The sequence below is a fragment of the Vibrio rotiferianus CAIM 577 = LMG 21460 genome, from assembly GCF_002741985.1.
GTDB classification, from domain to species: domain Bacteria; phylum Pseudomonadota; class Gammaproteobacteria; order Enterobacterales; family Vibrionaceae; genus Vibrio; species Vibrio rotiferianus.
This window is the reverse complement of the sequence record NZ_APHW01000028.1, coordinates 57,672-99,026: the sequence shown is the minus strand read 5'-3', so window position 1 is coordinate 99,026 and position 41,355 is coordinate 57,672. Positions and strand designations below refer to the sequence as shown.

The 41,355-nt window shown below is 44.0% G+C and carries 32 protein-coding genes, 2 tRNA genes, 2 rRNA genes and 1 riboswitch (1 of these 37 cut by a window edge); of the genes, 30 read left to right on the top strand and 6 right to left on the bottom strand.

The annotated features are described in order from the left end of the window. The first annotated feature begins 156 nt into the window (after positions 1–156). From rrf (B853_RS13405) to B853_RS13390, 4 genes are all read left to right on the top strand, one after another. Positions 157–273 (top strand): 5S ribosomal RNA (gene rrf / locus B853_RS13405). Between the two features lie 97 nt (positions 274–370). Continuing rightward, positions 371–446: transfer RNA gene (locus B853_RS13400), tRNA-Thr, on the top strand. A gap of 18 nt (positions 447–464) precedes the next feature. Beyond that, positions 465–581: ribosomal RNA gene (gene rrf, locus B853_RS13395) — 5S ribosomal RNA — on the top strand. Positions 582–612: 31 nt separating this feature from the next. Beyond that, positions 613–689 (top strand) — tRNA-Asp (locus B853_RS13390). A 565-nt stretch (positions 690–1,254) separates the two neighbouring features. Here the strand turns inward: B853_RS13390 and B853_RS13385 are convergent. Beyond that, entirely contained in the window at positions 1,255–2,577 is a 1,323-nt protein-coding gene (locus B853_RS13385; protein ID WP_010450518.1) for a cation:proton antiporter, read from the bottom strand. Between the two features lie 191 nt (positions 2,578–2,768). Here B853_RS13385 and metH point away from each other — a divergent pair, with 191 nt between their 5' ends. Next, positions 2,769–6,449, top strand: a complete 3,681-nt coding sequence (gene metH, locus B853_RS13380) for a methionine synthase (protein WP_038884618.1) — start codon at positions 2,769–2,771, stop codon at positions 6,447–6,449. A gap of 67 nt (positions 6,450–6,516) precedes the next feature. On the opposite strand, the gene lysC is transcribed toward metH, so the two are convergent. Next, positions 6,517–7,869 carry a lysine-sensitive aspartokinase 3 gene (lysC, locus tag B853_RS13375; protein ID WP_005444309.1) on the bottom strand — a complete coding sequence of 451 codons (1,353 nt, stop codon included), beginning with the start codon at positions 7,867–7,869 and terminating at the stop codon, positions 6,517–6,519. A gap of 123 nt (positions 7,870–7,992) precedes the next feature. Then, a riboswitch (Lysine riboswitch) is annotated at positions 7,993–8,171 on the bottom strand. Positions 8,172–8,394: 223 nt separating this feature from the next. Between lysC and B853_RS13365 the strand changes: the two genes are divergently transcribed. After that, on the top strand, positions 8,395–9,516 hold the full coding sequence (locus tag B853_RS13365; protein WP_038884617.1) for a pyridoxal-phosphate-dependent aminotransferase family protein: 1,122 nt from the start codon (positions 8,395–8,397) through the stop codon (positions 9,514–9,516). Positions 9,517–9,573: 57 nt separating this feature from the next. Here the strand turns inward: B853_RS13365 and B853_RS13360 are convergent, their stop codons facing one another. From B853_RS13360 to B853_RS13345, 4 genes are all read right to left on the bottom strand, one after another. Further along, on the bottom strand, positions 9,574–11,358 hold the full coding sequence (locus B853_RS13360; RefSeq protein WP_038884615.1) for a PglL family O-oligosaccharyltransferase: 1,785 nt from the start codon (positions 11,356–11,358) through the stop codon (positions 9,574–9,576). Between the two features lie 65 nt (positions 11,359–11,423). Then, complete coding sequence (gene uvrA / locus B853_RS13355; protein WP_038884614.1) at positions 11,424–14,246, bottom strand: excinuclease ABC subunit UvrA; 2,823 nt, start codon at positions 14,244–14,246, stop codon at positions 11,424–11,426. 137 nt (positions 14,247–14,383) lie between these two features. After that, the gene (gene galU / locus B853_RS13350; RefSeq protein WP_128826893.1) at positions 14,384–15,259 is read right to left on the bottom strand and encodes a UTP--glucose-1-phosphate uridylyltransferase GalU; all 876 of its coding nucleotides are present in this window, start codon (positions 15,257–15,259) and stop codon (positions 14,384–14,386) included. A gap of 95 nt (positions 15,260–15,354) precedes the next feature. Next, positions 15,355–15,999 (bottom strand): LuxR C-terminal-related transcriptional regulator, encoded by a 645-nt coding sequence (locus tag B853_RS13345; RefSeq protein WP_010450508.1) that lies wholly within the window; start codon positions 15,997–15,999, stop codon positions 15,355–15,357. Positions 16,000–16,276: 277 nt separating this feature from the next. On the opposite strand from B853_RS13345, the gene B853_RS13340 reads away from it, so the two are divergent. The 24 genes from B853_RS13340 to B853_RS13225 form a co-directional block, all read left to right on the top strand. Further along, positions 16,277–16,822 carry a single-stranded DNA-binding protein gene (locus B853_RS13340; RefSeq protein WP_038884613.1) on the top strand — a complete coding sequence of 182 codons (546 nt, stop codon included), beginning with the start codon at positions 16,277–16,279 and terminating at the stop codon, positions 16,820–16,822. Positions 16,823–17,038: 216 nt separating this feature from the next. Beyond that, positions 17,039–19,054, top strand: a complete 2,016-nt coding sequence (gene csrD / locus B853_RS13335; RefSeq protein WP_010450506.1) for an RNase E specificity factor CsrD — start codon at positions 17,039–17,041, stop codon at positions 19,052–19,054. 2 nt (positions 19,055–19,056) lie between these two features. Then, entirely contained in the window at positions 19,057–20,505 is a 1,449-nt protein-coding gene (locus B853_RS13330; RefSeq protein ID WP_038884612.1) for a PilN domain-containing protein, read from the top strand. Beyond that, complete coding sequence (gspM, locus tag B853_RS13325) at positions 20,502–21,152, top strand: type II secretion system protein M (protein WP_010450504.1); 651 nt, start codon at positions 20,502–20,504, stop codon at positions 21,150–21,152. Before B853_RS13330 ends, gspM begins: the two co-directional genes overlap by 4 nt. A 16-nt stretch (positions 21,153–21,168) precedes the next feature. Continuing rightward, a complete protein-coding gene (locus B853_RS13320; protein ID WP_373854454.1) occupies positions 21,169–21,477 on the top strand; it encodes an MSHA biogenesis protein MshK in 309 nt (102 codons plus the stop codon). A 20-nt stretch (positions 21,478–21,497) separates the two neighbouring features. Then, positions 21,498–23,165 carry a pilus (MSHA type) biogenesis protein MshL gene (mshL, locus tag B853_RS13315; protein ID WP_081641179.1) on the top strand — a complete coding sequence of 556 codons (1,668 nt, stop codon included), beginning with the start codon at positions 21,498–21,500 and terminating at the stop codon, positions 23,163–23,165. A gap of 36 nt (positions 23,166–23,201) precedes the next feature. Next, complete coding sequence (locus B853_RS13310) at positions 23,202–24,047, top strand: ExeA family protein (RefSeq protein WP_038884610.1); 846 nt, start codon at positions 23,202–23,204, stop codon at positions 24,045–24,047. After that, positions 24,032–25,129: a tetratricopeptide repeat protein gene (locus tag B853_RS13305; RefSeq protein WP_038884609.1), complete on the top strand. Its 1,098-nt coding sequence runs from the start codon at positions 24,032–24,034 to the stop codon at positions 25,127–25,129. The genes B853_RS13310 and B853_RS13305 overlap by 16 nt, the downstream gene beginning before the upstream one ends. Further along, positions 25,126–26,850: an MSHA fimbrial ATPase MshE gene (gene mshE / locus B853_RS13300; RefSeq protein WP_038884607.1), complete on the top strand. Its 1,725-nt coding sequence runs from the start codon at positions 25,126–25,128 to the stop codon at positions 26,848–26,850. Before B853_RS13305 ends, mshE begins: the two co-directional genes overlap by 4 nt. 8 nt (positions 26,851–26,858) lie before the next feature. After that, entirely contained in the window at positions 26,859–28,079 is a 1,221-nt protein-coding gene (locus B853_RS13295) for a type II secretion system F family protein (protein WP_010450497.1), read from the top strand. Between the two features lie 36 nt (positions 28,080–28,115). Further along, a complete protein-coding gene (locus tag B853_RS13290; protein WP_128826891.1) occupies positions 28,116–28,544 on the top strand; it encodes an MSHA biogenesis protein MshF in 429 nt (142 codons plus the stop codon). Between the two features lie 237 nt (positions 28,545–28,781). Then, entirely contained in the window at positions 28,782–29,261 is a 480-nt protein-coding gene (locus B853_RS13285) for a prepilin-type N-terminal cleavage/methylation domain-containing protein (RefSeq protein ID WP_010450495.1), read from the top strand. A gap of 69 nt (positions 29,262–29,330) precedes the next feature. Further along, the gene (locus B853_RS13280; RefSeq protein ID WP_038884604.1) at positions 29,331–29,555 is read left to right on the top strand and encodes an MSHA biogenesis protein MshA; all 225 of its coding nucleotides are present in this window, start codon (positions 29,331–29,333) and stop codon (positions 29,553–29,555) included. A gap of 114 nt (positions 29,556–29,669) precedes the next feature. Continuing rightward, positions 29,670–30,137 carry a type II secretion system protein gene (locus B853_RS13275; RefSeq protein ID WP_038884602.1) on the top strand — a complete coding sequence of 156 codons (468 nt, stop codon included), beginning with the start codon at positions 29,670–29,672 and terminating at the stop codon, positions 30,135–30,137. Continuing rightward, positions 30,134–30,712 (top strand): type IV pilus modification PilV family protein, encoded by a 579-nt coding sequence (locus tag B853_RS13270; protein ID WP_038884601.1) that lies wholly within the window; start codon positions 30,134–30,136, stop codon positions 30,710–30,712. Before B853_RS13275 ends, B853_RS13270 begins: the two co-directional genes overlap by 4 nt. After that, positions 30,712–31,500, top strand: coding sequence for a PilW family protein (locus tag B853_RS13265; protein ID WP_010450491.1), 789 nt, complete (start codon positions 30,712–30,714; stop codon positions 31,498–31,500). The genes B853_RS13270 and B853_RS13265 overlap by 1 nt, the downstream gene beginning before the upstream one ends. Next, positions 31,490–31,924, top strand: coding sequence for an MSHA biogenesis protein MshP (locus B853_RS13260; protein WP_038884599.1), 435 nt, complete (start codon positions 31,490–31,492; stop codon positions 31,922–31,924). The genes B853_RS13265 and B853_RS13260 overlap by 11 nt, the downstream gene beginning before the upstream one ends. Positions 31,925–31,928: 4 nt before the next feature. Continuing rightward, positions 31,929–36,506 carry a DUF6701 domain-containing protein gene (locus tag B853_RS13255; protein WP_038884597.1) on the top strand — a complete coding sequence of 1,526 codons (4,578 nt, stop codon included), beginning with the start codon at positions 31,929–31,931 and terminating at the stop codon, positions 36,504–36,506. A 149-nt stretch (positions 36,507–36,655) separates the two neighbouring features. Next, a complete protein-coding gene (locus B853_RS13250) occupies positions 36,656–37,699 on the top strand; it encodes a rod shape-determining protein (protein ID WP_005381144.1) in 1,044 nt (347 codons plus the stop codon). 180 nt (positions 37,700–37,879) lie between these two features. Then, complete coding sequence (gene mreC / locus B853_RS13245; protein ID WP_010450476.1) at positions 37,880–38,770, top strand: rod shape-determining protein MreC; 891 nt, start codon at positions 37,880–37,882, stop codon at positions 38,768–38,770. After that, positions 38,760–39,248, top strand: a complete 489-nt coding sequence (gene mreD / locus B853_RS13240; RefSeq protein WP_038884595.1) for a rod shape-determining protein MreD — start codon at positions 38,760–38,762, stop codon at positions 39,246–39,248. Before mreC ends, mreD begins: the two co-directional genes overlap by 11 nt. A gap of 4 nt (positions 39,249–39,252) precedes the next feature. After that, complete coding sequence (locus tag B853_RS13235) at positions 39,253–39,822, top strand: Maf family protein (RefSeq protein ID WP_010450474.1); 570 nt, start codon at positions 39,253–39,255, stop codon at positions 39,820–39,822. 19 nt (positions 39,823–39,841) lie between these two features. Beyond that, positions 39,842–41,311, top strand: coding sequence for a ribonuclease G (gene rng, locus B853_RS13230; protein WP_038884593.1), 1,470 nt, complete (start codon positions 39,842–39,844; stop codon positions 41,309–41,311). A gap of 11 nt (positions 41,312–41,322) precedes the next feature. Then, positions 41,323–41,355 carry the 5' portion of a YhdP family protein gene (locus tag B853_RS13225; RefSeq protein ID WP_038884592.1) on the top strand. 3,852 nt of this gene lie beyond the right edge of the window, so 33 of the gene's 3,885 nt are visible here — the first part of the coding sequence; it begins with the start codon at positions 41,323–41,325; the stop codon falls past the right edge of the window.

Genomic DNA, 41,355 nt, shown 5'->3' with positions numbered 1-41,355 from the left:
ATAGGCAGGGTGTGTAAGCGTTGTGAGGCGTTGAGCTAACCTGTACTAATTGCCCGTGAGGCTTAACCATACAACACCCAAGGGGTTTTGATGGACTCAATGTAAGAACATTGAATGTGTTAAGAACGAAAACAGCTTTCCGAATTAAAGAATTTGCTTGGCGACCATAGCGATTTGGACCCACCTGATTTCCATTCCGAACTCAGAAGTGAAACGAATTAGCGCCGATGGTAGTGTGGGGCTTCCCCATGTGAGAGTAGGACATCGCCAGGCTTTAAATTTAGTTTTTACCTTTTTAAAGGTGAAGACGCTAGTTAAGAGAGCCCGTTTGTAAAAACGGGCTTTTTTAGTCCTAAAGGGACATCTTGATGCTGATATAGCTCAGGTGGTAGAGCGCATCCTTGGTAAGGATGAGGTCCCCAGTTCGAGTCTGGGTATCAGCACCATTTATAATCAGAATTTTGCTTGGCGACCATAGCGCTTTGGACCCACCTGACTTCCATTCCGAACTCAGAAGTGAAACGAAGTAGCGTCGATGGTAGTGTGGGGCTTCCCCATGTGAGAGTAGAACATCGCCAGGTTCTTATTTAGACTTCAAAGTCTGACCAATGCGGAGCGGTAGTTCAGTTGGTTAGAATACCGGCCTGTCACGCCGGGGGTCGCGGGTTCGAGTCCCGTCCGCTCCGCCACTTATTCAGACAAAGCCCTAGCAGAAATGCTAGGGCTTTTTCGTTTACGCTATTATTTTGGTCTACGACCAGCGAGCCCCGCTTGTGTGCGAGTCCAATTGAGTGCAAGCCCAGCCGCTCCGCCACTTATTTAGAAACCCAGCCTTCGGACTGGCTTTCTTCGTTTTAAAGCAAAGCGATTTTCTCCCTCAGGAGATGAGTCCTGCAAAAGTTTTGCCTCGAAGTTATCCCTGTACACGTAAAGCTTCTCATCAACTGGGCAGACTAAGTTTGTGAGGCTATTTTTGTAAATCTAGCCGCTTCCTTCACTTCATCAGCTTAGCTTTGAATCGCTACCTTCGACAGGTAATGTACGATGTCTCTGATTACTTGTAATAAAAGTAGATACTCTTGTACTAATCTTATTGATTCTAATTAACCTTTGCTGCACGTTTTTGGCTCAACTTGATATTTTCAAGTGGTGTTTAAAGCTCATATGTAATAAATCGAATTAAGCATAGTTTTCCTCATGTAGACATAAAAAAGGCAGCCTATTGGCTGCCATAAAATCTGATGGGACAAGTGGTCACTCTTGAGATATTTCAGAATCTTTTGTTTTATTCGATTCTTCTTCAAGTAATCGCTCTGCCATCTTTGCTTTCTCTATCATAGGTGTGATTGTCGAACCTTGGACGAGAATAGAGAATACAACAACCGAGTAGGTCATAACTAATATGATCTCTTTTACATCAATTAGCTTGTCCGGAATCACCCAAAAACCAGATGGTATAGATAATGCCATTGCGAGTGCCAATCCACCCCTTAACCCTCCCCAAGTAAGAATCTTGATAGACCAAGGGTTATATTTTCGGTATCGCTTAAATCCGATATAGGAGATAAATACACTTAAGTATCGAGCTGCAAGTACTAATGGTACGGATATCGCCATCATGATCCAGTCTTCTTTATGGAACTCGAATAGCAACATTGACATACCTATTAGTAGGAATAACACACCATTTAAGAATTCATCGACAAGTTCCCAGAAGTGGTCTAGATGATCTTCACTCTCTTTAGAGAAACCAATAAAGCGAGTCCAGTTACCAATCATGATGCCCGATACAACCATCGCAAGTGGACCTGATACATGTAGGTACTCTGCAAAAGCGTATCCAGCAGTTGGGATACCAATGGTCAACAATAGCTCCATTGAATGATCATCAGTTGCACTGATCAAGTAGTGGAATAGTAGTCCTAGCGCAAAGCCGTAGACGATCCCTCCAATGGCTTCTTGGATAAATAGAAGAGTTACACTTCCTACGGTAGGAGCTTCCGTTCCAAAAGCAATAGTAAATAGAGTTACAAATATGACGAGGCCAAAGCCATCGTTGAATAGTGATTCCCCTTCAATCTGAGTTGAAATTCGTCTTGGAGCATCAAGTTTCTTAACAATCGCGAGCACGGCGATTGGGTCAGTAGGTGAAATAAGTGCGCCAAACAATAAACAATAAATCAGATCAAATTGGATACCGATCAGGCTGCAAAAGCCATAGAGAACAAAACCTATGAAAAAGGTCGAGAAGAGCGTTGCACCCAAGGCAAGAACCGTAATCTCCCATTTTTGATCTTTGAGATTTGGTAGCTTAATCCCCAAGCCTCCTGCAAAGAGGAGGAACCCCAATATCCCCTTGAGTAAAAAGTCTTCGAAGTTGATTTTCGTAACAGTCTCAGTAGCTATCTCTGTGAGATGAAACCAGTCATTTTGACCTGCTATCAAAATAAGGAGAGAAAGTACCATTGAACCGGCGGTAATAGCGATGGTAGTTTGCATTTTTCCTATCTTGCTGTTTACAAAGGCAATAATCATTGCTGCAGCAGATAAGAAGCATAAGGTATGGTAAACCGACATAGAGCTCTCTATTTGTAACAATTTATGAATGGAATTTTCGGACGATGTTGACCAAATAGCAAACATTTTTTCGTGATATTACGGTAAGCAAGAATGGAGACAAAATAATCAGCAATTCGTATTTTAGACGTCTAGACTCCTTTAATTTGTGTGATAGGATGGAGAGATAACTAAAGGAATGAGGCTGTACTGTGGGAAGTAATGTAAGACAACAGATTGAAGCTCAATTAAAGCAACGTATCTTGCTGATCGATGGTGGTATGGGCACCATGATTCAGGGATACAAACTTGAAGAGCAGGACTATCGAGGAGAACGCTTTGCGGATTGGCATTGTGATCTAAAAGGCAACAACGATTTGTTGGTGCTCACTCAGCCTCAATTGATTAAGGAAATTCACAGCGCTTACTTAGAAGCTGGCGCTGATATTCTTGAGACCAATACTTTTAATGCGACGACGATTGCGATGGCTGACTATGAAATGGAAAGCCTGAGTGAGGAAATCAACTTTGCCGCTGCAAAGCTTGCTCGTGAAGCCGCTGATGAGTGGACGGCAAAAACGCCAGAGCGCCCACGTTATGTCGCGGGTGTGCTTGGCCCAACAAACCGCACTTGTTCTATCTCCCCTGATGTAAACGATCCGGGCTATCGTAACGTCAGCTTCGATGAGCTTGTTGAAGCTTATTCAGAATCCACTCGAGCGCTGATAAAAGGCGGCTCTGATCTTATTCTGATCGAGACCATCTTCGATACGCTTAACGCTAAAGCTTGTGCCTTCGCGGTTGATAGTGTTTTTGAAGAATTAGGCATCGAGTTACCAGTTATGATCTCCGGTACAATTACCGATGCTTCTGGACGCACCCTCTCAGGTCAAACTACGGAAGCCTTCTATAACTCTCTTCGTCATGTTAACCCGATTTCATTTGGTTTGAACTGTGCGCTTGGCCCTGACGAACTACGCCCGTACGTAGAAGAGCTTTCTCGTATTTCGGAATCTTTTGTTTCTACTCACCCAAATGCGGGTCTACCGAATGCGTTTGGTGAGTATGACCTTTCGCCAGAAGATATGGCGGAACACGTTAAAGAGTGGGCGGAGAGTGGTTTCCTCAACCTAATTGGTGGTTGTTGTGGTACCACGCCAGAGCATATTCGCCATATGGCAATGGCAGTTGAAGGTGTGAAACCTCGTGATTTGCCTGAGCTTACGGTTGCGTGTCGTTTATCCGGTCTTGAGCCTCTTACTATTGAAAAAGAGACGCTGTTTATCAACGTAGGTGAGCGTACTAACGTAACTGGTTCTGCTCGCTTTAAACGCCTGATCAAAGAAGAACTTTACGACGAAGCTCTGGAAGTTGCTCGCCAACAAGTTGAGAGCGGCGCTCAGATCATCGACATCAACATGGATGAAGGCATGTTGGATGCAGAAGCGTGTATGGTTCGCTTCCTAAACCTATGCGCATCTGAGCCTGAAATCTCCAAAGTGCCTATCATGGTCGACTCCTCTAAATGGGAGGTGATCGAGTCGGGTCTGAAGTGTATTCAGGGCAAGGGCATCGTAAACTCCATCTCTTTGAAAGAAGGTAAAGAGAAGTTTGTTGAGCAAGCAAAACTGATTCGTCGATACGGTGCCGCAGTTATCGTTATGGCGTTTGACGAAGTTGGTCAGGCAGAAACACGTGAGCGTAAGCTAGAAATCTGTACAAACGCTTACCGTATCTTGGTTGATGAAGTCGGCTTCCCACCAGAAGATATCATCTTTGACCCGAACATCTTTGCAGTTGCGACGGGTATCGAAGAGCACAACAACTACGCCGTGGATTTCATCGAAGCGGTTGCAGACATCAAGCGCGACTTACCTCACGCGATGATCTCTGGTGGTGTGTCTAACGTTTCCTTCTCATTCCGCGGCAATAACTACGTTCGTGAAGCGATTCATGCGGTGTTCCTATACCACTGTTTTAAAAACGGTATGGACATGGGCATCGTGAACGCGGGTCAGTTAGAAATTTACGATAACGTTCCTGATAAGCTGCGTGAGGCAGTAGAAGATGTGGTTCTTAACCGTCGTGATGATTCGACTGAGCGACTACTTGATATCGCTGCAGAATACGCAGGTAAAGGCGTTGGTAAAGAAGAAGATGCTTCTGCACTAGAGTGGCGTACTTGGGCGGTAGAAAAACGTCTGGAGCATGCACTGGTTAAAGGCATTACGGAGTTCATTGTCGAAGATACCGAAGAGGCTCGCCTCAATGCCTCTAAGCCGCTTGAAGTAATTGAAGGTCCATTGATGGATGGCATGAACGTGGTGGGTGACTTATTTGGTGAAGGAAAGATGTTCCTTCCTCAGGTAGTGAAATCAGCGCGTGTTATGAAGCAGGCAGTAGCGCACTTAGAACCTTTCATCAATAAAGAGAAGCAAGCGGGCTCTTCCAACGGTAAGATTTTGTTGGCTACGGTAAAAGGTGACGTTCACGATATCGGTAAGAACATTGTTGGCGTGGTTCTGCAATGTAACAACTACGAGATCATCGATCTTGGCGTAATGGTGCCATGTGAGAAGATCCTCAAGGTAGCCAAAGAAGAAAACGTCGATATCATTGGTCTTTCTGGTTTGATTACTCCGTCTCTCGATGAAATGGTGCATGTAGCCAAAGAAATGGAGCGTCTTGATTTCGATCTTCCGCTTCTGATTGGTGGTGCGACAACATCAAAAGCGCATACGGCAGTTAAGATTGAGCAGAACTACAAGAACCCTGTAGTGTATGTGAACAATGCTTCGCGAGCGGTTGGTGTATGTACTTCATTGTTGTCTGATGAACTCCGTCCTGCATTTGTAGAAAAGTTGGATGAAGATTACGTTCGCGTTCGTGATCAGCACAATCGTAAAAAGCCACGTACTAAACCTGTCACTTTAGAAGCAGCACGTGCGAACAAAGTCGCGATTGATTGGGATACGTATACGCCTCCAGTACCAGCGAAGCCAGGCATCCATATCTTTGATGACTTTGAAGTGTCGACTTTGCGTAAGTACATCGACTGGACGCCTTTCTTTATGACTTGGTCATTAGTCGGTAAGTATCCAACAATCTTTGACCATGAAGAAGTGGGAGAAGAGGCTCAGCGCCTGTACAAAGATGCCAACGAGTTATTGGATCGTGTTGAGCATGAAGGGTTACTCAAAGCACGCGGTATGTGTGGTCTGTTCCCTGCCGCGAGTGTCGGTGATGATATTGAAGTTTACACTGACGAATCGCGTACAGAAGTGGCAAAAGTACTGCATAACTTGCGTCAGCAAACAGAGAAACCAAAAGGCTTCAACTACTGCCTGTCGGATTATGTTGCCCCGAAAGAGTCTGGTAAGCACGATTGGGTTGGTGCTTTTGCTGTAACCGGCGGTATCGGTGAACGCGAACTTGCTGACGAATACAAAGCACAGGGTGATGATTACAATGCCATCATGATTCAAGCGGTAGCGGACCGTCTGGCGGAAGCATTTGCTGAGTATCTACATGAGCGTGTACGCAAAGAGATTTGGGGTTACGCTGTGGATGAAGCTCTGTCGAATGAAGAACTGATTCGTGAGAAATACCAAGGTATTCGACCTGCTCCAGGCTATCCTGCCTGTCCAGAGCATACTGAAAAAGGACCGCTTTGGGAGCTGATGGATGTTGAAGAAAACATTGGTATGTCACTGACATCGAGCTATGCGATGTACCCAGGAGCATCCGTATCGGGTTGGTACTTCTCGCATCCTGATTCTCGTTACTTTGCGATCGCTCAGATCCAAGAAGATCAGCTGCAAAGCTATGCTGATCGTAAAGGCTGGGATAGGATCGAAGCGGAAAAATGGTTAGGTCCCAACATTAACGGTTAACCAAACCATATAGAAACTAAAAGGGCTGCCATGTGCAGCCCTTGTTCATTAGTGAATGAAAGCAGTCTTATTGCTCGAACAATTCAGTATGCAGTTTTTGGATCGCTTGGCGAGATACGGACTCGTGAACAAGGAAGCACAGGTTATGTGGGCTTGCTCCGTAACAGATCATACGTAGGTTGAAGTCTTCTAACGTGCCAAATACTTGCTTCGCATAGCCTTTGCTTTCACTCATGTTGTTACCAATCAGAGCGACGAGGCATAGGTCGTGCTCCACTTCTACTTTACATAGCTCTTCAAGCTCTTCACGCGCGGCTTGTGGCAATTGAGGAGCGCCGCCAGACGTGTCTGTTTGATCAAGAGTGAGTGACACACTAATTTCAGATGTGGTGATCAGGTCAACAGAGATTTTGTGCTTCGCTAGGATCTCAAATACTTTCGCTAAGAAGCCGTATGCGTGGAACATGTTAGCACTGCGTAATGTCACCATGGTTTGGTTGCAGCGCAGAGCAAGTGCTCGGAATAAAGGTGAGCTCTCTACTTGGTGGCGGATCCATGTACCACCTTTTTCCGGTTCTTTAGACGAGCCTACGAATACAGGGATGTCGTGACGAAGTGCCGGAACTAGCGTTGAAGGGTGCAGAATTTTTGCGCCGAAGTTTGCCATCTCTGATGCTTCGCTAAAGCTGATCTCTGGGATTGGCGCTGCTTTTGAGGCGATACGTGGGTCTGTGGTATAGATGCCCGGTACGTCGGTCCAAATCTCTAGACCTGCTGCTTTCACACCTTCTGCAATGAGTGCTGCACTGTAGTCACTGCCGCCACGGCCAAGAGTGGTTGTGTTGCCTTCTTCATCTGAGCCAATAAAACCTTGGGTGATCACCACGTATTCTTGGCAAAGTGGGACTAACTTTTCTTGTGCTAGTTGTGAAATGGTCTCGACATTAGGTTCAGCTCGACCAAAGTTTCCATCGGTTTTTAACACGTCGCGAATATCAAAACGAACTGCGTTCACACCACGCTCACGCATTAGTTGTGCAAGGATATGAGTCGACATTAATTCACCACAAGCGACTAAATGGTCTGTCAGTTTGGTGCTTGCTTGGATTGAAGCAGCCTCTGCCAAGCTCGTGACGGTATCAAGAATCGAATAAACCTCAGCTGCTGCTTCGGTTGCGTTTTCTAGCTGCGACAGAATCGATTCGTGGATGCCTGCTAGTTTCTGAAGTACTTCTGCTCGATGTTCTTGGTCTTGAACACCATTTGCCAGCTCAACCAATAAGTTAGTGACACCTGAGCAAGCGCTGCTGACGACAAGACGAGTATTTGGGTTGTTTTCTATGATAGTGGAGCAACGACTCATTGCCTCAAAGTTGGCAACACTGGTTCCACCGAATTTTGCTACGTTAAATGCGCTCACTGCGTTCTCCCACGACTTCCTGAAAAAATAACAACAATTAATTGGTTGCCCAATACATCCAATGTTTGGTGAGGAAAGGAACAGAGCAAATAGAGAGGTAGTTAGAATGTAATTTGAAAATTTACCCTCAGAAGCTCTTCATCATACGGCGCTGATGACAGTTGATGGGACTCAACCCAAGTCAACCGACAAGTCAAATCCTGCAACTTTGACTTACCTCGGCACTACTCCCCCTGAGTGATTGGTATTGGAATTGCGGCTCCACAAATCACCTGCCTGGGTAGTGCTCCTCTTCTGCATAAAGCTTAAACATTGAACGGTTTTGCTGTCACATTGTCAACCAATATCTCAACCATTATGAAAGTTTTTATTAACGAATTTGTGACAGTGGTTTGACCTCTATACTTAGGGCTAATTGCCGATAGAGGAAAAATCTATTAGGGTGAAAACTCCGATGCCTGAGCCAGCATTTTACATAGAACTTTTATAACGCTCGGGATGAATGACTGCAATCAAGGAGCTGACATGCCGATCCAAAGCTTTATTCCCCCACATCGTATTTTAATGGGACCTGGTCCATCTGATATTTCACCTCAGGTTTTACAAGCGCTTAGCCGTCCAACAATTGGTCACCTAGACCCACTTTTCATTGCTATGATGGATGAACTAAAACAACTGCTTAAATACGCTTTCCAAACGGAAAATGAATTTACCATTGCAGTCTCTGCGCCGGGCAGTGCAGGCATGGAAACGTGCTTTGTCAACTTGATTGAAAAGGGCGACAAAGTCATCGTCTGCCGCAATGGTGTTTTCGGTGAGCGTATGCGTGAAAACGTGGTTCGTGCTGGTGGCGAAGCGGTTGTCGTCGATGACGAGTGGGGAACGCCTGTATCGGTCGATAAAGTTGAAGAAGCGTTAAAGCAGCACCCTGATGCGAAGATTCTTGCTTTTGTTCATGCAGAAACGTCGACAGGCGCGGTGAGTGACGCCCAGGCCTTGGGTAAGCTGGCGAAGCAATACGGTTTGCTATCGATTGTCGATGCTGTAACCTCACTTGGTGGTGTGCCCCTTAACGTTGATGAGTGGCAGTTAGATGCTGTGTATTCGGGCAGCCAAAAATGTTTGTCGTGTGTTCCTGGCTTATCACCAGTCACTCTTTCTCCAGCTGCTATTGAGAAGATTCAATCCAGGACGACACCGGTTCAAAGCTGGTTCTTGGATCAAAGCTTAGTGCTGGGTTACTGGAGCGGAGAAGGCAAGCGCAGTTATCACCACACAGCGCCGGTGAACAGTTTGTATGCGCTACATGAAGCTCTACTTATCCTTAAAAATGAAGGCTTAGAAAATGCATGGGCGCGTCACCAGTTAATGCATGAGAAGCTTAAAGCGGGTCTGCAAAAACTAGGTTTTGAATTCGTGGTAGAAGAAGAACATCGTCTACCACAGCTTAATGCGATTTATGTCCCTGAAGGAATTGATGAAGCAAAAGTGCGGAATCACTTACTTGAAACCTACAACCTAGAGATTGGTGCAGGTCTTGGTGCATTGGCGGGTAAAGCATGGCGAATTGGACTTATGGGCTATGGTGCTCGACCTGAAAATGTTGCTTTGTGTTTGCGAGCGTTAGAAGAGTCTCTGACTGAATAAACCGCCTCAGTCATGAGCTAAAGAAAAGCGAAGGTCATTCCTTCGCTTTTTTTGCATTTATTGCTCAGCACCGGAAGCCGGTGTTGGTGAAGTAGAGATGGCTTGAGAAGGTGGCTGATAGTTGACGCCACTGAAATCAATTTTAGGGAACAGGAACTGTGCCTCTGCACGAATTTGTTCTGCCTTGCTTGTGTCATCCAACCCTTGATATGCCAGTATCAAGTTGTTGTAAAACGCTGGGCGTGGCTTGTCTTTAATGATTTCCAAAGACCAATCAATGTAAGGCTGAATCAAGGTTGGATCTTGCTTGTATAAACCGATGTTTAAGAAAGTGCTGTATACATCCCAATCGAAACGATCTTTCCAAACCACGGGGTTCGTCACCTGATTTAAGATATCCGGATTGGTCGGGCGCGTGGTTTCAAACTTGGTTAATACATAGTTGGTATGCAGCGCACTTAACATGTAAAAGCTGATAGCAGCGGGTATAACTATACTACAGACTCTCAGCAGGCTTTTTGTAACTTTACTAAAATGAACTTTTCTATATCGAGAGACTCTCTGATCAACCCAATAAAGTAAAATAACAAAGATTACCCAATGGATGAAGGAATGATAAAACGGATACTCTAGCTGTGAGTGCATCAAAATAGGGATAAACAAAGCAAGAATAGCTAGGCGAGTTCCCCTTTTTGCATGGTAAATACGAAAAAGCACCAAGCCAGCAGCCAGTGTAATGCCAATAATTGGCAGCAATCCCCCTTCTACCCCCCAATATAGCAACTCATTATGTGGGTGATCCAAAGCTGGTAAACCGCTAGGGTAGTTTTCATTTAATGCATGCTGTCTAGCTGTATACAGAATGTATGAGGATTCAAAGTTACCGTAACCATAGCCAGTAAACGGCTTCTCGATCAGCATATCCAGCCCTTGTTTATAGAGCGTACTTCTTATGTCATCGGAAGCTGTTGCTTTTTGACTGAGGCTGTTACTACTCTCATTTTTAACGATGGCTAATGTGGTGCCAATCATAAGGCCAATCAGGATTGAAAATAGCCAGCAAACTAGTCGTTTTTTAGTGGTAAAACGGAATAGATATGGAATTAGTAAGAGCAAAACAAAAATGCAACTCAGCCACCCTGTTCTAGATGCGAGTACGATAACTAACGGTATAGTCAAAATAGGGACTAAGTACAAAATAATAATATCACTGAGCTTACGTTCATACTTATAAGGTTGTCTTGCTAAAAGGTAACCTGCAATCGCTAACCCTGTTACTAGGAAGCTAGCCATTACATTTGGTTGTTGGAAAATACCATATGGTCTATTGGCAACTGTGTCATATCCAAAGATATTACCGGGTTGCAATACTACAAACTGGATGAAACCAAACAGTGACTCAATGATCACCGCGAGTACGACGAACCACAAGAGTCTCTGCTTGTGCTTGTTGCTGAATTTAAATTGTTGTAGCAAAACGAATAATATCAACCCAGTCCATAGACCGATAAGCTGATTTGCAGAGTGTTCAATATTCGCATTGGGGAAAAGCACAGGTATGGAAATGATCACACCGCTAAATAGCAGGCCAATGGTTAATTTTGAGTATCTTACTTCTCTATTTGTTGCTAAATGATATAAGCCTATTCCAAGGCTGATACTCAAACCAATCCAAGTTGTGGCGTTAAAAGAGAGGGCAAGCCCTGATCCGCCAGGGTTTGGCATAAATATATGCATCGCAAGTAGAAAAACAACAGTGAGAGAAATAAGAAACTTGCGATTTAGAGGCGCTTTCACTCTATTTGGAGAAAGTTTTGTGCCACTTACATGTATCGTTGCCATGAAATTACGCCATTACTATTAAAAAAAGACCAGCGAAGGCTGGTCTTTTACTTTACCTGTTTTTTCTAATTCAACATAGGCTTAAGGAAGCGAGCGGTGTGCGAACCTTCGATCTGAGACACATCTTCTGGTGTTCCTTGCGCGATGATCTCACCGCCACCTTGTCCGCCTTCGGGACCTAAGTCGATAATCCAGTCTGCCGTCTTAATTACATCAAGGTTGTGTTCAATGACGACAACGGTATTTCCGTGGTCACGCAGACGGTGCAGTACGGTTAGTAGCTGCTGGATATCGTGGAAGTGCAGTCCGGTTGTCGGTTCATCCAAAATGTATAAGGTTTTGCCGGTATCACGTTTAGACAGCTCTCTAGCCAGTTTCACACGCTGAGCTTCACCACCTGACAATGTAGTTGCTGCTTGACCTAAACGAATGTAAGACAAACCTACATCCATCAGAGTTTGCAGCTTACGAGCAATAGCAGGTACTGGATCGAAGAAAGTGCGTGCATCTTCTACCGTCATTTCCAGTACTTCATCAATGGTCTTGCCTTTGTAACGTACTTCAAGTGTTTCGCGGTTGTAGCGTTTACCTTTACACACATCACAAGGAACGTAGACGTCAGGGAGGAAGTGCATTTCCACCTTGATTACACCATCGCCCTGACAGGCCTCACAGCGACCACCGCGTACGTTAAAGCTAAAGCGCCCCGGCTTGTAACCGCGAGAGCGTGACTCTTGCGTGCCCGCAAAAAGTTCACGAATCGGAGTAAAGATTCCCGTGTAAGTTGCTGGGTTTGAACGTGGCGTACGACCGATAGGACTTTGGTCAATGTCGATAACTTTATCGAAGTGCTCTAACCCTTTGATTGTTTTGTATGGTGAAGGGTGCGCAGTTGTTGCACCGTTCAACTGGGTATGGGCGATCTTAAAGAAGGTATCGTTGATCAGAGTCGACTTACCTGAACCAGATACCCCCGTAATACAGCTGAACAAGCCAACAGGAACGGAAAGGTCGACATTCTTTAAGTTGTTACCTGTCGCACCAAGTAGTTCAACGGTTTTCTTTGGATCGCGTGGCGTACGCTCTTTTGGTACTGCAATCTCTTTCGCACCACTGAGGTACTGACCAGTCAGTGAGTTCGGATTGGCGATGATCTCGTCCATCGTACCCTCAGCGACCACGTTACCACCGTGTACACCTGCACCTGGACCGATATCGATCACGTGATCAGCACAACGAATCGCATCTTCATCGTGCTCAACCACTAATACTGTGTTACCCAAATCTCTTAGGTGGGTCAGGGTTTTCAATAGGCGTTCGTTATCACGCTGGTGGAGGCCAATTGATGGCTCATCCAGAACGTACATGACACCCACTAAACCAGCACCAATTTGGCTCGCTAAACGAATACGTTGAGCTTCGCCACCCGATAGGGTTTCTGCACTGCGCGATAAGTTGAGGTAGTTCAAGCCTACGTTCACCAAGAACTGCAGGCGATCATTGATTTCCTTCATCACTTTTTCAGCGATTTGGGCGCGTTGACCTTCGAGCTTCAAAGTGTGGAAGAATTCCAATGCGTCGGCGATGCTGAGTTCAACAATCTCGGGTAGTGTCGTATCGGCGATAAAGACGTTACGAGCTTCAAGGCGCAGACGAGTACCACCACAGCTTGAGCAAGACTTAGTAGATATGTATTTTGCAAGCTCTTCACGTACCGAGTTAGATTCAGTATCGCGGTAACGGCGTTCAAGTGTGTTCAGGATCCCTTCAAAAGGATGGCGCTTAACGCGAATGTCACCACGGTCGTTAATGTACTTGAACTCAACTTCAGTACGCCCCGACCCTTTAAGAATGATGTCTTGGGTTCTCTTTGGTAGAGAGTTAAATGGTGCGTGAAGATCGAAGTCGTAATGATCCGCCAGCGCTGTCAACATCTGGAAATAATAGTAGTTCTTTTGATCCCAACCTCGAATCGCACCTTGTGCCAAACTCAGCGTTTCATCTTGAATAACTCGGCTTGGGTCGAAATATTGCTGCACGCCCAAACCATCACAGGTACCACACGCGCCAGCAGGGTTGTTGAAAGAGAACAATCGAGGCTCAAGTTCTTGCATGCTGTAGCCACAAATTGGACAAGCAAAGTTGGCTGAGAAGATCACTTCTTCGCCTTCGCCGTCCATTGGTGCCACAACCGCAATACCACCAGAAAGCTCTAGCGTGGTTTCGAAGGATTCAGCTAAACGTTGCTGCAAATCTGGGCGAACTTTAAAGCGGTCTACAACCACTTCAATAGTGTGTTTCTTGTGCAGTTCTAGTGGTGGTGGATCAGAAAGATCGCAAGTTTCACCATCGATACGTGCGCGGATGAAACCTTGAGCTGCTAGGTTTTCCAGTGTCTTAACGTGCTCACCTTTACGCTCTTTCACGATAGGAGCAAGTAGCATCATTTTGCTGCCTTCTGGCAACTCTAAGACTTTATCGACCATCTGGCTGATGGTTTGAGCGGCCAGAGGCGTATGGTGCGTCGGACAACGAGGTTCACCAACGCGAGCGTAAAGTAGACGCAGGTAATCGTATACCTCGGTAATGGTACCGACGGTAGAACGTGGGTTGTGTGATGTTGATTTCTGCTCAATCGAGATAGCAGGAGACAAACCTTCGATGTGGTCAACATCTGGCTTTTCCATAAGAGACAAAAATTGGCGCGCGTAAGCTGATAGCGACTCTACGTAACGTCTTTGACCTTCAGCGTACAAAGTATCGAATGCGAGAGAGGATTTACCAGAACCACTCAAACCAGTAATGACAATCAGTTTATCGCGGGGGATAGTGAGGTTGATGTCTTTGAGGTTATGGGTGCGGGCACCACGAACTTCTATTTTATCCATCGTTTTTGCTCTATGTATAACCAAGTGACGCAAGTATTACATAGTGTGAGAAATGTGCAAAGAAAATACTGGACAAAAAAACAGTAAAAGAAAGCCCAGCATTTAGCTGGGCTTTAGAATCAGTAAGTTTGAGCTATTTATACTTCTTTCTTCGTTGCGTGTTTACCTAGCTCAGACTTCTTTTCGTCTTTTAGGTACAGGTTTTCGAAGCAGTAGTTTGTGGCTTCGATGTAACCTTCTACGCTACCACAGTCGAAACGTTGACCCTTAAATTTGTACGCCAATACACAACCTGCTTTCGCTTGCTTAAGCAATGCGTCAGTGATTTGGATCTCACCACCTTTACCAGGTTCAGTATTTTCAATCAGTTCGAAAATATCTGGAGTCAGGATATAGCGACCGATGATTGCTAGGTTGCTTGGCGCAGTACCTTGCTCTGGCTTTTCTACCATGTCGTCTACGCGGTAGATATCGTCTTTAATCATCTCACCAGAGATAACGCCGTATTTGTGAGTTTCTTCTTCGGGAACCTCTTGGACAGCAACGATTGAGCAACGGAATTGCTTAAACAGTGCGACCATTTGAGCTAAAACGCCTTCCTTTTCGTTTACACAAAGATCATCAGCCAGAACTACTGCAAATGGGTTGTCTCCAACTAGTTCGCGGCCTGTTAGGATTGCATGGCCTAAACCTTTCATTTCACGTTGACGGATGTAGGTAAAGTTAGCTGAATCAATGATTTCACGGATATCAACCAATAGCTCTTCTTTGTTGGTTCCACTGATCTGATGTTCCAGTTCGTAGTTTTTATCAAAGTGGTCCATGATAGAGTGCTTGCCACGACCTGTTACGATACACATGCCGTTCATACCCGCTTGGATCGCCTCTTCTACACCGTATTCAATCAGTGGCTTGTTCACGACAGGCATCATTTCTTTTGGCATAGACTTAGTTGCGGGAAGAAAGCGGGTCCCATAACCCGCTGCGGGGAACAAGCATTTTTTATCATATATGATCCTTTGTTATTCGATTATCTAGCCTGTAGATATTGGAGTACTTTACCATGCTCGATGTGTAATTATTATGAATAAAGTACGAAAACAGGGATTTATGACAGCAAATTCTGATCTGCCCATGCTATCGCTTGAACCCGATTTTTGACGGATAACTTTTTAAAAATTTGGTATAGGTGCGACTTTATTGTGAATTCACTGACAAATAACTCTTCTGCCATCTGGCAATTGGAGGCTCCTGCTTGCAAACAGCGTAAAACTTGTAACTCGCGAATGGTGAGGTCAACGGTTGCTGGAGTGGTATGGGAGCTGACGACATTGCGATAGTAGTGCAAAAGTTGGCTCGTGACATTCCTAGGCAACCAGTTTTGGCCGTTTATGATTTCTTTGAATCCCTCTGCGATATTTTCAGCACTATCTTCTTTATAGAACAGTCCTTTTAGCTGGCCGAACGAGAGTAACTCGTCCGTAGTTAGGCGTTTTGGGACGTTAAATATGATTGTTTCAAAGTTCTTCCATACTAATGGAAGATTCTTAATCGAAAGAATCAAGTCTTTGTGTTCTTCAAAATCAATGAGTAAGATCTTATTGCGGTGCTTAGGGTTGGCTTCCATAAGGTCATCAATACCAATGAGAGGAATATCCATATCAGCATATTTCTTCAGCTGTGTTAGCTGAGAACTTTCATCTTGTTTTAAGCTGATAAGAAAGAGTTTTCTCGCATAAGCAGATTTTCTCATGAGCAGGTTACTCCAGTTAATATGATTGGAATAACGGTGACATCAAATCTGCAAATGAACTAGTGGCTTTGAAGAGAATTGCGTTTAGTTTCAAAGCCTAAAGAAACGAATGATGTAATGTGATTCACATTTGCTACTCCTTAATCAAGAAAAGAGATTTTAGTTCCAGATATTTGGTGAATGACTGACAATCTAATTGGGCTTTAATCAAGTCAGCAAAGCGTGTTATTCTAATGCGCTTAATTTTTAATACATCCAGAGTGAAACGGAGCACATCATGGCCAGCCGTGGAATTAACAAAGTTATTTTGGTGGGGAATCTTGGTAACGACCCTGAAATTCGTTACATGCCTAACGGTGGTGCTGTAGCAAACATCACGATTGCAACTTCAGAGTCATGGCGTGACAAAGCGACTGGTGAACAGCGTGAAAAAACAGAGTGGCACCGTGTGGCTTTGTTTGGAAAATTGGCTGAAGTAGCTGGTGAGTACCTGCGCAAAGGCTCTCAGGTTTACGTTGAAGGTCAACTTCAAACACGTAAATGGCAAGACCAAAATGGTCAAGACCGCTATACGACAGAAGTTGTTGTTCAAGGATTCAACGGCGTTATGCAAATGCTTGGCGGCCGTGCTCAAGGTGGCGCACCGATGGGTGGTGGTCAGCAACAGCAGCAACAACAACAAGGTGGTTGGGGTCAACCTCAGCAACCTGCTCAGCAGCAGTATAATGCTCCACAGCAGCAACCTCAACAACAGGCTCCGCAGCAACCACAGCAGCAATACAATGAGCCGCCTATGGATTTTGATGACGATATTCCGTTCTAAGCAATACGTCTAGTAAAGAGCCGCGAATATCGCGGCTTTTTTATTGCTTGGAAGAGCGTCTGCATCAGATCGCATTTTTAGCTCTTCAATGCGTAGTAAAATGGTGATTTTGCTATAGCGTCTCACAATCAGATTAATCCGATTGTTTAGTGTTTTGTTATCAAGTATAAGTAATTCAATAAGGTATATGGTGAATAGAAAAGGAATTTGGTATTCATGAGGTATACCCCTACTCTAAAGCTAAGCACACGACTGGTGGCTTTTGTCACTATGATCGTAATATGCGCAATGTTTATCTTGTTTGTTGGTGGCACCCTCTCTTTCAAACGACTCGGACAAGAGTATCTCAATCACTATTTAGAAGGGATTGTTGAGGTCGTTGACAAAGAGATGGAAGATCCTGACGCGGCTTATTCTATGCAGCGCTGGATGCCGAAGATGCTGCAGGCAAGTAACATCGTTGAAATGACTCTATTCGCGAATGATGCAGTTGTGTATCGTTTCAAAGACACATCACATCATGTCGACCCTTCGATCTTGTTTGAACAAGATTATCGATTAGCTCATAACCAAAACTACGTCATTCATTTTAAAGTGGTTCCTCCTTATTTAGGTTATGGCTACTCCATGCAAGCGCTATGGTCTATCACTTTAGCTGTTGTATTGATCATCTTTTGCTTGCTGCGTGGTGTAGCATGGCTGAAAGAGCAGCTAGCTGGTTCAGAGATGCTGGAAGAGCGTGGTCGTATGATCCTAGCAGGACGAGTGGAGCAATATGCTAAAGGTGATGAACGAGAGTGGCCGTATACTGCTAGCGAAGCCTTAGATGTCTTGATTGAGGAACTACAAGATGCTCGCCAAGAAAGAAGTCGATTCGATACTTTCATTCGTACGCAGACGTTTCTTGATAAGTTAACAGGTACTGCAAACCGTGTCCTTTTTGACAGCAAACTTGAATCGGCATTGCTTGAAAGTGGTTCAAGAGGGGCCGTGCTATTGCTGCGTATTCAAGATTGGAAATCGGTTCAAGAAGAGCTAGATAAGCAGTCTAGCGATGACTTCATTGTCGAAGTAGGGAGCTTAATCTCTAATCTGGTTCAGCGTTTTCCTGATGTGGTTTTTTCTCGTTATTATGAGGCTGACTTTGCTTTGTTTTTGCCGCATCAGTCTGCCAAAGATGTCGCCAATCTTGCATCTCAATGTATTCGTCAACTCGAAAAGTTAGTACCTCCAGCGCCTTTAGACATTGATAACTGGTGCCATATTGGCATCACGATGTACAAGGAAGGTGAGCGTCATAGCCAAATTATCGATGAAGCGGAGACAGCTTTACGTAGCGCTCAATTACAAAATAACAATAACTGGAGTCGATTCAAGAAATTGAGTCATTATGAGGACGTTCGAGGTAGTGTCAGGTGGCGTACGCTTTTTGATGCAGCATTAACGCCTGAAAATGTGATACTCTACGCACAATCTGCTTTTTCAATAAGTGATTCGTCGCATAAAAAAGTGCTTCACGAAGAGGTAACATGCCGTATTCAGGATCCAGAGAATGGGATTGTGAAGGCCTCTCGATTTATCTCTGCTGTCCGACAGGTTGGTTACGAAGCACAAATGGACCGTGCTGTCGTGACTCAGTTTTTACAGCATTATAAGCAACAAAGCCACGGTGATACCCATTTTACCATCAATTTAAATGTTCCCCCTTTTGGGCAGCGAGAACACTTTAAGTGGTTACGGGATGAACTACTACAGTTGTCAACAGAGAGCCGAAAGTGTCTCATTTTTGAGTTTGTTGAGGCGCAATTTGTAAGACACTTAGATTTTATGCGGCCAGTCGCTAAAATGCTGTCTGGTTTGGGGTGTCGCCTAATCGTTGGGCAAGCGGGGCGTACGATTGTGAGCACGCATTACCTAAAAGAGGTGGACATCCATTATCTCAAGCTGCACCGTAGTTTGGTGACAAAAATAGACCAAAGACATGAAAACCAACTGTTTATTCGTAGCATGCTAGGAGCCGCTGAAAATAGTCGTACGAGGATTATTGCAGTTGGAGTTGAAAGCAAACAAGAGCTAGATGCTCTAGTTGAACTAGGTATATATGGAGTACAAGGACGTTATTTCTCATCTGAAGTTCGTTTATTTCCAATAATTGATGCTAAGAAAGAAGTTCAATCTGATGCTCAGATTAAGCCTGGGCGCAGAAATCGCTGGCGAAAAAATAATAGATAAGAATGAAAAGACTACACGGATTACTCAATAGAATTACTGGTTCTTCTGCTGGTGGAAGAACCTGCTTTATGGTGATACAGCCTGATGCTGTTTATTTATCCGCGTCAGCAAAAAGTGCTAGCCCAGCCAGATTTGATATCTCTGATGGAAATTGGGAGAAATCGTGCGAACAGGCTTTAAGTGTTGCTGCTAGCTCTTATGACTCACTGACAGTTGTCTTGTCACACAATTTCTATCAGATCTATCAGATTGATAAGCCATCTATGCCTCGCCAGGAGTGGCCGTCAGCCTTGCCATTCTTATTAAAGGAGTTGATATCAGAACGAGCGATTGACATCGTTGCTGATGCTGTGGAGTTACCCAACTCGACGAAAGTTCAAACTTATGTGTTGCCAAGAAAGATTTTAGATAAATTGATGTTGCTTTCTGAACGCTATCAGTTGTCACTTAACACCATCGTTCCTGAAGATGAAGTGTGGGGAAGAGCGTCAGGGGAATTGGGTAATTTTCTACTGCTGCAACGTTCATGTAAGGGGCACTTTAGAATCAGCGCCTTTGTTGAACATACAATGATGTTTAACCGCACGATAAGAAGTGTGACATCACCGTTGACGGGGGTGCCATCTACTGATTTACAGATGGATAGTTTGTCACTAGAGCTTCAACGCTCAATTGACTATTTATCTTCACAGGTTCGCAATGTGCAGCTACATCAGCTCAAAGTATGTTGTGATGAAGAGGATGAAAACGAACTATCGCAGTCTCTAAATTACCGAATTAGCACCAAAGTATCAGCCTTAATTGGAGAAGCGCATGAGCTATCAGGTCATGTCTTAGCGGAGACGGCATCACTTGTCTCTGAGTGGCGAGTTAACTTATTTCCTAGCTACCTGAAGCCTAAAAAGAGGTTGCTTACTCTTAAAAATGTTGCGATGTCTTGGGCAGCAGCAGCGTTGGTTATTGTGCTGTCATATGGCTATGTCAGTTGGCAATATCAAGGCGTTGATGACCAAATAAATATCGCCAAAAGTAAGGGTGACATTCTTAAATCAGAACTAGACCGTTATAACGCTCAATTGAGAAAGCTTAAGCCTGATGCTAACAAGTTAGCTGCGCAAGCTCGTCTCGAAAAAGAGGTTCAAGCTAAGCGAGATTCACTAACTGCTGTAGGCAAGTATGATGATTCACAGCGCATTGGTTATTCAGGTGTTATGACTTCTCTTGCGAAGTTAAGTAATAACAACATCTCTATTTCAGGTATTCATATTGCCCAAGAGCAACTTGATATAAAAGGTCTCGCAAGGACACCTCGAGCTATACCTGATTGGGTGGGGCAATTCAAGAATGAGATTAGCTTGGTAGGGCGCACCTTTGATGATGTTGCGATTGGTCGTACCGAGAAAGGGGTAGTGACATTTGAGTTGAGTACTCGCAAGGAGACACAAGAATGAATGATGTTTGGTCTTCATTAGAAGAGCGCTTTGACGAATTAAGCGCACGAGAGAAAGGGCTAATTGCTGCTTGTGGATTCGTGACGATAGTTATGTTGCTGTTTACTATGGTATTAGAGCCGAAGTTAGATAGTGTAAATAGCAGCAATAGGCAACTAAATACCCAAAAGCAGAGTAATCAACAGATTGAAATTGAAACGTTACGTGTTCAAGCTCAATTGAAGAAAGATCCCAATGCTGAAGTTGATCAAGCTATTGCACAATTACTATCAGAGAGTCAGCACTTATCAATGCAACTGTCGCAAATCATTGAGCACTTGATTACACCTTCTCAAATGGCAGAGCTGCTACAAAGTGTTTTAGAGCAGCAATCAGGAGTGCATTTGATCAGCTTGAATACATTGAAAGCAGAGCCAATTACGTCTGATAAAGAGGCGGCGCAGTACTCGGGGTATTACGTGCACCCTGTACGCCTAGAGTTGAGCGGTGACTACTTTTCTATTGCCAGTTATCTAAAGAAACTTGAACAACTTCCAGTGAGTTATTATTGGCGCAACTTCACTTACCAAGTGGAGGATTACCCAAAGGCTAATTTGGTGTTGGAAGTATACACTTTGGGCTCTCAAGAGGAGTTTATCGGTGGATAAAAAAATAGTCCTAGCGATGATTATCGGTTCTATTAGCGCGCCGAGCATTTGTGCCGCTGAACAAGATCCTACGGCACCTCTAGGTTGGGAGAAACCAACTCAAGCTAATTCAACAGTAAAACGGAAGTATCGATTGCCAACACTAAATAGTATTGTGTGTAAGCCAGATATGCCATGTATTGCAATTATTAACAATAAGATCGTAGAACAAGGGCATTCTTTAAATGGTTACCGTGTTGCCAGTATTAATAGTGAATATGTGACTTTAAAGCGTGGTGACCGAGACTGGAAACTCGAGCTTTTTCGTTTAAATGTAAAACAATAAAAATCAGAGCCTAAACAGATATGCGTAAATTAGTGATAGCAGTTGTGATTGCTTCGTTGGCAGGATGCTCTATGGGTCATAGAGACCCGGTAGAAGTAAAGCAAGCTCTTAACGAGTCAATCAACGAGTCAAATAGCAGACAGCTTGATGAAATCCCTTCTTCCGTTGAAGCTGATTTGATGCCAGATCTTGAATCGAGTGCTTCTGGTTCTGAAGGCATGGTAAAACGCTTTCGAATTCAAGCTAATGCAGTGGAAGCCAGAAGCTTCTTTGCTTCTCTCGTAAAGGGGACGGAGTATAGCGTAGCTATTCATCCTGCAGTAAGAGGAAAAATTACTGTTAACTTAACGGATGTGACGCTTGATGAAGTGCTGAATGTCGTGCAAAACATGTATGGCTATGATGTGGTCAAATCTGGCAAGGTTTTACAGGTGTATCCCGCGGGTATGCGGACGGTGACGATTCCTGTCGACTATTTGCAGTTTAAGCGCTCTGGCCGCTCATTGACTAGTATAGTTACTGGTTCTGTAGCATCTGCAGGTACATCTAGCTCTGGTAGCAATTCAGACGAATCTAGTTCAAATTCTGATTCAAGCAGTGATAGCTCGACTGTTGCGAATGGCGGTACGCGCATTGAAACGTTGACGGAAAGTGATTTTTGGCCTGCATTACAGCAAGCTGTAGCAAGTCTCATAGGCTCTGGAAATGGTCAGAGTGTCGTTGTTACGCCTCAAGCGAGTGTTATTACAGTACGAGCTTTTCCTGATGATATCCGAGAAGTGAGAGAGTTCCTTGGTGTTTCTCAACAACGCATGCAACGCCAAGTTATTCTAGAAGCAAAGATTCTGGAAGTGACTTTGAGTGATGGTTATCAGCAAGGTATCAACTGGTCAAATATATCAGCTTCAATTGGAGGGTCTGGCAGTATTTCGATTGGACGCCCATATCCGGATGGAACCCTTCCAGGTGCTGGTGTACCTATCCCAACTCTACCTGGACTAGATGCTATCGGCACGCTTCTCGGTGGTCAAACGAATATCACAATCTCAGATGGCAACTTTGATGCAGTTCTGAGCTTTATGTCGACACAAGGGGATTTGAATGTCCTTTCTAGCCCGAGAATTACAGCAGCCAACAATCAGAAATCGGTGATAAAAGTAGGTTCGGATGAATACTTTGTGACTCAATTATCTAGTAATGCAGGAAACGGAGAGAATTCTAATGCGGTTCCTGAAGTGGAGTTAACGCCATTCTTTTCAGGTATTTCTCTAGACGTAACACCTCAGATTGATGATAAAGGTAGTGTGTTCTTACATGTTCACCCTGCGGTTATCGAAGTTCAGGAAGAGTTAAAAACGCTCAATTTAGGCGGTGATTTCCAAAATGTTCAGCTACCATTGGCAAAAAGTTCGGTCCGTGAGTCTGACTCTGTAATTAGAGCGAAAAGTGGTGATGTTGTGGTGATTGGCGGTTTGATGAAACAACAAAACGTGAATCAAACATCAAAGGTCCCATTCTTGGGTGATATACCTGCTCTGGGACATTTGTTTAGGAATACGGCAGACGTCACTCAAAAAACGGAGCTCGTTATTCTGTTGAAACCAACGGTCGTTGGCGTTAACTCATGGCAGAAAGAACTAGAGCGCTCGCGTGACTTGCTGCAAGAGTGGTTCCCTGATTCGCAGTAATGCAGTCAACACTTAAACTAGTGGGCTGATAAGCGTATGTATCTATCGCATTTTGGTTTTCGCTTACAACCATTTTCACTAACCCCAAATACAGAACTGTTTTTGGGGTTAGCTCCTCATTATGAATCCATTCAAACCATCATCGCAGCGATTCATATGGGAGAGGGTGTCATCAAAGTGGTTGGGGAAGTGGGAACAGGCAAAACCATGGTTTGTCGAAAGCTGATTGAGCAAATTGAAGATGATGCCGAGCTGATTTACTTGCCAAACCCTGCGCTTACAGGGGCTCAATTGCAACTAGCGGTGGCTAGAGAGCTTGGAATTAAAAATGCTGATCCGCTAAATGTTGTGGAGCTTATTCAAGAACGATTGATCTGTGTTCGCTCAGTAGGAAAAAGAACCGTCTTAATTGTTGATGAAGCTCAAGCACTGTCTTTTGAAGCATTAGAAACTTTGCGCCTATTTGGGAATCTAGAGACCGAGAAAGACAAACTACTCCAGTTAGTTTTGTTTGGTCAGCCTGAACTTGAGGAGCGCCTGTTAAGTCACAATTTGCGGCAGTTCCGACAGCGCATCACATTCAATTGTGAATTACGTACTCTCAATTTAGATGAAGGCGTTGCCTATATGGATAACCGACTTAATAAAGCGGGAAATGGGGCGCACATTTTTAGCATTGAGCAGAAAAAAGCAATATGGCGCTCTGCTTCTGGGGTTCCTAGGCTAATTAATCAGATTTGTCATAAATCATTACTCACGGCGTTTAATGACCGCTGTACATTAATTAAGAATCAACACGTTTACGCGGCAATGCATGACACCCTTGATGCCTGTAAACCAAAGTTTAAGACCCCGATATTCTGGGGATGGAGCCGATCTTGAGTGCAATTAACAAAGCTTTATCTGAACTAGCAGAGAAGGAGCATAAACCTGAGCTATCAAGAGCGGAAGTTCCGGTCGTTGCTAAAAGAAAGCCCTGGTTATGGTTAATTGCGGGCTTTTCTATGAGTTTGGCTATCGGAGGGTGGGCCGTATCTCAAGCGCCTACGCCGGACAACGTTAATGAAGTGGTATTAGCAGGGGCTGATATTGTGGCTAAAAAGGTGGCAAATGTAGATGCTAGCTCTCCAACAACCAAAACAACGCCTCAATTACAGCAAGTTGTTGCAACAAAAAACATTGAAGTGGGTCATGTTCGCGCTAACCAATCAGAGCAGATAGCGACCGAAGAAATTTATTCTCCTCAACCTCTTGCTTCTATGCCTAAAAAAGTGGTGGCAGAAGATAATCAATCAATAGCAGAACCAGCGACGCTGAGTAATGAGCCACTGGAAGTCGTTGATGAAGCGAGCTCGATGCATATTGAGCAGGTGGAACTAAGCCATCAACAACTCGCTACTAAAGCTATGAATCGTGCTGGTAAAGCGATGGATTCAAATGATATGCAAGAAGCCATGGCCGCTTATGCAGAAGCGCTGCGGTATGAGCCATCGAATATTGAAGCGAGACAAAAACTAGCGGCATTATATTTTGGTAAAAGTGATACCAGAAAGGCGTACGAGATCCTTCAGGCTGGTATTAAGTTAGACAACGATAACCAGCCACTAAGGCTTGCATTATCCAAGTTGTTAGTGAAAGCAAACCAGCCTGAAGCGGCATTGAGTCCATTAGTGTTTATGCCAGATAACCCAACTCGAGATTATTTGGCAATGCGAGCTGCTTTGGCTCAAAAGCAGAAACAAACGGAATTCGCGTTAGAAAGTTATCAGCTTTTAACGCAAAGAGAGCCTGAGAATGCCCGCTGGTGGCTTGGGTTAGCCATTCAGCAAGAGCGTAAAGTCCAAATCAAAGCAGCGGTCTACTCCTACCAGCAAGCATTAGGAAAAGTGGGCGTGTCTAATCAATCTCAAGCATTTATTAGAGATAGACTGAGTATCTTGAAGCAGCTGGAGGGAGCAGAATGAAAATCCAATTAAGGAAGCGTCTTGGTGACCTGCTTGTTGAAGAGGGCATTGTTACAGAAGAACAAGTGCAGCAAGCCCTTGCCAGCCAACATGAGACAGGGCAAAAATTAGGCGATGCTTTGATTGCTTTAGGGTTTATTTCTGAAAAGCAAATGCTGAACTTTCTCTCTCAGCAATTAGGTTTACCGCTCATTGACTTAAGCCGTGCGCCAATTGATGCTGATGCGGTGCAACTTTTACCGGAAGTTCATGCTCGTCGTTTACGTGCCATGGTGGTTGCGCAAAACGGTGATACGTTAAGAGTTGCCATGAGCGATCCTGCGGATCTGTTCACTCAAGAATCGTTAATGAACTTGCTCGGTGAATACGCTTTAGAGTTTATTATTGCTTCTGAGCGACAATTGGTGGAAAGCTTTGACCGCTATTATCGCCGAACTAAGGAAATCGCCTCTTTCGCCGAACAGCTTCAAGCCGAGCATCAGGATGTTGATGTGTTTGATTATGGTATTGAAGAGACGGAAAGTGAAGAAGTTACGGTTGTTAAGTTGGTTAACTCAATGTTTGAAGATGCCGTGCAGGTGGGTGCATCTGATATTCATATTGAGCCAGATGATAAAGTGCTTCGTCTCCGTCAGCGTGTTGATGGTGTTTTGCATGAAACCATCCTAAATGAAGTCAATGTCGCATCAGCCTTAGTTTTACGCCTTAAACTGATGGCACACCTAGATATTTCTGAAAAGCGTTTGCCGCAAGATGGTCGCTTTAACATTAAGGTTCGTGGTCAATCCATCGATATTCGTATGTCGACGCTGCCAACTCAATATGGCGAATCTGTGGTAATGCGCTTGCTTAACCAGTCTTCAGGTCTACGAAAACTAGAAGACTCAGGCTTACCTGCTGATTTGCTGACTCGTTTACGCCGTCAGTTATCTCGCCCGCATGGCATGATCTTAGTGACTGGCCCAACAGGTTCGGGTAAAACGACAACGCTATACGGTGCATTAAGTGAGTTAAATGAACCGGGTAAGAAGATCATTACTGCAGAAGACCCTGTGGAATACCGCCTACCACGTATTACACAAGTACAGATCAATAATAAAATTGATCTTACTTTCTCACGAGTACTACGTACTTTCCTTCGTCAAGATCCAGATATCATCTTAGTTGGTGAGATGCGAGACCAAGAAACGGTAGAGATTGGTTTGCGTGCAGCTTTAACAGGCCACTTAGTTTTGAGTACGCTGCATACCAATGATGCAGTAGATAGTGCTTTACGAATGATAGATATGGGTGCACCTGGCTATCTTGTTGCGAGTGCAGTTCGTGCGGTTGTTGCTCAACGATTGGTTCGCCGAGTTTGCCCTGATTGTAAGACTGAAGATGTTGTCGACGAGTCTCGGCAACAGTGGTTGTCAGGACGTTTCCCTAATCAGTTAAATGCTGTTTTTCATAAAGGAAAAGGCTGTCAGAACTGTAACTTAACCGGCTATCGAGGCCGAATCGGCGTGTTTGAAATGTTGGAATTAGAGCATGAGATGATGGATAAGCTGCGAGCGAACGATGCGGTTGGTTTTGCACAAGCGGCTCGTCAATCAACATCCTACAAGCCCTTGTTGGCTTCCGCGATGGAGCTGGCTTTGCAAGGTGTTGTTAGCCTTGATGAAGTCATGGCGCTTGGTGAAGGCGATTCATCTGGTAAAGCAGATGCAATCTTAATGTAGGTGATTAGATGCCAACATTCAGTTATCAAGGCCGAACACTGACTGGTTCGGCGACCAAAGGCAAGATTGATGCCGTTAATGAAGAGGCAGCCGCGGAAGCATTAATGAATAAAGGGGTTATTCCTCTAAATATTCAGTTAAGAAAGGCATCTAATGCTAGTAGCTTTAGTTTATCTAAATTGCTTGTACCTGCGATTCCTCTTGAAGTCATTATTCTGTTCTGTCGCCAGTTATTCAGTTTAACTAAAGCTGGGGTACCACTGCTGCGTTCTATGCGTGGTCTATTGCAAAACTGTGAAAATCAACAGTTAAAAGATGCGCTTGAAGATGTTGTCTCTGAGCTTAGTAACGGCCGAGGACTATCTGCTGCAATGCAGCCACACAGCAAAGTGTTTAGCCCTTTGTTTGTCTCCATGATCAATGTGGGTGAAAACACCGGTCGTTTAGATCAAGCTTTATTGCAGTTGGCTAGTTACTATGAGCAAGAGTTAGAAACTCGTAAACGTATCAAAGCCGCAATGCGGTACCCGACGTTTGTCATCGTATTTATCACGATCGCAATGTTCATTTTGAATATTTTTGTGATTCCGCAATTTGCTACCATGTTTACTCGTTTTGGCGTCGAACTTCCCTTACCAACACGTGTGCTAATTGCAACATCGAGCTTTTTCGTTAATTACTGGGGCTTGCTCATTGCTCTGATTGTTGGAGCATTCCTCGTTTTTCGAGCTTGGATAGCTACCGCAGATGGGCGAGAAAAATTTGATAAGTTTCGACTAAGAGTTCCTATTGTCGGTGATATCGTCAATCGTGCTCAGCTTTCTCGTTTTTCTCGAACTTTTTCACTGATGCTTAAGTCAGGTGTGCCGCTGAACCAATCATTGGCTTTGGCTGGTGAGGCGCTGGGCAATAAGTTCCTAGAGAATCGAATCGTTGAGATGAAATCCTCCATCGAAGCGGGAAGCACTATTTCTGTGACGGCAGTGAATAGTAAAATTTTTACACCTCTGGTTATTCAGATGATTGCCGTCGGTGAAGAAACGGGTCGAATTGATGAATTATTGCTCGAGGTCGCAGACTTTTATGATCGAGAAGTAGATTATGATCTTAAGACCTTAACTGCACGAATAGAACCGCTACTTTTGGTGATTGTGGCGGGTATGGTTATGGTATTAGCCTTGGGTATCTTCCTGCCTATGTGGGGTATGCTCGATATAATCAAAGGCTAAAGTGTGATTGAAAACCGAGAAAGTGCAAGGCTTATAATGTGGGGGACATTTGTCGCTGCGGTGCTAGTCGCACTGCTAGAGAGTTTGGCTCCTCTGCAAAAAGAGTTAGATGATACAGGAGCAAGTCTAGCCAAAAATTGGATGCTAGATAGTGTTAATCGTTATCGAAGTATTTGGTTGATGAAGGGCGAACCAGATTCGATCGAGGTCGATGGCTCAATATTGTTAATGACTGACGCAGGGCTAGTATTGCCGCTTGATGAGAGTGAACAATTTGATTGTGATAGTTGGTTAACGATTCATTACCCTCAGCGTAAGATTATGAGGGCTAATTTGTCAGAAATAAAACTGATTACCAAAGGTGATGAGTACCTTTGTATGTACAGGTATTCAAGTCAACAGCTGGTATTCGTGACATTTAATGCTAACCACTTGCAAATTGATGTCGAAAACTCGGCAAGGTAAGTTTTTTGACACTTTAGTGCTATAAATGAGACGCTAGTTCGGTATAATAACTTCGTATTAAAAAATTGGAAATTTGTAAACTAATTATCCTGTTACACATTGCAAATTTATCAATCCAGATTTCGCTTAACTAGTGAGTGATTCGTAACCATCGGCACTAATTTAGGCAATAACACAAATGGTCGCGTGACCTTAACGTTGCAGTCACTCTGCATGTTTACAAAAGAGAGAGAAACAATGAAAAGACAAGGTGGTTTTACCCTTATCGAGCTTGTGGTGGTAATTGTGATCCTAGGTATCCTAGCGGTAACGGCTGCGCCACGCTTCCTTAACTTACAAAATGATGCACGAAAAGCTTCGATCCAAGGCTTAAAAGGTGCTATCGATGGTGCGGCAGGCATTACTTATGGTAAAGCTGCGGTCGAAGGTGTAGAAACAGCAACAACATCAAATGTTGATGGAAGTATTTCTGCTGCATTTGGTTACCCAACAGCGACAGATAAGGGACTTGGTAATGCGGTAGTTGGTTTGGATGAAGATTGGTCTTATTATCAAGATACAGCAAACAAAAAGATGCTGATTGGCTTTAAGCAAGATTCTGCTCCAACAAAAGCATCAGACATCACAAATACAAACTGTTATGTTGAATACACCCAAGCTACAGACAAAACGTCTGCCAAAGCCGCAAAAACGACAATCACGGACTCTGGTTGTTAAGTCGAACTAATAATGGCCAGCTAGTCTGGCCTTTATCTCTATACCTTGGTTAATCTTGGAATGGTACATATGCGTCAATCATCCGGTCTTAGTGCGATTGAGTTTGTGGTTGTACTAATCATCTTGGGTGTGATTGGTTATGTGGTATTGCCAAGGTTTATCAGCTTTGAGCCAGAAGCATATGAAGCTAAGTGGGAGCAGACCAAGCAAACAGCAGAGCATGTATCTGAAACGCTGAGTAATAAACAGACTTATGATCGTATTGAAGAAGAAATGGGCAGAAGTAAAAACTAATTCTCACAATTAACAATGTGCTCACAAATTAATATAAAAGTGTGATCTTTACCCAATATCCCTCCCTTTTTTTGCTTATAATTTAATCGCTTGTCGTGAAGTAAGGTTGCCCCTATGAAAGCTCGCCATATTTCATCGGGATTCACTCTTATTGAGTTGGTCATGGTGATCGTTATTCTATCTGTTGTATCGTTGTATGCGGCCAGTCGCTATCTAAGCGCGGGTATTCCTGCTGCAGCGGTACAGGATCAGGCAATTGCGGTTATTCGTCAGGTACAAGTCAATCGCATGCAATCCAACCTTAGCGATACTACTATCGTTGACAAAAATGACTTTATCTTAAACGTAACGAATAACTGCATTGGTTCAAAAGCATCATGTTCGTCTCAAACTGCATCAAGAAGTGACTGGTTTATGCCAGATGGGGTTTCATTCTCTCCTAATCTAGAGCTTGAATTTAATTTATTGGGAAATCCAAGTGGTGCGACACCTACGATTCAAATTACAGAGAATGGTAGTGGTAAAACATGTTCGATACATATTAATTCGCAAGGTTATGTAGAAAAGAGAACTTGCTCATGAAAAGATTTCCAAAAGAGCAATTGGGTATGACTCTGATTGAGATGATCATCGCGATTGTTTTGTTGGGGATCGCTATGACCATTTTTTCTTCTGCCCTAATCCCTCCAATAAAAGAGGCTTCTAGCTCACATTATCAATCTCGCGCGGTCGCTCTGGGGCAAAGTATGATGTCTCAAATACTATCGCGTAATTTTGACCACAATAGTGATATCAATGGCGGTTGGCTACGCTGTGGTGAAGAAGGTGCGCCGGATTGCTCAGAACTCAAAGCTGACACAGATGATGGTGAATCAACCCCTGCCACATTTAATGATGTCGATGATTATATCGGTTGTTGGTTTACTAGCGAAACAAAAGTAGATTGCCCAGCCGGCATGCCTCAATACGCTTTGCAAGATGTAATCGGTTTGAGTGCCAATGACACATACAAAAACTTTCGTGTACAGGTTTCTGTGACTGAAAAAACAAAGGATGTGAACGGCGAAGCTATCCCGAAAATGAGGCGTGTTGAATTACAAATCTTTGCGAGTAACGCACAAGTTATGTCTCTATTTGGCGACAGAGGTAATTACTAATGCGAGCTGAGAGTAAAGGTTTTACGCTTATTGAAATGGTGGTCACTATCGTTATCGGTAGTATTATCATGCTAGGGATTGCAGGGTACGTGCAAGTCGGTGTCAAAGGTTTTGTCGATGCAAACTCACGGCAACGCATTCAAACCCAAGCTCAATTTGTATTGGAAAAACTCTCGCGCGAAATTCGACATGCAGTTCCAAATAGTTTCCGTATCACTAATTCTGGTGGTTCAGAGTGTTTGGAGTTTGTTCCGACTTATAACTCGGGGTATTACTTTGAGAAGCCTGGAACTTCAAATTTGCTATTTGTTACCGGCGAGCAAGTTCCGGGTGGAACGATAAAAAGCGCTGAAAATTTAAGGCTCGTTATTAATCCAACGCGCTATGAAGACTTGTTTAATCCCCCTACTGGTACAGTATCATGGAATAGTTTTTCTATTGATAGTGATCTATCAATACACAGCGACGATGGTGACGGTAACGCGCAGTTTTATAGTTTCGCTCTGCCTTTGCCATTAGCGAGTCAATCCATTGCTGCTCGTATTTATTTGTATAAACCAGATTCTGCGATTCGGTACTGTATTGTACAGCCTGTCTTACCTAATGACAGTGGCCTGCTAACAAGAAATGGTGTGCCAGTTGAAGATATTGATGCTTCGAAGAGTGCCTTTAATTATACCAACACTAGCCTACAGATTGGCGGCATTGTTTATCTAAAATTTGCCTTTGAACAAAATGGAGAGGAGAGTGTTTATCAACAAGATGTGCAGGTACTCAATGTCCCATAGAAATAAACACCAAAGAGGCAATGTTTTTATTGTTAGCTTATTCGTCATTGTTGTTATGGGCTATATGGCGACGTCGATCACCAAGATAAATTGGTCAAACCAAACTCTTGTGACAAAAGAGTTCCTTGGTACGCAGGCATGGTTTCTTGCTCAATCGGCAACAGAGTGGGCTTTAACAGAAATATATCCTTTGGGGGAAGCCGATCCCTCAGTAGGGAGTCACTGCCACGATGACGTTGATGGCCAGTTCACTGAAATAGTGAAAGAAGTCAATTTTGGAAAATGTACTTTGGTTCGTCTTGAATGCAACGGGGGCGATAAAAAACTTGATAATCAAGTGTTCTATCGAGTTGAGGCGGCAGTGCGATGTGGTAATGGAATTAACTTAGTTGAACGCAGACAAGAGATATGGATTAAGGATTAACGCAATGAAAAAAAGAATAATACTTGGTGCTGTAGCCTACTCTTTGTTATGTGCTCAAGGGCTTGCTGCTGTAACGTATGATCTAACCCCTACCGTTGATTGGGTCAGGGAAAAAGGGAGGTGGCAACGTCAATGGGTACCTGTTTATAGTCCATGCCCAACAAATGGTTATTATTCCAATGGCCTCTCTGTTTACGTGTGTCCTAGCAATGTAAATCTCTATTACGGTGATAATATTGTTACTGGGGGAAGCACCTCGCAATTAGTGTTAAGTCGATACGCTTCTTTAGGTGGTAGAAACACTATCGGTAGCCCTAGCCACAGCTTATCGTTAAATCTGAATCGTAATTCTTTTAGCGCTCACAACCTGTATGTGTATGGCCATGTTGATAATGGTGGTTATATCCAACTAACAGATTCAACAATATTTGGTTCACTGAGAAGTGTTAACAATGGTCTCCAGTTAAGCAATGTCGATATTCGACAAAATGCTTTAGCTTACAGTCAGCTTACAATTAATCACGGTAACGTTGATGGTTACGTCGATAGTGATAATGGTGGAATCTCGCTTTACAACGTAAATGTGGGCGCACATATCGAAGCCAAGAACCAAATTCAAATAACGAACACTTCCGTTGGAGGTCACATATCTTCGTCTCACGGTGGGGCGGAACTTTCAGCATCAGGTTCAACTAAACTTGTCGATGGCTACATCAACGCTAAGAATGCAGTGAAAGTCACAAACTATAAGGTTAACCAGTCTGTTTCCGCAGATGGCTACATTGAGCTCAATAGAACTGATGTGACAGGAAATGTGACTTCCCAAAGTAATGGAAATCCAGCCATTGCTATTTCCAATAGTTCATCGATTTCAGGTGATGTGTTTACTAAAGGCTACGTCAGCGTTTCTCATTCTAGTGTAGATGGAAATATTGATAATACGCAGGGTAGCAACCAAAGTATGGCCATTGTCAGCAGTCAAGTTGGAGGCAACGTTACCGCGAAAGGCTATGTAGATATTCAGTATTCTCAAGTTTCTGGCGTTGTATCGAGCTCCAACGAAGGTGCTCAGGTCAAGAACTCAAAAATCAAAGGTAATGTTGATGTTAAGAAATATCTTCATGTGATTGAAAGTTCTTATGTGTGTGGTGTCGCTTCCAGTAGGAACGAAGGTGCAAACATTAGTAATTCATATGTTGGCGATGACGTCTCTACCAAGAAATACTTACACGTGACTAACTCTTCTGTCTTTGGTACCGCGAGTGTAAAGAATGAGGGAATGGCGTTATCGTCGGCTAAAATTCTTGCGGACGCCAAAGCGATTGGTTTCCCTACTAACAAATACGTAAGTATTGCTAGTAACTCAACGCTTTGCGGAACCGCAAACTCTTCATACTCTTATAACGGTAAATTGGTTGGTTATTGCGGTCTAAATGATACGAGTTGTGATGCATCTCAAACTCGAGGTACATGTCCGGTTGACGTAGGTGAGAGCTCTCAATACAAAGATTTCTACGACTATTGTGGAATTACGCCTCCAGGCCCTGACCCAGAGCCTGTTCAATGTGAATTGTTGCCACCTGAAAACTTTGACTCAGGCTCTCTTACAAACTGGTCTGTGATGGGCTTTAAGAATAGTACTAAACCGAGCATTACTGGTGGTAAGTTTAGATTATCAAGTAACCAATACAATCAAGCAACAGCATCAGCCTACAACTACATTTTTCCATCTGATGACAACATCATGCAGGTGGAGTTTAATCATTATGCTCACTCAAATACCACACGACCTGGTGCAGATGGGGTTGGTATCGTTTTTTCTGACGCAAATGTCCCTCCAGCGACAGGTGCATTTGGTGGACCTTTAGGTTTTGGTGTTAAACCCGGTATAGAAGGTTTTGCCGGCGGTTGGTTAGCATTTGGTATCGATGAGTACGGTAACTTCTCGAATGAAGGCAGTTATTATGAAAATGACTATGGCCGTCCAGGTCGTCGCCAACAATCTATTGCTATTCGCGGTGCTGGTTATAAGAAGACAATTCAGTACAACAGTCAGTCCCTAGAAGGCTGGTTTGGTGGCTATAAATTTATTAAAAACAATACAGATGTCGGTGCACTTGATGTCTTCGGAACAAATTACAATGGTCGAGATAGAGATGAGGTCCACCGTTATAGAATGACTGTAGACTCTCGCAACACCGTTAAAAACCGAGCGAGCGGAGTTTGGGTTTCTATTGAGCGTCAAATTGATGGTGGTCGCTGGGAAACGTTAATCAAATCATTCAATGTTATGAATGGTTATGGGCAGTCTATTGCTCCAGAAAACTTCCGTATTTCTGTGACTGCATCGACGGGATCATATACCAATATCCATGAAATTGATGACTTCCAGGTTTGTGCAGATAAATACAAGAAGTTAACGGATGGTATCCATCACTTTGAATTTGACTATTCAGGATCCGGTAGTACGTGCCAGCCTTCGAAAGTCACGCTAAAAGCATGTATGAATGAAAGGTGTACTCAAACCTATCCAGAAGATGCTGCCGCAAGTGAAGGCGAGTTAGAGCCATTGACAGTTACTTTACTGCCATCATCCACCAATAGCGTCGCTACTTGGGTAAATGGAGAGCAAGAAAAGCTCACGAACATCACTTTCAACAATTCAGTTGATCTTCTATTACAGGGATATAAAGCCGGTACGGTTACGATGGGAGTTGCGAATAGTTCGGTACCTCAGTTTGGTTTTGAAGGAGCGCGCTGTCGTATCAATAACGGTGATGAACTGTCCGTCGAGAACTGTAATGTGTTGTTTTCTCAAAACGTACTCGGAGTAAACATAGGGGATGTGGTTTCAGCTAGACAATCTGCCGGGACGGATCATCTTTCATTCTGCTCATCACATGTAAAAACTGGGGGTGAAAGCCGAGATGTTACTATGAAAGTGACTCACGAGATTGCACCAGTCGATAAAACGAAATCTGTTGAGGTATGGTACAAAAAGGCGGGTGACAGCAATGCTAAATGGAGTGGTCATGTCACATTGCAACCTCAAGTTCCTAAGCCTTTGTCCGATGTCTACTTTGATTCAAATGGTAAAGCTTACCTCAAAGTTAACTATAAAGAGGTTGGTAAAGTCCGTATCGATGCGAAAGTTAACGATGTGAAGGATTCTGCAGGGTTTGCATCATTTGTAAGTTTCCCTGCTAAGTTAGGTTTGAGCGTAAGCGATAATGGCGCATGTTCCTCAAATTGCACAAGCTACATTCCAGCAGGTCAAGAGTTCACAATGCAGGTAACAGCATATCAATCAAACGGAGACGTTGCCCGAAATTACCAAGAGTCGAATATTAGTATTGACCACGTAGTGACTTATCCAGACCCGACAACGAGTGTGAACAAGGGGAATGTTGTGAATGGTACGCTGCTAACAGAAAAGCTACCCGAAGACGCTAAATGGGTTAGTGGCTCAGTGTCTTTCAAGCAGGCTGTTGATGAAGTAGGTTCATTTGACTTTACCGCTACCGCGCCTGTTGGCGGGGAAGGCGAAGCATTCTCTACCTATCTGGGAAGTAGTACGTATAAGATTGCTGATGCAACGCTCAATGTTGGGCGTTTCTATCCTGGTAAATTCAATGTTTACAGTAATGATCAAACGCCTTCGTACAATAACGTATGGGATTATCCAAATGGCCAAGCATTTGCTTATATGGGACAGCCTTTTGGGTTAAAACAGTTCTACGTTGAGGCATTGTCGAAAGGAGGCGGCGCTTTACGTAACTATGCGTATTTTGGTGAAGGTTACCACGCGAAATTCAACTTGTACGAAAATAACTCGGCAAATGTTAGTAGGTTTAGTGCGCCGGCCGCGTACACAGGTAGCTGGTTGAACGGCGGTAAAGGTCCCTATATTTCAGGGCAAAGTGTCGGGAAATATAGCGCGAGTGGGCTTGTGTGGAGCAAGGTTGTATCTAAACCGGATGGCCCTTTTAACTACTTAGAGAACTCGTCAGATACCTCTACCTCTATTTCTATTGATCTTTCCTCATCATCAGTAGACAAGGCTGGTGTGACTATTGGTACCAGGCAACTATTGGTCCAGCCGGATTTACGCTTTGGCCGAGTTAATTTGGCTGATGTTGGCGGTAAGCAGGGTGACAACAGCAAACCAGATTCACTTAAATTGCAGGTACCTCTAACCGTAGAATATTGGAAAGGTGGTCGATTTGTGACGAACAGTTCTGATAGTCAAACCACTATTTATGGTGCGAGAGAGAAATTCGAGCATAAATGGAAGGGTAATGAGCCTGACTCTAAGTATGTAGATGTGAACTTGGCCGATGGCGGTGTAGTTACCAATGGTACTTCTAGAAGTATTACTGCAGTTGAAAGTGAGTCGAATCGTCAACAGACGGAACTGTGGTTAGATCTTACTGCTGGTTCGAATAATTTCCCTTGGCTCAAATATGACTGGGATAATGATGGTTCTGAAGAAAATCCATCTACCATTGTTACTTTTGGTATCAACCGAGGTAACGACAGGGTGATTTATCGAGGAGAACCGGGTCTGACCGGAGGGAATTAAGGCTCGTTTATTTGCTCTAGGTAAGGAATCTGCAAGAAATTGAGGGTTTCAGCCCATGTTTGTACTCCAATGCCTTGCTGTGTCAGCGAGGCATTGGTACATTTAGGACAATTTTTGTCTTCTAAATTTTTGCAGGATGAGCGAAGAGTATGTTTAAAAAACTTCGTGGCATGTTTTCTAACGACCTATCTATCGATTTAGGTACTGCCAACACTCTAATTTACGTAAAAGGACAGGGTATTGTCCTAGATGAACCTTCTGTAGTTGCTATTCGTCAAGATCGTGTAGGTTCTGCAAAAAGCGTTGCTGCTGTCGGTCATGCAGCAAAACAAATGCTTGGTCGTACGCCGGGTAATATCTCAGCTATCCGTCCAATGAAAGACGGCGTAATCGCTGATTTCTACGTAACAGAAAAAATGCTTCAGCACTTCATCAAGCAAGTGCATGATAACAGCATCCTTAAACCAAGCCCACGCGTACTGGTTTGTGTTCCTTGTGGTTCTACGCAAGTTGAGCGTCGTGCTATCCGTGAGTCAGCGCTAGGTGCAGGCGCGCGTGAAGTTTACCTAATTGACGAGCCAATGGCAGCGGCAATTGGTGCTGGCCTGCGCGTATCTGAGCCAACAGGCTCAATGGTGGTCGATATCGGTGGTGGTACAACTGAAGTTGCAGTTATTTCGTTAAACGGTGTGGTTTACTCTTCTTCTGTGCGTATCGGTGGTGACCGCTTTGATGAAGCTGTGATCAACTACGTGCGTCGTAACTACGGTAGCTTGATCGGTGAAGCAACGGCCGAAAAGATCAAACACGAAATCGGTTCTGCATACCCTGGTGATGAAGTTCAAGAGATTGAAGTGCGCGGTCGTAACCTTGCAGAAGGTGTGCCACGCAGCTTTAGCCTGAACTCAAACGAAATCCTAGAAGCGCTACAAGAACCACTATCTGGTATCGTATCAGCAGTGATGGTTGCACTAGAACAGTGTCCACCAGAACTAGCATCGGACATCTCAGAGAACGGTATGGTTCTTACGGGTGGTGGTGCATTACTGAAAGATCTTGATCGTCTCCTAATGGAAGAAACGGGTATCCCAGTGGTTATCGCCGAAGATCCACTAACGTGTGTTGCTCGTGGTGGCGGTAAAGCACTAGAAATGATCGACATGCACGGTGGCGATCTTTTCTCTGAAGAATAAGTAAGAGTGTGAAGCCCTTCTATACAGGGCTTCATTTTCTTGTTCACGGCTCTTATTAATCCACTCATACTACAAGCTTATTTTCTGACTGGAATCAAACGATTATTCACCTACTCTGCTCAGCAATAAGGTTGCCAAACAAAGGCCAATGATGATAGTAGCGATCAGGTCAAAGACAAGATGAAACCGATTTTTGGCAGAGGCCCCTCTCTGCAGTCCCGTCTTTTTTTTGCTGTCATAGTTTCTGCTAGTTTAATGCTTGCTGACAGTCGTCTAGACACATTCTCAAATGTCCGTTACTTACTTAATAGTATGGTGGCGCCTATTCAATATGCTGCTAACTTGCCTCGTACCATGTTTGATGGGGCGTTTGAGCGCATGAATACCCGCCAAACGTTGCTTGAAAACAGCCGCAGTCTTAAGCGCGAGGTGCTACGTCTTAAGAGTGAGCTTATCTTGCTTGACCAATACAAAGAAGAAAACCAACGTTTGCGTAAGTTGCTAGGGTCTTCATTTGTCCGTGACGAGAAGAAAATGGTTACCGAAGTTATGGCGGTAGATACTTCACCATATCGTCATCAAGTGGTGATTGATAAAGGCAAGATCGACGGCGTATATGTTGGCCAACCAGTGATCAATGAAAAAGGTATTGTCGGTCAAGTGACGTTTGTTGCTGCGCACAATGCTCGCGTGCTATTACTCACTGATGCAAAGAACGCTATCCCAGTACAGGTGATTCGTAACGATATACGAGTCATTGCGTCAGGAAATGGTGAGATTGATGAAATTCAACTAGAGCATATTCCTACTAGTACCGATATCCAAGTGGGCGACTTATTGGTTACTTCTGGCCTAGGCGGTATTTACCCTGAAGGTTACCCCGTTGCGAATGTGACAGTCGTCGATCACGATACTCGACAAGAGTTCGCTTCTATTAAAGCGGAGCCTGTGGTTGAGTTTGACCGCTTAAGATACTTGCTGCTGATTTGGCCGAATGAAGACAGACAACACAAAGTTTTGCAGTCTAATGCAGAAGAAGACACAGAACATGAGGTAAGCAATGGCCAATAGTGCATTTCGAAGCCGTCTCGTCATTGGTGTTAGCTTTTTTGTCGCTTTAACATTGCAGACGATCCCTTGGCCGGGGGTATTAGACTTACTAAGACCTTCTTGGCTGTTTCTCGTGACCTGTTATTGGGTACTGGCACTACCTAACCGTGTCAATGTCGGCTCAGCTTTGGTGTTGGGTTTATTGTGGGATATTTTGATAGGCTCTACGCTTGGTATTCGCGGCATGATGATGTCGATAGTGATATACCTAGTTGCGCTGAACTTTCTCGTTATTCGCAATATGGCACTGTGGCAGCAGTCAATATTAATTGCTGCTTTGACTGTGCTTTTAGAAGTATTGATATTCTGCGGGGAATATTTGAATCAAGACGTAGTATTTAATCCATTATCTCTGTGGACGGCTGCAATTAACTGTATACTCTGGCCATGGATGTTTTTATTGATGCGACGGATTCGTCGTTTATGGCACGTAAGGTAGCGTTTTGATTAAAGGCTTGTCTCTGGTTCTCGCTTCGGGATCCCCGAGGAGAAAAGAACTGCTTGCTCAGTTAGGTTATGAATTTGATATTGTACTTCCTGATATAGAGGAAGCAAAACAAGACCATGAGCAGGCAAAAGACTACGTGTTGCGTCTCTCTACGGAAAAGGCTCAAGCAGGCTTAGCATTAGCTAAGCCTGATTCGATTGTATTGGGTTCAGATACTGTGGTGGTGTGCGATAACCAAGTGTTAGAGAAGCCCAAGAGTTATGCTGATTCTAAGCGAATGCTAGATCTCCTATCTGGACGCCAACATCAAGTCATGACAGCAGTCAGTGTCGTGTCTTCCGAACAACAACGTTCAGTGGTTGTCATCACTGATGTATGGTTTAAGAACCTGACCGAAGAAGAAATACAACAATATTGGCAGTCAGGGGAACCATGCGATAAAGCTGGAAGTTACGGTATTCAAGGCCTCGGGGGACGATTTGTCACTCGTATAGAAGGAAGTTATCACGCCGTAGTGGGCTTACCTCTTTTTGAAACTGACCAGCTACTCCAAGAATTTTTATAATTGTTTTTGAGGTGTGCACATGAGTGCAGAGTTGCTGCTTAACGTGACCCCGAGTGAAACTCGCGTGGCCATGATTGAAGGTGGAGTGCTACAAGAAGTTCATATAGAACGAGAATCCCGTCGTGGTATTGTTGGCAATATCTATAAAGGCAAAGTAAGCCGAGTATTACCTGGTATGCAAGCGGCGTTTGTTGATATTGGCTTAGATAAGGCGGCATTCCTACACGCGTCAGATATCGTTCCTCATACTGAATGTGTGGCTGAGAACGAAAAACAACAATTTCAGGTTCGAGATATTTCTGAATTGGTTCGCCAGGGACAGGATATTGTTGTTCAGGTTGTGAAAGATCCACTTGGTACCAAAGGTGCCCGCCTGACAACTGATATTACCCTTCCTTCTCGTTACTTAGTCTTTATGCCTGGTGCCAGCCATGTTGGAGTTTCTCAACGCATTGAAAGTGAAAGTGAGCGTGAGCGTTTAAAGAAAGTCGTGAATCATTACTGTGATGAGCACGGCGGCTTTATCATTCGTACTGCAGCAGAAGGTGCAGATGAGAAGGAACTGTCGCAAGACGCTGCATTCTTGAAGCGCTTGTGGCAAAAAGTGATGGAGCGTCGTTCAAAATACAAAACGCGTTCCACGTTGTACGGTGAGCTAGGTTTAGCGCAACGTATCCTGCGTGATTTTGTCGGCACTGAGCTTGATAAAGTCATGGTAGATTCTCGCCTCGAGTACGAGAATCTAAAAGAGTTTACCTCGGAGTATGTGCCAGAGTTAACGGATAAGCTTGAGCTTTACGAAGGTGATAAGCCTATCTTCGATATGTATGACACCGAGAACGAAATCCAACGTTCTTTGGAGCGCAAAGTTGAACTCAAGTCTGGTGGTTACCTGATTATTGACCAAACGGAAGCCATGACCACGGTTGACATCAATACCGGTGCGTTTGTTGGCCGCCGTAACCTTGAAGAAACAATCTTTAATACTAACGTTGAAGCGACTCAAGCTATCGCCCGTCAACTGCGTCTGCGTAACCTAGGCGGTATTATCATTATCGACTTTATCGATATGGCATCAGAAGAGCACCGTAAGCGAGTACTAACCTCGCTCGACACTGCGTTATCGAAAGATCGAGTGAAAACCAACATTAATGGCTTTACTCAGCTTGGTTTGGTTGAGATGACGCGTAAGCGCACGCGTGAAAGTATTGAACATATCCTTTGTTCAGGTTGTCCTACTTGTGAAGGGCGTGGCAGCGTTAAAACTGTCGAAACAGTGTGCTACGAGATCCTACGTGAAATCACACGAGTTAATCGTGCTTACGACGCCGATAACTTTGTTGTGTACGCTTCACCATCGGTCGCAGAAACGCTACTCGGTGATGAGTCTCATGCCTTAGCTGAATTAGAAGTCTTTATTGGTAAGCAAGTGCGCATTCAAGCGGAGCCTCTTTATATTCAAGAGCAGTTTGATGTTGTGATGATGTAATTGGAATATTTGTGAATTCTGGTTTTAACCGTTTCGGACGCGTT

Bases quoted from the DNA above. Each gene is read 5' to 3' on its own strand.
- B853_RS13360 (WP_038884615.1), bottom strand. From the start codon at position 11,358: ATGGCAACGATACATGTAAGTGGCACAAAACTTTCTCCAAATAGAGTG.
- B853_RS13255 (WP_038884597.1), top strand. From the start codon at position 31,929: ATGAAAAAAAGAATAATACTTGGTGCTGTAGCCTACTCTTTGTTATGT.
- B853_RS13270 (WP_038884601.1), top strand. From the start codon at position 30,134: ATGAAAAGATTTCCAAAAGAGCAATTGGGTATGACTCTGATTGAGATG.
- B853_RS13290 (WP_128826891.1), top strand. From the start codon at position 28,116: ATGTGGGGGACATTTGTCGCTGCGGTGCTAGTCGCACTGCTAGAGAGT.
- B853_RS13280 (WP_038884604.1), top strand. From the start codon at position 29,331: ATGCGTCAATCATCCGGTCTTAGTGCGATTGAGTTTGTGGTTGTACTA.
- rng (WP_038884593.1), top strand. From the start codon at position 39,842: ATGAGTGCAGAGTTGCTGCTTAACGTGACCCCGAGTGAAACTCGCGTG.
- B853_RS13345 (WP_010450508.1), bottom strand. From the start codon at position 15,999: ATGAGAAAATCTGCTTATGCGAGAAAACTCTTTCTTATCAGCTTAAAA.
- uvrA (WP_038884614.1), bottom strand. From the start codon at position 14,246: ATGGATAAAATAGAAGTTCGTGGTGCCCGCACCCATAACCTCAAAGAC.
- gspM (WP_010450504.1), top strand. From the start codon at position 20,502: ATGAATGATGTTTGGTCTTCATTAGAAGAGCGCTTTGACGAATTAAGC.
- B853_RS13285 (WP_010450495.1), top strand. From the start codon at position 28,782: ATGAAAAGACAAGGTGGTTTTACCCTTATCGAGCTTGTGGTGGTAATT.
- mshL (WP_081641179.1), top strand. From the start codon at position 21,498: ATGCGTAAATTAGTGATAGCAGTTGTGATTGCTTCGTTGGCAGGATGC.
- B853_RS13305 (WP_038884609.1), top strand. From the start codon at position 24,032: ATGGAGCCGATCTTGAGTGCAATTAACAAAGCTTTATCTGAACTAGCA.
- B853_RS13365 (WP_038884617.1), top strand. From the start codon at position 8,395: ATGCCGATCCAAAGCTTTATTCCCCCACATCGTATTTTAATGGGACCT.
- B853_RS13330 (WP_038884612.1), top strand. From the start codon at position 19,057: ATGAAAAGACTACACGGATTACTCAATAGAATTACTGGTTCTTCTGCT.
- B853_RS13265 (WP_010450491.1), top strand. From the start codon at position 30,712: ATGCGAGCTGAGAGTAAAGGTTTTACGCTTATTGAAATGGTGGTCACT.
- B853_RS13310 (WP_038884610.1), top strand. From the start codon at position 23,202: ATGTATCTATCGCATTTTGGTTTTCGCTTACAACCATTTTCACTAACC.
- B853_RS13295 (WP_010450497.1), top strand. From the start codon at position 26,859: ATGCCAACATTCAGTTATCAAGGCCGAACACTGACTGGTTCGGCGACC.
- mshE (WP_038884607.1), top strand. From the start codon at position 25,126: ATGAAAATCCAATTAAGGAAGCGTCTTGGTGACCTGCTTGTTGAAGAG.
- csrD (WP_010450506.1), top strand. From the start codon at position 17,039: ATGAGGTATACCCCTACTCTAAAGCTAAGCACACGACTGGTGGCTTTT.
- B853_RS13250 (WP_005381144.1), top strand. From the start codon at position 36,656: ATGTTTAAAAAACTTCGTGGCATGTTTTCTAACGACCTATCTATCGAT.
- B853_RS13275 (WP_038884602.1), top strand. From the start codon at position 29,670: ATGAAAGCTCGCCATATTTCATCGGGATTCACTCTTATTGAGTTGGTC.
- mreC (WP_010450476.1), top strand. From the start codon at position 37,880: ATGAAACCGATTTTTGGCAGAGGCCCCTCTCTGCAGTCCCGTCTTTTT.
- mreD (WP_038884595.1), top strand. From the start codon at position 38,760: ATGGCCAATAGTGCATTTCGAAGCCGTCTCGTCATTGGTGTTAGCTTT.
- B853_RS13260 (WP_038884599.1), top strand. From the start codon at position 31,490: ATGTCCCATAGAAATAAACACCAAAGAGGCAATGTTTTTATTGTTAGC.
- B853_RS13320 (WP_373854454.1), top strand. From the start codon at position 21,169: ATGATTATCGGTTCTATTAGCGCGCCGAGCATTTGTGCCGCTGAACAA.
- B853_RS13340 (WP_038884613.1), top strand. From the start codon at position 16,277: ATGGCCAGCCGTGGAATTAACAAAGTTATTTTGGTGGGGAATCTTGGT.
- B853_RS13385 (WP_010450518.1), bottom strand. From the start codon at position 2,577: ATGTCGGTTTACCATACCTTATGCTTCTTATCTGCTGCAGCAATGATT.